The organism is Jatrophihabitans sp., from assembly GCA_036389035.1.
Lineage (GTDB): Bacteria > Actinomycetota > Actinomycetes > Mycobacteriales > Jatrophihabitantaceae > Jatrophihabitans_A.
This window is the reverse complement of the sequence record DASVQQ010000011.1, coordinates 1-57671: the sequence shown is the minus strand read 5'-3', so window position 1 is coordinate 57671 and position 57671 is coordinate 1. Positions and strand designations below refer to the sequence as shown.

The following is a 57671-nucleotide window of genomic DNA, read 5'->3' as shown; positions in this document are numbered from 1 at the left end:
GGCGGGTGCGCAACCGGGTGAAGAATCGCCAGGTTCCGACGCTGGCGATGCTGTCGGCGATGAGCTTCCTGGTGATGATGTTCAACATCCCGGTTCCGGACGGCACCAGCGCTCACGCCGCCGGTGGAGTCCTGGTCGCGATCCTGCTCGGTCCCTGGGCAGGCCTGATAGCGGTGAGCGTCGCGCTGGCGTTCCAGGCCCTGCTGTTCGGCGACGGCGGCGTGCTGGTCTACGGCGCCAACGTCCTCAACCTGGGCATCGTGCTGCCGTTCGTCGGCTACGGCGTGTACCGGCTGGTGGCCGGAGGCTCCACCCTGACGTCCAGGCGCAGGGTGATCGCCGCGGCCGCCGGTGGGTACGTCGGCCTGACAGCCTCGTCACTGGCCTGTGGCGTCCTGCTCGGCATCCAGCCGAGCCTGTTCACCAACTCCGACGGCGTTCCGCTGTACTCGCCGTACGACCTGTCCGAGACGATCCCGGCGATGCTGCTGGCGCACCTGCTGGTGGCCGGGGTCGCCGAGGCGGTGCTGACCGCCGGGGTCATCAGTTACCTGCAGCGGGCCAACATCGCGTTGCTGAGCGTCAACCACCCGAAGACGCCGATCGACGAGGCGGCCCGGGTCCGGCGCACCAGCCGGTTCAAGCCGATCCACGTGGCTCTGACGGCGATCGTGGTGATGGTGCTGCTGACCCCGCTCGGCCTGCTGGCGCCCGGCGGGGCCTTCGGCGAGGAGGCGCCGCAGGACCTGAAACTGACAGAGTTGAACCTGTCGACGGTGCCCACCGGACTGCAGAAGTACAACGGGTTCTGGGAGCACACGCCGATACCCGGCTATGACTTCACCGACGACAAGCACCCGGTGATCGGTTACCTGATCTCGGCGGCTATCGGTGTCGCGGTGATCGCGGTGCTGCTGTTCCTCATCGCTCACCTCATCCAGTGGATCAGCCGGTCCCGGCGCCCCGAGGTCGGTCCCGGTGCGGAGCCACCGTCGCCGCACAAGCCGACGGTCGACGCGCCTTCGTGAGCCGTGCCCGCGCCGAGCGCCTGACGTGACCACCACCGCCCGGACTCCGGACTGGCTGCTTGCCCAGGACGCCGGGATCTGCCCGTGCGCTCGCAGCGGCAGGCGCCGCAAGGTCTCGTTCGTGCGCAAGACGTTGACCGGCGGTTCGGACCTGCTGCGGCAGGTGATGTTCAGCGACGAGACCAGCTCCCGGCCGGGGTTGCTGCAGCGGCTGGAGCCGCGGGTGAAGTTGCTCGGGTTGCTGGCCCTGGTGGTGACCGCCGCGTTCCTGCGGAGCATCCCGGCGCTGCTGGCGCTCTACGCGCTCACCCTGGTGCTGGCCGCGCTGAGCCGGCTGCCACTACGGTTCTTTCTCCTGCGGGTCTGGCTGTTCGTGCCGATCTTCAGCGGCATCGTGCTGATCCCGGCCACCCTGAGCGTGGTGACCGAAGGGGACGTGGTGTGGACGCTGTGGCACTGGCACGGCAAGGCCCACGGCTTCACCTCGCAGGGCTTGACCTCGGCGGCGCTGGTGCTGTCCCGGGTGACGACCTCGGTCAGCCTGGTGGTGCTGCTCACGCTCAGCACGCCGTGGACCCGGCTGCTGGCCTCGCTGCGGGCGCTCGGGGTGCCCAGGATGTTCATCCTGATCATCGGCATGGCCTACCGGTACCTGTTCCTGCTGCTGGCCTCGGTCACCGACATGTACCAGGCGCGGGCCTCGCGCACGATCGGCTCGGAGAAGCACGACAGAAAGGCCCGGGCGTTCGTCGCGGCTTCGGCCGGCGCGCTGTTCGGGCGGACGATGGCGATGTCGGAGGAGGTGCATCAGGCGATGACCGCCCGGGGCTACCGGGGCGACGCCAAGGTGCTGGCGCAACCCAGGCCGGCCGTCACCGACCTGGTGTTCGCGATCGCGGTGGCCCTGGTCGCGGCCGGCCTGCTCATCGCGGAGAGGGCTCTCGGTGGCTGAACACGAGCACGTCCACGTCCAGCAGATCCGCCATGCGCACCCGCGGTCGATGCACGGCCGGCCGCCGCGCAAGCCGCCGGGTGAGCCGATCCTGGTCTGTGAGGACCTGCACTTCAGTTACCTGGATCGTTTCGTCGCGCTCAACGGGGTGGACCTCTCGGTCTACCGGGGCGAGAAGCTCGCGCTGCTCGGCGCCAACGGCTGCGGCAAATCCACCTTGCTCAAGATCCTGGACGGCCTGATCTTTCCGACCTCGGGCACCGTCACCGCCTACGGCGAGCCGGTCACCGAGGACAGCCTCGAGGACGAGCAGTTCAACGCCGGATTCCGGTCCCGGGTCGGCTTCGTGTTCCAGAACAGCGATGCGCAGGTGTTCTCGCCGACGGTGCGTGACGAGCTGAGCTTCGGCCCGTTGCAGCTGGGCATGGGACGCGAGGAGATCGCGCAACGGATCGAGGATGTGCTGAGCCTGCTGGAGATCAGCGAGCTGGCCGACCGGGCGCCGTTCCAGCTCTCGGGTGGCCAGAAGAAGCGGGTGGCCATCGGGACGGTGCTGGCCATGAACCCCGAGGTGCTGCTGTTCGACGAGCCGACCGCCGCGTTGGATCCGCGCACGTCGGAGTGGCTGACCGCTCTGATCGAGGATCTGGCCGAGGCCGGCAAGACGATCGTGCTGGCGACCCATGACCTGGACAGCCTGGAGCGGCTGGCCGACCGGTGCGTGGTGTTCAACGAGGATCACCGGGTCGTCGCCGAGGGCACCCCGGCCGAGGTGCTGGCACAGCGGGACCTGCTGCTCGAGGTGAACCTGATCCACCTGCACACCCTGCTGCCCGTCCCGTCCCACGGCAGCTGAGCCCGCGACCCCAGCCAGCAGACCGGTAGTCTCCGCCAAGGCAGCGCGGTCTTCCGTGCCGCCCGGAGGGGTCAGTACGATTCCGGCTCAGGAACGGATAGAGGTCCTGGTCATGTCTGATGAGCGGTTCAAGCTGGCCTACGACGCGGTCGTGACCCACCTCGGCCAGCAGGACGTCACGCTGGGAAATCTGCGCAACCGTGCGACGGCTGTGCTGTCGGCCGCCGCGCTGGTCACGTCGTTCTCGGCCGGCGTCGGATTGATCAACACGGACCAGGACAAAGGAAGCGTCTTCCCCACCTGGGGCGCGGTGACCCTGCTCGCGGTCGTGGTCGGGATCGGCCTGCTGACCATGGGGATCATCTGGCCGGTCAAGGGATGGGTCTACGGCGGGGCAGCCTCGGTGATCCTCGCTGAGACAGCCCGCGGCCGGGACATCGACACCATCCTTCGCGACGCGGCTACCTCGCTGGCGTCGGGGGTTGTCAGCAACGCCAAGGTGATTGATCGACGATCGCAGTACTTCCGAGTGGCGGTCGTGCTGTTCGTCGCGGAGATAGCCGTGCTTACCGTCGCTGTTATCGACTGAATCAAGAGGTCATCGTGAAGATCCCTGCCGAGGAACCCGGGCACGAAAGCGAAGAAACCGACTACACCGTCCCCGACTACGGGCAGAAAGGCACCAACCGCGATCCGGTGCATCGTGAGGATGCCTTCCAGGAGGAAGTGGTCGACTACCAGCAGCGTGGTACCGGCTATGTCCCACCCGGAGAGGGGCAGCCCGACGGTGTCGGTGGTCGGGCGGACGCCGATGACGCGGGATGACGCCCCGCCGGCAGCCTAGAAGACGAACTTCTCTTCCGGCGCCGGTGGAGCGCTCTGGTAGGAGCTGAACCGCTGGGCGGCCTCATCCCAGTGCAGCCGCTCGTCGCCGTCCTCCTGGCTGTGAAAGACATGCTGGCCCTCATGGCCGGGGGCTTCACCGCAGGTGGTGTCGAACTTGTCGAGCCATTCCAGCTCGCCGCTGGGGTGAGCCTCACGAATCTGACCGATGTCTGCGCCGCAGCGCTCCTCACTCATGGGCGCAGCATAAACCGTCGAGGGCCGTTCGGCGCCTGGTTTGAGGTCAGATCCGACATGCCCGCGCTGGGTGGGACGGGCATGGTGGGATGAGCGGTATGAGAGTGCGAGTGGCCGGCGCCGGCGTGGTGGGGCTGACCAGTGCGCTGCGCCTTGCCGAGGCCGGCCATCAGGTCGAGGTGATCGCGGCCGGGCTGTCGGAGAGCACGACATCCTCGATCGCGGCCGCGCTGTGGTATCCCTACCGGGCCTATCCCGAAACGGCGGTCACCCGCTGGTCGGCGGCCAGCTTCGCCGCCCTGCGAGCGCTGTCGGCCGACCCGCGTTCCGGGGTCAGGCTGTGCCCTGGTCGGGAGCTGTTCCGCAGGCCCGCGCCCGACCCGTGGTGGCGTTCGGCGGTGCCCGAGCTGGGCCGGGTGAGCGCCGACCAGCTGCCCGAGGGCTACCTCGACGGCTACCTCCTCACGGTTCCGGTGGTGGACATGGCGCTGCACCTGGCCTGGCTCGTCGCCCGGCTGCGCGAGCTCGGGGTGGGCGTCGAGGTTCAGCGCCTGGATGACCTGGATGCCGCGTTCACCGGTGTCGACGTTGTGGTGAACTGCACCGGGCTGGGATCGCGCGAGCTGGCGGGGGATCGGACGCTCAGCCCGGTGCGCGGGCAGGTCGTCGTCATGGAGCAGTTCGGTCTCACCGAATGGCTGCTGGACCAGAGCGAACCGGCTGAGCTGACCTACGTGGTGCCGAGGCAAAGCACGGTGATCCTGGGCGGAACCGCGGAGGAGGGCGAGGCGGACCTCGAGGTCCGGCCGGCCGTGACCGAGGCGATCCTGGCCAGGTGCCGGGCGCTGGTGCCCGAGGTGGCGCAGGCCCGGGTCCTCGACCATCGGGTCGGAGTACGGCCGGCGCGTCCCGCCGTGCGGCTGGAGACCGAGGTCCGGGCCCGCGGTCCGGTGGTGCACTGCTACGGCCACGGCGGCGCCGGGGTGACGCTGTCCTACGGCTGCGCCGAGGACGTCGTCGAGCAGGTTCGCCAGCTCGGTCAAGGGTGATATCACGCCGGCACGATTGTCACGCCGGCACGATTGTCACGCCGGCACGAGGGTGAAGCGGCCGTCCTCGTCCTCGAACAACACCACGATGGCCCAGTCCGTCGACTCGACGACGCCGTGGCAGACCGCCACCACGCCCTGGCCCACCTTCGGCGTCGGCGGGCAGTCCATGCGCGAGACGTCGCCGCCGTCCTGGATGATCCGAGCGGTGACCGCCTGGGCCAGGATGTCGCCGGTGACGGGCCCGGTGGCAGGCGCTGACAGCTGGCCGGTGAGCGGCTCGCCACCCTCTCCCATGAGCGCCGATCCGGCGAACACGACGACCAGCGCGAGGACCAAGACGAGGAGTATCGCCACGATCGAGAGCACCAGGGCGGTGATGGCCAGTCCTCGTCCACCGCGGCCCTCAGGGGGCGCCGGCGATGAGCCCATAGCCGGATACCACTGTGAAGCGGCGGGTTGGGTGGGCCCGTAGTTGGGCTGCATGCGGCCGTCCTCACGTTGATGGGCGTGGCAAGTCGCGCGAGACTCTCACATCGGATCGGCTGAGGATGGCCGGTTCTGCACCGATTAGCACCTTCGACACGCGGCCGTCCGGAACACCCTCTTCCAGAGCCCACTACCCCCTCACTGCTTGCGGATCACCCGTTCGGGCTGCCCAGGCTTCCAGACCGTGACGTAGAGGTGGCCGCCGGTGTACTCCACGGATGACGCGCTGGTCAGGTCGGCCTCGTAGAAATGGTCGAACTCGCTGCCTCGAAGGTCGAGTCCGATGTCGGCGAACAGGTCTTCGGCGAATCGCTGATGCAGCGCCGTGTCCGGCACGTCGCGCACCACGCCCCAGAGCTTGGCGTCGCCGTCCGTCACCTGGGTGTCGACGGTGGCGGTGTGCAGGCAGAACCGCGGGTCGCGGGCCAGGTCCAGGAACTTCGTGGTGCCCGGCATGCCGATGAGCCACAGCCGGCCTTCGAAGACCCTGGGCTCCATCGGGCTGATCCGCGGGTAGCCGTCCGAACGCAGCGTCGCCAGCATGCACAGCTTGCCGGTCGCCGCGTGGCGTCGCGTGAAGACGGAAGCGATGGCAGGAGCGGCTTCGGCGAACTCACCCCATCCGACCATGGCCGCGATGGTAGTCGCCGTCGGCGAACGCTCGACTCGCCTGCCGCGAATCGGGTCACCTGGTGCGCGGGGCGCCTGCCGCGAATCGCGGTCGTCACATGCGAAGACCCGCTCGATCCAGGTGCGGATCGAGCGGGCCTCAGCGTTATTCAGATTCTAGGAGAACGCCTCGATCTCAGCGGCCTTGACGGTCGGCGCCTTCGGCCCGAACAGCGGGTTGGTGTTGGTCGAGCCGGTGACGCAGTCGCTGTCGCTGGTCGGGTCGTTGTCCTGGTCGCCCTGGTACTCCGGAGCGCCGGTGCACTGGTTGTTCAGCACGATCAGCTTCAGGTGGGTAGCCGTCGTGTCGGGGACGTCGAACTGCCGCACCAGCAGATCCGGCGCCAGTGGCCGGGGCCGCGTGGCGGGGAAGGCGTTCGACGGGCTGGTGTAGATGGTGGTGAAACCAGCCGGGTTGACGCAACCGGGGTTGGTCGCGCTCTCCTTGCACACCGCGATGGCGAACTGCCGCAGCGCGTCGAAGCGGCCACCGGTCTGCTGGGTGAAGGCACTCACCTTCACCGTGCGGACCATCACCGGACCGGTCGCGGTGCGTGCCAGGTGCACCGTCACCGACGGCTTGCTGACGTTGACCGGCACCGCCGCGGTGGTGTCGCTCCAGTTGGTCGCCTCGTTGTCGTCGATGAGATTGGCGTGGTTGACGCTGGTCGCACCGCCGGTGATGGTCGCGCCGTTGGCAGCTGAGGCCAGGTTGGTCTTCAGCGACAACGTGCGCGCTGCCGTGGTGTTGGCAGCAACCGTGTGGGTGAAGCTCTGGATGCCGAATCCGGCCTTCTGCACCGTGATGGTGTAGGTGCCGGGCTCGGCGCGCAACGTCGCGATCCCGTTGAGGTTCGAGGTGGCCACCGGGGTGACGCCCGCCGAGTACGGGCCGACGTAGACCTTGGCGCCGCTCACCTTCGCGCCACCGTTGTCCACGGCGCTCAGCGTGAAGTTCGCCGTGCCGGCCTGCGAACCGGTCAGCCCGACGAAGCTGGGCTTGGGATCGGGATCATCGGTGCCGAGCGTGGAGGCGTCCTTGCCGAAGCCCCGCTTGGCGAACGCCGTCCACAGCGCCGCCTGGTTGGCTCCGCCGAAGCGCATCATGTCGGCAGCCAGGTAGGCGTCCCGCGCGTCGAGCATGCTGGTCGTCGACGGCTGCAGGAGCCAGGCGTCGAACACCAGCTGGATCCAGCGCCGGTTGCCCGGACACTGGTCGGCCGACAGCTCGCCCTGGGCGCAACGCTGCTGCAGGGCGGCGTTGGTCGCCGGGTGAGTGGCGTTGTACTTGGCGACCAGGGCCTGGCGGATGTCGTAGTTCACCGCGTTCCAGACCTCGCCGTCGGAGTGGACCTCGGGCCCGGTGACGTCGAAGCCGATGTCGCTGTAGTTCAGCGGGTTGTTGTTGAGGCTGTAGTTGCGGATCCCCTTCTCCTTGTTGCCGGTGGCGTAGGGACCGACGGCCCACGGGTTCTCACCGTTCTGCGGGGTGTAACCGAACTCGTGCAGGTACTCCATCGCGTTCAGGTCGGCCCAGCTCTCGCCCATCGATCCGGCCTGCTCACCGGACAGGCCGGCGTCCGGGCCGCCCACCATCCGGTTGCTGATCAGGTGGGTGTACTCGTGGCCGAAGATCGTGGTGTCGTAATCCCCGTCGACACAGGGGGAGTAGAACGCCGCCGAGATCGGCTGGAACAGGTACTGGTTGGTGATCGGCGAGATGCCGTCGTTGAGGGTGACCTGGTTGGCGTTGTCGCGGCCCTGGTAGGACGGCGCGCCGCCGCTGATGGCCCCGGCCTGGACGTTGCCGATCTCGGGATCGCCCTGCTTGCCGCCGTTGCCGAAGTTGCTCACCTGCGCGTTGTAGTTGTCCTCGGTGAACCCGAGGAAGTAGGAGAAGTCGTGGAACCGGTTGTGCCCGACGAACAGGTCGGTCACCGACGCGTCGATGTCATTGCGACTCGGTGAGGCGAAGCTCGCCTGGCTGCACTTGGAGGTGTTCCACTGGTTGGTCCAGGGGAAGCTGTAGTTGCGGTCCGCGGCGATCGGGCGCTGCCCGGCCGGTCCCGGCGTCAGCGGTGACAGCCACGACTCAGCGGTCACCGCGTTGTTGCCGGAGGTGGTGAAGGTCGGCAGGCCCGTGTGGGGGTCGGCGTCCCACGGCGCCCGCGAGGCCAGGTTCTGCTCCTTGCGGTCGCAGCCGGTCTGGTTGGTCACCACCCAGCAGCCGGTCTTGCGGTTGTCGGTGGAGGAGTAGTCCAACGGCGGGGCGTTGAAGAAGTACTTCCACTTCGGCGGGTAGGGCAGGCCGGCCCCGTCCGGGCCGGCAGCGGTGTCGGAGGAGATGAACACGCCCGAGGCGGTGTACGGCTCGACGAACGGGCCGATCGGGTTGGGGGACGGGCAGACCCGAACGAAGTAGTCACCCGCCGGCACGCCGCTGGCCGGCGCGTAGCTGAGCTGTTCCTGTCCGACTCCGTAGTCGTTGCTCGCCGCCACGACGGCGCCGTTGAACAGCAGCTGGATCACGATGTCGTTGCTGATCACCGTGCTGGTGGCTGCCACGGTGATCTGCTTGGTGGCGGCGTCGACGGTGCCGCCGGGGACGGCCGTCCCGCAGCCGGTGGGCGTGAAGGCGCCGGTGAACTGGTTGCTGGTCTGGCTGTGCTGAACCCGGTTGTAGCGCATCAGGATCTCGCCGGAGACCGCGTCGACGAACACCGTGTAGGCCTGGGCGTTGCCGCCCTGGACGTCGAGGACGATGGTTTCGAAGGCGGGTCGGGCCGCTCCGGCCGGAGTCGGCACCGCGACCAGGCGGGCCCGCTGCTGCTGGGCGAAGCCGGGGACGCTGAACACGGTCCAGCCGTCGAGGACGGTCGGGGTGGACAGCGAGGCCAAGGACAGGGAGTGGCCGACGTTCGCGGCGGCCTTGAGCCAGGCGCTGGCGGCCGACAGGGTGGCGGCCGGCGGCGCGGTCTGCGGCCCGGTGGCCGAGGATGAGACGTGGGCGACCTTGTCGCCCGCGACGCCGACGGTGATCAGGCCGTCCTGGCCGGCGGGCAGGGCGCCGTAGCGCTGGCGGAACAGCACGGCGTGACCTTGGCCGCCGGCGGTCCGCTGGTCGTTGAGCAGCTCGAGCCCGTCGATGTCGGCCGACGCCAGCCGGAACAGGCCCGCGTTGCTCTTGAGCCACGCCCGGGCCACGGCGACCGCGTCACCGGTGTAGCCGGTGCCCAGGTAGCCGCCGTACTTGGTCATCGACTGCACGGTGCCGAACCGGTTCCAGCGGGCTGTGGCGCCCAGCGCCGACACCTGGCTCAGCTGCGCGGTGGTCGGCGCGACCGAGCCGACGCGGGCATCGACGTCGGAGAACCCGATCGGGATTCCCAGCAGGGAAAGGGTGTTGCTCGCTTCCGCAGCCCCCGGTGCTGCCGAGGGGGCGGCGTTCGCCCCTCCGACACTCACCATGCTGATGGCTACACCGGCGGCCAGCGCGACCGCGCTGAATTGGACAGCAGCTCGGCGTCGCCGAGCTGGAACGGAACGGGTCATGGAGCCTCCACGGACGGGGCCGGATACGGGGGTGCAGGCGGCCGTAACGCAAGTTGTTGCCACCACCAACGCGCGGGTCATCGAAAGGTTGCGGCGAACCGGAGGGATCTCTCCGGGGTACTCAAGGTCCGCCCCGACGGCAGGGTGGGCCTTCACCATGGGCGGCTACTATCGCAGTGACCGTTTCGGGTCGGGTCGCGCTGTAGGAGCCACCTTGCGGCCTTTATAGCCCTTGACCGATAAAATCCCGGCGAGCTAAACACCTGAACGGTCGGCGTCTGAGGTTGATGGCCTTTATGCCGGCATACCTGCCCGGCCGCGGGAGATGACTCCGCCTGCGCACCACGAGTGCCCCCGGCAGGATTCGAACCTGCGCTTCTACCTCCGGAGGGTAGCGCTCTATCCCCTGAGCTACGGGGGCCTGACGGCCCTGATCACCGCGCCGACGCGCACCCGATGACCGACGAGAATGCTATCAGCCGGGTCCGGCCCGCCCGGGCGCACCCGACCCTGCGCGGGTGATCTAGGACCCGTGGCAGCCGATCGTTGGCCTGGCAGCAGGGAGACACGCCGAGCGCGGCCCTGCTGGGTGGCCAACGATCGGGGTGAAGAGCGGGGAACTCAGGACGGCGGCGGCAGCGGGCTGGCGCCGCGCTCGCGCAGCATCCGCTCCATCAGCACCACCTCGCCACTCTGGGCATCGGCGATCTTCTGGGCCGCGTTGCGCACGTAGGACTCGCCGGCGTGATCGGCGCCGTACTGCGCCATCTCCAGCCCGCCCTGGTGATGGCGCAGCATCAGCTGCAAGAAGTAGACCTCCAACGGCTTGCCGGTCATCGTCTGCAGCTTGCCGATCTCGGCCTGGGTCGCCATCCCGGGCATCGGGTCGTCCGGGCCCGCCGACTCCATCGCCATGCCATGCCCGTGCGACATCCAGCTCATCGGGGTCCCCGGGTTCTGCGGCGGCAACCCCCAGGTGTCCAGCCAGCCCTGGAACTGCCCGACCTGGTTGTACTGGCTGGTCTCGATGTCATAGGCCAGCGTCCGGATCGCGCCGGTGCTGTTGTCACGGGTGTACCCGGCCATCGTCACCGCCTGCCGGTGATGGAAGGCCATGTCCCAGGTGAAGCCGGCGTCGACCGAGCCGGCGTCCGGCGTGGCCGAGCCGGTGCGGTGTCCGGCGATGTATCCGACACCGCTGGCCAGCGCCAGCAGGGCCACCCCCAGCACCGCCAGCAGCAGCGTCCGCAGCGGCCAGCCGGAGCCGGCCGGCGGCGTCTCGTCCTGCTCCGCCGACGGCGGGAGTTCGGTGCTCACGACCATCTTGAGCTGCTTACGACCATCGACGAATCAGGAATCCGCGGGCTTGCCGGGCGTGCTGGGGTTGGTCTTGAAGACCGGGTTGCTGCAGCTGGCGCCGAGCTCGGGAGTGTTGGTCTGGTTCTGTCGCAGCGCGTTGATGAACCGCTCGACCCGCTTGTCGGTGGCCGAGTCCACGGACAGCTGGTAGCCCCAGGACTGCAGCGTCACGTTGGACTTCAGCTCGGGATACGGGCTGAGCATCGTGTACGGCTTGCCTGCGGTCAGCTTGGTGAGCACGTCGAGCTGCTCGGCGGGCAGGCCGGGCTTGTAGGTGATCCAGACGGCGCCGTGCTCCAGGCCGTGCACGGCGTTCTCACTGGCGATCGGGTCCGGGTAGACAGTGCCGTCGCAGTCGGCCCAGACCTGGGAGTGCGGTCCACCCATCGGCGGGGACTCCGGGTAGCTGATCGGACCCGGCTTGTGGTCCCCGCCGGTGAAGGTCTTGTGCACGATGCCCGCGATCTTGTCCGGGTTGCGCTCGTCGGCCTTCTTCCGGTTCTGGCTCACGGCGTAGCCGATCACCCCGACCGCCAGCGCCACGATCAGCACGGTCGCGATGATCAGGCCCCACGGCGTCTGGCGCTTGTTCACGATCTTCTTGGACTGGGCACGGGCTGCCGCGCTCCGGGCCGGACCCGTGCTGGCGGTGCTGCCAGCCGGGCGCTGACCAGCCTTGCGGGGCTGGTTCTTCTTGGGGCCACCAGACGCAGGCTTCGTCGGATTGGTCATCGAGTCGCTTTCGTCGCATTGTGGCGCAGCGCAGGCTGGGCCGTCTTCTCGGCGCTGAGTCTAGGTCCACAAGCTGTGTAATGCCTCGGCGCCGTGCGGCTGGGCGCCAGTCCGCCGCGCCGCGCGGGCCCGGCCCCGCCCTGACGGACCGCGCGGTAGCCCTGAGAAAGGGGTCGTGCCCGGCACTAAGATTGGCCTGGTGACCCCAGACGAGCTCAGCTCCGCCCTCCGGAGCGCCGTCGGGCGCGCCGTCGACTCCGGTGCGTTCAGCGCCGAACCGCCCGCCGAGATCGTGGTCGACCGCCCGAAGAACCGGGCGCACGGCGACTATGCAAGCAACGTCGCGATGCGGCTGGCCAAGGCCGCCGGACGCCCGCCCCGCGAGATCGCCGAGGCGATCGCCAAGGCGCTGCTGGACACCGAGGGCATCGCCGCCGTCGAGGTCGCCGGTCCCGGCTTTCTCAACATCACCCTCGACAGCGCCAGCCTGGGCAGCCTTGCCCGCACCATCGTCGAGCAGGGCAGCGCCTACGGCCGCTCGCAGACCCTGGCGGGGGAGAAGGTCAACCTCGAGTTCGTCTCGGCCAACCCGACCGGGCCGGTGCACATCGGCGGCGTCCGGTGGGCCGCGGTGGGCGATTCGCTGGCCCGGGTGCTGCAGGCCAGCGGCGCCGAGGTGAGCCGGGAGTACTACTTCAACGACCACGGCGCCCAGGTCGACCGGTTCGCCCGCTCGCTGCTGGCGGCCGCGCTCGGCGAGCCGGTTCCCGAGGACGGCTACGCCGGCGCCTACATCGCCGAGATCGCCGGCCGGATCGTGGCCGGCCACCCGGAGGCCCCCGCGCTGCCCCGCGAGCAGGCCCAGGAGCTGTTCCGCGGCGTCGGCGTCGAGCTGATGTTCGCCGAGATCAAGCAGAGCCTGCACGAATTCGGGGTGGACTTCGACGTCTACTTCCACGAGAACTCGCTGCACTCCTCGGGCGCGGTGCAGCGGGCGGTGGCCCGGCTGCGCGAGCAGGGCCGGATCTATGAGACCGACGGCGCGATCTGGCTGCGGACCACCGACTTCGGCGACGACAAGGACCGGGTGATCATCAAGAGCGACGGCCAGGCGGCCTACATCGCCGGTGACCTGGCCTACTACCTCGACAAGCGCGAGCGCGGCTTCAACCGGGTGATCATCATGCTGGGCGCGGACCACCACGGCTATGTCGGCCGGCTGATGGCGATGTGCGCGTGCTTCGGCGACGTCCCGGGGCAGAACCTGCAGATCCTGATCGGGCAGATGGTGAACCTGGTCAAGGACGGCAAGCCGGTCCGGATGGGCAAGCGCGCGGGCAACGTGATCACCCTGGAGGACCTGGTCGACGCGGTCGGGGTGGACGCCGCCCGCTACCAGCTGGCCCGCTCGTCGGCTGACTCGACGCTCGACATCGACCTTGACCTGCTGACCCGGGCCACCAACGAGAACCCGGTGCATTACGTCCAGTACGCCCACGCCCGGACGGTCAACGTGGTCAAGAACGCGGCGGCGGTCGGCATCGGCCTCGACGTCTTCGAGCCGAACCTGCTGACCCACGAGACCGAGACGGCGCTGCTGACCTCACTGGGGGAGTTCCCCCGGGTGGTCGCCCAGGCCGCCGAGCTGCGCGAGCCGCACCGGGTCGCCCGCTACCTCGAGGCGCTGGCGGGGGAGTTCCACCGCTGGTACGACTCGTGCCGGGTGCTGCCCAAGGGCGACGAGCAGATCAGCGACGTCAACCGCACCCGGCTCTGGCTCGACGTCGCCACCCGGACGGTGCTGGCCAACGGCCTGGCGATGCTCGGGGTGTCAGCCCCCGAACGCAAGTGACGCACGCCGGCCCCGCTCTGACGAGGGCGACGATGTGACGAGCCACGATGTGATGAGCCACGATGTGATGAGCCACGATGCGATGAGGCAGCGCCGATGAGCCGATCAGCCCACCCGGCCGGACCCAGCCACGGGCATCCCCTAGCCACCATCGAGCCGGCGACGCCGCCGGACCTGACGGTGCTCAACCCCCGGGTCTGGTCGGCCAACGTCACCCGGCAGGCCGGTGAGCTGGCGGTGGCCGGCGTGCCCGCCACCCGGCTGGCCGCCGAGCACGGCACCCCGCTCTTCGTCCTGGACACCGACGACCTGCGCCTGCGGGCCCGGGCCTATGCCACGGCGTTCGAGGGTGGTGACGTCTACTACGCCGGCAAGGCCTTTCTGTGCACGGCCGTCGCCGGCCTGATCGCCGACGAGGGCCTGGGCATCGACGTGTGCACCGCCGGCGAGCTGGCGATCGCGCTGCGGGCCGGCGTCGATCCGGACCGGCTGGCGCTGCACGGCAACAACAAGTCCGTCGCCGAGCTGCGACTGGCACTGGAGGCCGGGGTCGGCCGGATCGTGCTGGACAGCCATTTAGAGATCGACCGACTCGCCGCGCTCGCCGCCGAGCTGGGGGCCCGTCCCCGGGTGCTGGTCAGGACGACCGTCGGGGTCGAGGCGCACACCCACGCGTTCATCGCCACCGCCCACGAGGACCAGAAGTTCGGCTTCTCGCTGGCCACCGGCCAGGCCGAGGCAGCGGTGACGCGGGTGCTGGGCCATCCCCAGCTGCGCCTGGTCGGGCTGCACTCGCACATCGGCTCGCAGATCTTCGACACCGGCGGCTTCGAGGTCGCCGCCCACCGAGTGGTAAGCCTGCTGGCCAGGATCCGGGACACGCACGGCGTCGAGCTTCCCGAGATCGATCTGGGCGGCGGCCAGGGAATCGCCTACGTCGACGGCGATGACCCGCAGCCCGCCGCCGACGTGGCCGCCCGGCTGCGCCAGATCGTCGAGCGCGAATGCGGCCTGGCCGGGCTGGCGGTTCCCCGGCTCTCGGTCGAGCCCGGCCGGGCGATCATCGGCCCGTCGATGCTGACCCTGTACGAGGTCGGCACCGTCAAGCCGATCGAGCTCGACGGCGGCCTGGTGCGCAATTACGTCTCGGTCGACGGCGGAATGAGCGACAACATCCGCACCGCGCTCTATGACGCCGACTACACCGTGGTTCTTGCCAACCGGCTCAGCAGCGCCGCGCCGCAGCTGTCCAGGGTGGTCGGCAAGCACTGCGAGAGCGGCGACATCGTGGTGCGCGACTGCTGGCTGCCTGCTGACCTGGCGCCCGGCGACCTGCTCGCGGTGGCCGCGACCGGCGCCTACTGCTACGCGATGGCCAGCAATTACAACCGGATTCCCCGCCCGCCCGTGGTGGCGGTGGCCGGCGCGCGGTCCCAGGTGATCGTGCGCCGGGAGACCCTCGAGCAGTTGATGGCCAACGACGTCGGCTGGGACCCGGTCAGCCACCGGGCTGACAGCGCCGTTCCGGTCGGCGGATGAGAGCCGGCCGATGAGCCGACCTCGGCCGATCCGGATCGCCCTGCTGGGCTGCGGGGTGGTCGGCTCCGCGGTGGCCCGGTTGCTCGGCGAGCAGTCGGGTGAGCTCGCCGCCCGGGTCGGGGTGCCACTGGAACTGGCCGGCATCGCGGTCCGCCGGCCGAACCGGCACAGCGACATCGACCCGGCGCTGCTGACCACCGACGCCGCGGCGCTGGTGACCCGCGACGACATCGACATCGTCGTCGAGGTGATCGGCGGGATCGAGCCCGCCCGCTCCCTGCTGCTGAGCGCCCTGAAATCCGGCAAGAGTGTGGTCAGCGCCAACAAGGCGCTGCTGGCCGAGGACGGCGCCAGCCTGCACGCCGCGGCCAGCGCCAACGGCCTGGACCTGTACTACGAGGCGGCGGTCGCCGGGGCCATCCCGCTGCTGCGGCCACTGCGGGAGTCCCTCGCCGGTGACCGGATCACCCGGGTGATCGGCATCGTCAACGGCACCACCAACTACATCCTGTCCCGGATGACGGCCAACGGCTCCGGGTTTCACGAGGCGCTGGCCGAGGCGACCGCGCTCGGCTACGCCGAGGCCGACCCCAGCGCCGACATCGACGGCTTCGACGCGGCGGCCAAGGCCGCGATCCTGGGCGGTCTGGCCTTCCACACCCGGATCACCGCCGCCGACGTGCACCGCGAGGGGATCAGCGAGGTCAGCGCGGCCGACGTGGCCAGCGCCGCGGCGATGGGCTGCACCGTGAAGCTGCTGGCGATCTGCGAACGCAGCGGCTCCGGGGCCACGCCGTCGGTGGCGGTGCGGGTGCACCCGGCGATGATCCCGAGCTCGCATCCGCTGGCCGGCGTCGGCGAGGCCTTCAACGCCGTCTACGTCGAGGCCCAGGCGGCCGGCTCGCTGATGTTCTACGGCCGCGGCGCCGGCGGCGAGCCGACCGCCAGCGCGGTGCTCGGTGACCTGGTGGCGGTGGCCCGCAACCGGCTCAGCGGCAGCCGCGGCGCCGGCGAGAGCGCTTACGCCGACCTGGCCATCCAGCCGATCGGCGAGGTGCTGACCCGCTATCACGTCGCCCTGGACGTCGCCGACCGTCCCGGGGTGCTGGCCTCGGTGGCCGGCGCGTTCGCCGACAACGAGGTCAGCATCCAGACCGTGCGCCAGGAGGGACGTGGCGATGCGGCCACCCTGGTGCTGGTGACCCACGTCGCGCCGGACTCCGCGCTCGCGGCGACGGTCCGGCGGCTGTCCGCATACGATTTCATTCGCCGGGTGCGCAGCGTGATGCGAGTCGAAGGGCTGCCACCGGACTGACTCAGCGAATGAGCACCGGCGGAGCGGTTTCGGGTTTCAGCGGCAGGAGATGGCAGAGATGGCCGGACGGCAGTACACCAGCGGCCCGCTGGCCTCGGCGTGGCCCGGGCTGATCGAGGCCTACCGGCACCGGCTGCCGGTGACCGCGCGCACGCCGGTGGTGACCCTGTACGAGGGCGGCACCCCGCTGCTGCCGGCCACCGAGCTGTCGACGCTGGTGAACGCCGAGGTGTACCTCAAGGTCGAGGGGGCCAACCCGACCGGCTCGTTCAAGGACCGCGGCATGACGGTGGCCATCTCCAAGGCGGCCGAGTCAGGCGCCAAGGCGGTGATCTGCGCCTCGACCGGAAACACCTCCGCCTCGGCGGCGGCCTACGCGGTGCGCGCCGGCATGGTGTGCGCGGTGCTGGTCCCGCAGGGCAAGATCGCGCTGGGCAAGATGGCGCAGGCCCTGGTGCACGGCGCCCGGTTGCTGCAGGTCGACGGCAATTTCGACGACTGCCTGGAACTGGCGCGCAAGCTCGCGGTCGACTACCCGGTCGCGCTGGTGAATTCGGTGAACCCGGATCGGATCGAGGGCCAGAAGACCGCGGCCTTCGAGATCTGCGACCTGCTCGGCAGGGCCCCTGACGTCCACTGCATCCCGGTCGGCAACGCCGGCAACATCACCGCCTACTGGAAGGGCTATCGGGAGTACCTCGCCGACGGCCTGATCGAGAATGCCCCTGCAATGTATGGGTTCCAGGCCGCTGGATCTGCTCCGATCGTGCTCGGTCACCCGGTCGCCAAGCCGATCACCATCGCCACTGCCATCCGGATCGGCAACCCGGCGTCCTGGCTGCAGGCCGAGGCTGCGCGGGATGACTCGGGCGGGCTGATCGACTCGGTGACCGACAAGGAGATCCTGGCGGCCTACCGGTTGCTGGCCCGCAAGGAAGCGGTGTTCGTGGAGCCGGCGTCCGCGGCCAGCGTCGCCGGGCTGATCAAGTCGGCGAGCCTCGGCCGGCTGCGGCCTGGCGCGGTGGTGGTCTGCACCGTCACCGGAAACGGTCTCAAGGACCCCGAGTGGGCGATCTCCGGGGCGCCGGCTCCGGTCACGATCCCGGTGGACGGACACGCCGCGGCGGTCGAGCTCGGGCTGGCGTGATGCCCGCCCCGTTCAGCACCGCCACCGTCGTGGTGCGGGCCCCGGCCACCAGCGCCAACCTCGGGCCGGGCTATGACAGCTTCGGGCTGGCGCTCAGCCGCTACGACGAGGTGCGGGCCCGGGTGAGCGACGCCGGCCTGGACGTCCGGGTCCGCGGCGCCGGCGCCGGTGAGCTGGCACTGGACGAGGCTCACCTGGTCGTCCGGGCGATGCGGGCCGCCTTCGACCTGATCGGCGGCCAGCCGCCGGGGCTGGCGCTGGACTGCCGCAACGACATCCCGCACGGCCGGGGCCTGGGGTCCTCGGCGGCGGCCATCGTCAGCGGCATCGAACTGGCCCGGGGCCTGAGCGCCGACGGCCGGGCCCGGCTGGGCGACGCCGACGCCCTGGCCCTGGCCGCCGACCTCGAAGGGCATCCCGACAACGTCGCCGCCTGCCTGCTGGGCGGGCTGAGCATCGCCTGGCTGGCCGAGGGCAGGGGCTACGGCGCGCAAGCCGCGACCGCCGATCAGCTGGCTGCCACCGGGATCCGGCCGGTGCTGTTCATTCCGGCCGAGCAGTCGGCGACCAAGGCCGCCCGGGCGGTGCTTCCCGAGCTCATCGGGCATGCCGATGCCGCCTTCAACGCCGGCCGGGCCGGCCTGCTGGTGGTGGCGCTGACCGGTCGCCCCGAGCTGCTGCTGGCCGGCACCGAGGACCGGCTGCATCAGGACTACCGGGCGGCAGCCATGCCGGCCAGCGCCGGCCTGATCAGCGCCCTGCGCCGCCGGGGGATCGCCGCCGTGCTGTCCGGCGCGGGCTCCTCGGTGCTGGCGCTGGCCACCGCCGAGCAGGCGGGGGCGGCGGGCGAGCTGGCGCCGTCCGGCTGGGAATGCGCTGAGCCGGAATTCTCGGCCGGCGTACGGACTGCCGTGCTGTGAACGCGCCGCGGCTCTGACCGGCAAGCGGGAGCAGCCACCGGCGGCCGAATCGGAATAAGACACGCCTCACCCTGTGTTGGCGCAGTGAGCGGCTTACGTCTACTCTTAGCTCATTCCTCGCGTGACCACGGTTGTGCCAGCTACGCGACGAAGCAGCCCGAAGAGCCTGCGCGGACGTTCCAGAAGTCGAAATCTCAGTCAGAAACACTGAAATTCGAGCTGGGCGCACTGGACAAGTCCGCTCCGACCTCGACTGCGAGTTCTCCTGATCGGTACTTCGATCAGCCCGGCGATACCCGCCGACCTAACACCGGTGTGCGTCTGACCGAAAAGAGACGTACGACCACTCGGAAGGATCCGAAACCACAGTGACAAACACCCAGGACCAACTCATCGTCCTGCCCGGCACCGAGTCCGCGGACGGCAGTGCCAACAATGCCTCCCAGGAGCGCGCCAAGCGTCGCTCCGGCTCGCTGTCCTCGATGTTGCTCCCTGAGCTGCAGGCGCTGGCCGGCTCGATGGGCATTGCCACCGGCAAGATGCGCAAGAGCGATCTGATCGCCGCCATAGAGACCGCCAAGCGACCGCAGGGCGGCTCCAGCAGCGCTCCCGCGGCCCGCCAGAGCGACGCCGCCGAGACCGCGCCGGCGGCCCAGGCGCCGCCGACCACCCGGACCCGCCGCTCGGCCACCCGGGCTGCCACCAACACCCAGCCGACAGTCTCTGAGCAGGCTGTCGACAGCCCGCCCGCGAGCATCGCGACTCCGCCCGGCGACGCCGCGCAGGACACCCGCGGCCCGGACAGCAACGGCTCGGACAACGGCAGCACCCGCCAGGCCGAGCGTGGCCGCTCCCGCGAGACCGGCCGCACCCGCGGCGACGGCCAGACCCGCGACGCCAATGGCCGCGACGGCCAGCCGCGCGAGGGCCGCGACGTCCAGACGGCCCGCGAGGGCCAGACGACCCGCGAGGGCCGTGACAGTCAGACCCGCGACGGCCAGACCCGCGACGCCAACGGCCGCGACGGCCAGCCGCGCGAGGCCCGCGATGCCCAGACAACCCGCGACGGCCAGACGACCCGCGAGGGCCGTGACAGCCAGACCCGCGACAGCCAGACCCGCGACAGCCAGACCCGCGACGCCAACGGCCGCGACGGCCAGGCAGTCAACGGCAGGGACGGTGGACGGGACGGCAACCGCGAGTTCAACGGCCGCGACGGCAACCGCAACCAGAGCCAGAACCGGGACCGCAACCAGAACGGCCCGACCAACAACGACGACGACGACGAGTTCGGCTCGGGCCGCCGGCCGCGGCGCTACCGGGACCGTCGGGGGCGCACCCGCGACCGTGCCGAGGTGCCGAGCAACGGTGGCCGCAACGACATCGAGCCGACGATCTCCGACGACGACATCCTGGTGCCGGTCGCCGGCATCATCGACAACGTCGATGACAAGGGGTCCTGGTTCATCCGGGTCAGCGGTTACTTCGCCAGCTCCGATGACGTCTACGTCTCCAACTCCCACGTCCGCCGCTACAACCTGCGGCGCGGCGACGCGGTCACCGGCGCGGTCCGCCAGGCCCGCGAGGGCGAGCGCAAGGAGAAGTTCAACCCGCTGGTCCGGTTGGACACCATCAACGGCGTTGATCCCGAGCAGGCCCGCAACCGGGTCGAGTTCACCAAGCTCACCCCGCTGTACCCGCAGGAGCGGTTGCGGCTGGAGACCGAGCCGCACATCCTGACGACCCGGGTGATCGACCTGGTGATGCCGATCGGCAAGGGCCAGCGCGCGCTCATCGTCTCCCCGCCCAAGGCGGGTAAGACCATGATCATGCAGGCGATCGCCAACGCCATCGCGACCAACAACCCCGAGTGCCATCTGATGGTGGTGCTGATCGACGAGCGGCCTGAAGAGGTCACCGACATGCAGCGCTCGGTCAAGGGCGAGGTCATCGCCTCGACTTTCGACCGGCGCCCGCAGGACCACACGATGGTCGCCGAGCTGTCCATCGAGCGGGCCAAGCGGCTGGTGGAGATGGGCCATGACGTGGTCGTCCTGCTCGACTCGATCACCCGGCTGGGTCGCGCGTACAACCTGGGCGCCCCGGCCTCGGGCCGGATCCTGTCCGGCGGTGTCGACTCGACCGCGCTGTACCCGCCGAAGCGATTCCTGGGCGCTGCCCGCAACATCGAGGACGGCGGCTCGCTGACCATCATCGCCTCGGCGCTGGTCGAGACCGGTTCCGCGGGTGACACCGTGATCTTCGAGGAGTTCAAGGGCACCGGCAACGCCGAGCTGAAGCTGGACCGCAAGATCGCCGACAAGCGGGTCTTCCCGGCGGTGGACGTGGACCAGTCCTCCACCCGTAAGGAGGAGATCCTGCTGTCGCCGGACGAGCTGGCCGTGGTGATCAAGCTGCGCCGGGTGCTGCACGCCCTGGACCCGCAGCAGGGCATCGACCTGCTGCTGGACCGGCTTCGCAAGACCCGGACGAACATCGAGTTCCTGATGCAGATCGCCAAGACCACGCCGGGTAACGACGACCGCTGAGCCAAGGCATGCCAGCCGGCGTCGGTCCGGCAGGGTCACCGCGCTGGGTGTTCGCCGGCGCGGGCCAGCGCCGGTGGGCGATCACCGCGCTGGCGCTTGCGCTGCTCGCGGCGGTGATCGCGGTCAATGCCGCGCGCGCTCATCCCGAACGCCGGGTGCGGACGGTCGCCGCGCCGGCTCCGCCCGCCGCCGCGACCGTCGACGCCAGCGGCTGCCCGAGTTTCACCACGTGCCGGGTGCGCAGCCAGGCGACCGATCTGGCTGCCGCCTTCGCCCGGGCGTTTCCCGGCGGCCAGGTGCTCGCCGCCCGGACCACCTTCGACGCGCGCGGCGACCGCAGCTACCGGACCTCGCTGATCGGGCTGATCGAGGGCGACTCGACGGCGAGCGTGAGCGCTCAGTGCGTGCGCGGAGCGCCCGGGTCCACACCACGCCTGGATCGGTCCAACACCGCCAGCGTCGACCTGTCCGGTAACAGCGTGATCGACTTCCGCCAGCTCAGCATGCTGGTTCCCGGCCGGCCCGGCTGCGGGGTGACGCTGCTGCTGCGCACCCGCGGGCCGGACGTGCGGTTCGAGGACGCCGCCATGGCGTTGGCGCGCGACCCGGCCATCCAGCTGTCGCCATGAGCCGGCGCCGGATCACCCGGCCGGAGCCGGACCCGACCTGGCCGGTGCTGATCGAGTGCCATGGCGAGGCGCCGGACGAACCCGGCGATCCCGATGCCGGCGGTGGGCACCCGGCAGCGGCTGCCGGCCCGTCCGGGCGTTCCAGGGTGGTGCCCGCCTGGCTGGTAGCGGTGGCGCTGCTGCTGGCCTGCGCGGCGAGCGCCGCCGCCGCGCTCTGGTGGCAGCACCGGTCCCGGGTCATCGAGGTGACCAACCTGGTGCGGCCCGACTACCCGGCCGGGCCGGATCCGAGCGGCTGCCCGAACCTGTCCGGCTGCCAGGTGCAGGTCAGCGTCAGCCAGCCGCTGAACACGCTGGCGCGGCGGCTGTTCCCCGATTCCACCGTGCTGAGTTCGGTGGCCGTCTCAGAGACCACCACCGGCCGGGTGGTCCGGACGGCCATCGTGCTGCGCACCGGTTCGGGCATCGTGGTGTCGGCCGAGGCCCTGTGCGTTCCTGGCGCCGGCCTGGTTCCCGGCCGGGCCGGGCCCCTGCCATCGGTGGGACCCGCTCAGACTGACTTCGTGGTCACCGGCGACCCGGGCTGCAGCGTGGCAGTGGCCGCCCAGATCCCGCGAGCCGTTCCGGTCCCGCTGGCCGAGCTTCAGCAGCTGGCCGGCGATCCCACCGGCCAGCTTCGCCGCTGAGCCCGCTGAGCCCGGCCAGCTTCGCCGCTGAGCCCGCTGAGCCCGCTGAGCCCGCTGAGCCCGGTCAGCCCGGGACGGCGGTGCGCCGGTAGACCCGGCACTCCCAGGGCCGCAACGTCAGGTCAGGTGCGGCGTCGGCCGGGTAGTTGCCGATCAGCAGCTCGGCGGCGGCCCAGACGGGCGCGTCGGGCAGCCGCACCTCGACCTCGGCAGCGGTGAAGTTGCCCAGCACCAGCCAGAGTTCGGAGTCCAGACGCCGGTGGAAGGCGTAGACCTGCTCATCATCGGCCAGCAGCATCTGGAAGCTGCCCAGGGCCACGATCGGGTGGGTGTGCCGGAGCTCGATCAGCTTTCGGTAATGGTGAAAGACCGAATCCGGATCGGCCAGTTCCAGCTCGGCGTTGATCTGGCGGTGGTTCGGGTTGACCCCGATCCACGGTTCGGCCGTGCTGAATCCGGCGTGCGGGCCGGAGGTCCACTGCATCGGGGTCCGGGCGTTGTCCCGGCTCATCCGGCGAAGTGCCGCCAGCACCTCGGTGTCGTCCGGCCCGCCCTGCTCGCCTGGCGAGGCGCTGGTGGGCGACCCGCCCGAGGCGCTGCCCGCCGATCCGCCCGAGCCACCGGCGATGGCCGCGGCGTAGTAGTTCAGCGATTCGATATCACGGAAATCGGAGATGCCGCCGAACGTCGAGTTGGTCATGGCCAGCTCTTCACCCTGGTAGATGTAGGGAGTTCCACGATGCAGGTGCAGCACGGTGGCCAGCGTCTTGGCAGACAGCGTCCGGTACTGCTCGCTGTCGTCGCCGAAGCGTGACACCACCCGGGGCTGGTCGTGGTTGTTCCAGTACAGGCTGTTCCACCCGACCTCGGCCAATCCGGCCTGCCAGCGTCCGAGGCTGGCCTTGAGGTCCAGCAGCTTGAACCCGGTCGGGTGGAACTTGTCGATGCCCTGGTCCAGCTGCACGTGCTCGAACTGGAACACCATGTCGACCTCGTGGCGGGCCGGGTCGGTGAACAGCCGGGCCTGCTCCACGCTCACCCCGGGCATCTCGCCCACGGTGAGCAACTGCCGGTCGCGGCCGGCGAAGACCTGCTGGTTCATCTCCTGCAGGAACTCGTGGATGCGCGGCCCGCAGATGTAATGCGGCGAGCCGTCGCCGTAGTCGCCGGACCGGACCGGGCCGTCCGGCAGGCGCGGATCCTTGGAGATCATGTTGATGACATCCATCCGGAAGCCGTCGACCCCTCGGTCCAGCCACCAGCGCATCATCGCGTGCACGGCTGAGCGCACCTGCGGGTTCTCCCAGTTCAGATCGGGCTGTTTGCGGGAGAACAGGTGCAGGTAGTACTCGCCGCTGGCCTCGTCGAACTGCCAGGCGGAGCCGGAGAAGGCCGAGCCCCAGTTGGTGGGCTCGGCCCCGGCGGCGCCGGGCGCCATCCCCGGTCGCGGGCCGCGCCACCAGTACCAGTCCCGCTTGGCCGCGTTCCTGCCGCTTCGCGACTGCCGGAACCACGGGTGCTCGTCGGAGGTGTGGTTGACCACCAGGTCGAGCACCAGCTTCATGCCCCGCCGGTGCACCTCGGCCAGCAGGTCGTCGAAGTCGGCCAGCGAGCCGAACACCGGGTCGACGTCCTGGTAATCGCTGATGTCATAACCGGCGTCATCCTGCGGCGAGGGAAAGATCGGCGACAGCCACAGGACGTCCACCCCCAGCTGCTGCAGGTAGTCCAGCCGCGTGCTGATGCCGCCCAGGTCACCGATGCCGTCGCCGCTGGCATCGCAGAAGCTGCGCGGATAGATCTGGTAGACCACGGCCGATTGCCACCACGTGGCCTGGCTGCTGGCCATGACCGCCTCCCCAAACTCGACCCAACCACGCACTCCGGTTCGAACCGGGCCGGCCACTGAGAACCTACCGGGCGCGCAAGCGTGAGTCGCCCTGCCGCGGACCGGCGTCGCGGTCCTAGACTTCCTCTGTGGTCGATCACGAGGCGGGGGGACCGGCGCTGCACACCGGCCGGTCGCTGTCGTGGCGGGTGCCGCCGTACCAGCCGGCGCTGCTGATGTTGCTGGTCTGCGGCGCTGCCGCACTGAACATCTACGGCCACCCCTCCGAGACGGTGCGGGTGCTGACCCTGGCGCTCGGCGCGCTCGCCCTGGGGCTGGCGGTGCTCGGCCTGCGGATGTATCTGGGCGTGGACTCCGAGGGCGCGGTGGTCCGGTACCTGAGGCGGCCGGTCTGGCTGCCGTGGTCTGAGATCGCGCGCGTCGAGGTCGTCTCGGATGTGCGCGGTTCGGACACGGTGCGGTTCGTGCGGCAGGACGGCAGCTACGTCGACGTGCCTCCGTCGCTGCTGCAGCCCTCGACGCCGATGTCCAAGCCACGTGCGGCGGCCCGGCTCAACAGCATCGGTAACCAAATCGAAGCCTGCCGCGGTGCGCGACCCGGACACGATCAGGACTAATGTGATGAGACTCTGGCGGGGAGGTAACAGTTACGTATCTTTGGCCGGTCGGCCCTCTGCAAGCAGTGTGTTCGATGTCATTCTCAAAAAACCTGTAAGCGCTTAAGTAACATCGTCTGAAGGGACAGCTTTAATGAGTCCAAAGGTCGCCCTTGGTGCGGTCTCGTTGCTCGGTGCGGCCGTTGTACTGGCTGGCTGCGGCGGCAGTGATGGAAACGGCAACAACAGTGGTGGAGATGACAAGGCGGCCAGCGCCCGGGGCCCGATCACCTTCGTCACCGGCAAGGACAACAGCGGCCTGATGCCCAACCTGGCCAAGGAATGGAACGCCAAGTTCCCCAACGAGAAGGTCACGATCAAGCAGCAGTCCGACCAGGCTGACCAGCAGCTGTCCGACCTGCAGCAGCACTTCCAGGCCAAGGACCCCAACTACGACGTGGTGACGGTGGACGTCGTCTGGACGGCGGAGTTCGCGGCCAAGGGTTGGATCATCCCGCTCGAGGGCCAGTACCAGATGGACACCAGCAAGCTGCTTGGCCCGACGGTGGACCAGGCGACCTACAACGACAAGCTCTACGCCGCGCCGTACGCCTCTGACGCCGGCCTGCTGTACTACCGCAAGGACCTGGTCTCCAAGGCGCCTGCCACCTGGGACGAGATGCTCGCGGCATGCAAGGGCAAGACCGGCCCTTCCATCACCGGCGCCCAGCCTGCCTGCTACGCGGGGCAGTTCGCCAAGTACGAGGGCCTGACGGTGAACGGGGCCGAGGCGATCAACTCCGCCGGCGGCCAGATCGTCAAGGAGGACGGCAAGACCCCCAACGTGGTGACCGACGAAGCCAAGAAGGGCTTGGAGTTCCTGGTCAACGGCTTCAAGCAGGGCTACATCCCCAAGGAGGCGCTCGGCTTCCAGGAGACCCAGAGCCTGAACGCCTTCCAGGCCGGTCAGCTGATGTTCCTGCGCAACTGGCCCTACGCCAACGCCATCCTCTCCGGCCCCAGCTCCAAGGTCGCCGGCAAGTTCGGCATCGCGCCGCTGCCCGGCCCGGACGGCCCCGGCGCGTCCAGCCTCGGCGGTCACAGCGTCGCCATCAGCACGTACTCCAAGTACAAGGCGACCGCCCTGGACTTCCTCAAGTTCGTCCAGTCCGACGCGATTCAGAAGTACAACCTGAACCAGGGTTCGCAGGCGCCGGTCATCGAGTCGCTGTACTCGGACCCTGAGCTGGTGAAGAAGTTCCCGTACCTGCCGGTGCTGGCCGAGGGCATCGAGAACGCGATCCCGCGTCCGGTCACCCCGTTCTACCCCGCCGTGACCGAGGCCATCCAGACCAACATCTACGCGGCACTGCAAGGTGAGACCTCGGTAGATGAGGCCCTGAAGAACCTTCAAGCGGCAATCGAGTCCGGTACCGCAGGCTGATTTCTCGCGCGACTGGCGGAGCCGGTGGTTACCACTGGACGCCGGCTCCGCCAGTGCGCGAAGCTCGTACTTCTCCCTAGCCCTGGGATGTCATCAGCCTGAGGAGGCTTCATGACCCTCGCGAAACCGGCAGCGGGACAATCTGGAACCGCCCCGCTGCCCTCGGCGCCCGGACCCAAACGAAACAAGATCAAGACCGGCGAGGGTCGCCTGGCGTTCATGCTGGTGGCGCCCACGGTCGCCTTGCTCGGCCTGATCGTCGGTTACCCGATCATCAAGGCGGTGTACCAGTCCTTCCTCTCCGACACCCGCACGATCGATCCGGAGACCGGGCAATTTGGTGAGGCCGGGGCCTGGGCCGGGCTGACCAACTACAAGCAGTGGTTGCTGCAGCAGTGCCCCACTCCCACCGGCCGCACCGTCAGGTGTCCGACCGGCACCCTCGGCTCGCAGTTCTGGGACTCGGTCACCGTCACGGTCGGGTTCACCGTGGTGACCGTGTTGCTCGAGACCGTGATCGGCATGATCTTCGCGCTGATGATGAACCGGGCGTTCCGGGGCCGGGCGCTGGTGCGGGCCGCGATCCTCATCCCCTGGGCGATCCCGACCGCCGTCACCGCCAAGTTGTGGCAGGTGGTCTTCGACCCGCAGGGCATCCTGAACAAGATGCTCGGCACCAACTTCGCCTGGACCAGTGAGGTGTGGCCCGCCCGCACGGCGATCGTGATCGCCGATGTCTGGAAGACAACGCCGTTCATCGCCCTGCTGATCCTGGCCGGTCTGCAGGGCATCAGCGCTGACATCTACGAGTCGGCCAAGGTCGACGGGGCCAACGCCTGGCAGCGCTTCGTCAAGATCACCTTGCCGCTGGTCAAGCCGGCGCTGGCGGTCGCGGTCATCTTCCGCACCCTGGACGTGCTGCGGATGTATGACCTGCCCCAGATCCTCACCGGCGGCGCCAACGGCACCACCACCATGTCGATCCTGGTGGTCGATCAGTTGAACAGCGGCCTGAACTCCGCCTCGGCGCTGTCGACCATCACCTTCCTGTTCATCTTCGCCATCGCCCTCGGCATGGTGAGGCTGTTCAACGCCAATATCGTCGGAACTCCAGGAAAGGGCGGTAAGTGAGATGACTGCTGTCGCCCACGGCTCCACCGCGGTGGATACCCCCACCCAGCACCCTCCTGCCCCGAAGAAGCGTTTCAACCGCGGCAACATCGGCACCATGGCCGTCATCGCGCTGATCATCTTCTGGTGCCTGGCACCGTTCTACTGGATGCTGGTGCTGGCCTTCCGCGAGAATGCCTTCACCTTCGAGACGACGCCCTGGTTCACCCACGTCACCCTGGAGAACTTCAGGTACGCCTTCGACACCACCGACAACGCCTTCGGCCGGTCACTGCTGAACAGCCTGCTGATCGGCTCCGTGGTCACCTTCATGGCGATGGTGGTCGGGGTGTTCGCCGGCTACGCGATGGCGCGGCTGTCCTTCCGCGGCAAGGGCGCGGTGCTCGCCGCGATCCTGGGAGCCTCGATGTTCCCCGGCGTGGCGATCCTGACGCCGCTGTTCCAGCTGTTCGCGGACTGGGGGTGGCTGGGCACTTACCAGGCGCTGATCCTGCCCCAGATCTCGTTCTCGCTGCCGCTGGCGGTGTACACCCTGACCAGCTTCTTCTCCGACATGCCGTGGGAGCTGGAGCAGGCGGCCCGGGTGGACGGAGCCACCCCGGGGCAGGCGTTCCGGCTGGTGATCTTCCCGCTGGCCGCGCCGGCGCTGTTCACCACCGCCATCCTGGTGTTCCTGGCCTCCTGGAACGAGTACCTGCTCTCCAGCGTGCTGTCCAACGGCGTCGCGTCGGTGGAGCCGTCCACGGTCGCCCTCGCCCTGTTCACCGCCGGCCCGCACGTCGTTCCCTATACCCAGACGATGGCGGCCGGCGTCGTGGTGACCGTCCCGCTGGTGATCGTCGTGCTGCTGTTCCAGCGGCGCATCGTCAGCGGCCTGACCGCCGGTGGCGTCAAGGGCTGAGTTCGCCGCGGTAGCACTCGTCCCCGTCATCGGTCTTCCCGGTGGCGGGGACGAGCTGTGTGGCAGGTGGCCGAAGGCCTGTGTGGCAGTGGCCGAAGGCCTGTGTGGCAGTGGCCGGAGGCGGTGTCGGGGTGGCCGCGAGGCTCGGGAGTCGAGCGCGGAATGGCAGGCTGGGCCCTCGCGTTTGGATGAGCGTGGCCACGACTGGCACACTGTCTGGTTGACGACCCGGCTCCGGTTCACGTCCTGTCCCGCACACCACCGCACTGCCGGTGCCCGCGCGGGAGTTCTTCAGGGCGACCCGGCGGCCATTACCGGCGCCGACGAGGCGCCATAGAAGGGAACCATCGTGAAGGACGCCATCCACCCCGAGTACGTGGTCACCGAAGTGACCTGCTCGTGCGGTAACTCGTTCACCACCCGTAGCACCGCCAAGGGCGGCTCCATGCACGCCGAGGTGTGCTCTGCCTGCCACCCGTTCTACACCGGCAAGCAGAAGATCATGGACGTCGGCGGCCGGGTCGACAAGTTCGAGAAGCGCTACGGAAAGCGCGAGCGCACCACCGCCTAGCTACCTCGACGGCGCCCTGGGGCGTGCCTGACGGCACACCCGGGGCGCCGTTCTCTTTGCCGGGAAAGCTGTTCAGGCCGCCGCGACCAGGCGCGATCACAGGAAATGGGCCATGGTTCAAGAAGCTGACGGATCCTCCACGCTGGCACAGGTGCTGGCCGAGTACGCCGAGACCGAGGCAGCGCTGTCGGATCCCGCGGTGCACGCCGACCAGGCCACCGCCCGGCGGCTCGGCCGGCGCTTTGCGCAACTCGCGCCGGTGGTCAGCGCCTCCCACGAGCTGGACCGGGTGCGAGCTGACGCCCAGGCCGCCCGCGAGCTGGCCGGTGAGGACGACTCGTTCGCCGCCGAGGCCGAGGAGCTGGCTGCCCAGGTCCCGGCGCTGGAGGACAAGCTGCGCGAGCTGCTGGTGCCCAAGGACCCCAACGACATCAAGGACGTCATCCTCGAGATCAAGGCCGGTGAGGGCGGTGACGAGTCCGCGCTGTTCGCCGGTGACCTGCTGCGGATGTACCTGCGCTACGCCGAGCTGCAGGGCTGGCAGACCGAGGTGCTCGACGACGAGGAGACCGACCTCGGCGGCCACAAGTCGGTCACCGTGGCGGTGCGCTCGCGCAGCCTGGACAAGCCGGTCTGGAGCCGGCTGAAGTACGAGGGCGGCGTGCACCGGGTGCAGCGGGTGCCGGTGACCGAGTCCCAGGGCCGCATCCACACCTCGGCGGCCGGCGTGCTGGTGCTGCCCGAGGCCGAGGAGGTCGAGGTCGAGATCGACCCCAACGACCTGCGGATCGACGTCTACCGCTCGTCCGGCCCGGGTGGCCAGAGCGTCAACACCACCGACTCGGCGGTCCGGATCACCCACATCCCGACCGGCACCGTCGTCTCGATGCAGAACGAGAAGAGCCAGCTGCAGAACCGCGAGGCGGGGTTGCGGGTGTTGCGGGCCCGGCTGCTGGCGCACGCCCAGGAGCAGGCCCAGCAGGACGCCTCGGACGCCCGCCGCTCGCAGGTGCGCACCGTCGACCGGTCCGAGCGGGTGCGGACCTACAACTTCGCCGAGAACCGGATCGCTGACCACCGGGTCAACTTCAAGGCCTACAACCTCGACCAGGTGCTCGACGGCGCGCTCGACGACGTGATCGACGCGCTGACCAGGGCCGATGTCGAGGCGGCGCTGTCCGGAGACGCCGGCAGCTGATGCGGCTCACCGTCCGGGCCGAGCTGGCGGCTGCCACTGCCGAGCTGGCGGCGGCCGGCGTCGACTCGGCCCGGGTCGAGGCGGAGTTGCTGCTCAGCCACGTGCTGGGCGCCAGCCGTAGCCGGTTGCTGATCACCGAGACGCTGAGCCCGCAGGCGTCAGCGCGGTTGCGGCAGCTGGTCAGCCGGCGGGTGACCGGCGTGCCGGTGCAGCACCTGACCGGCGCCGCGCCGTTCCGGCGCCTGGAACTCGCGGTCGGGCCGGGGGTGTTCATCCCGCGCCCGGAGACCGAGCTGCTGATCGAGCTGGCGGAGCCGTGGCTGACGCCGGATGCCACCGTGGTGGATCTGGGAGCGGGCTCAGGCGCGATCGCGCTGTCGGTGGCACGGGAATTCCCGGTCGCCAGGGTGATCGCGGTGGAGCGTTCGGAGCGGGCGCTGCACTGGCTGCGGCGCAACGCCGCCGACCGGCAGGCCGCCGGGGACCGGCCGATCGAGGTGCTGCCGGGCGACATCGCCGACGCCGGGTTGCTGGCCGAGCTGGCCGGCGAGGTAAGCGTGGTGCTGGCAAACCCGCCCTACGTTCCGGAGTCCTACCGGGACCAGCTGCCGGCCGAGGTGGCGCACGACCCCGCCGAGGCGGTGTTCGCCGGCGAGGACGGGCTGGCCCTGATGCCTGCCGTGATCGGGCTGGCGGCCCGGCTGCTGCGGCCCGGCGGCTTTCTGGGCATCGAGCACGACCAGACCCATGCCGAGGCGTTGACCCGGCTGCTGAATGCCTCAGGATGCTGGGCGACCGTGGCCGGCCGGCCGGATCTGACCGGCCGGCCACGGTTCAGCACCGCGGTGCGTGGCTAGCTCAGCCCCACCACCGGCTCGCCCAAGGCGTTGAGGCCGGCGCCGGTCCGGGTGCAGGTGCCGCCCCGGATCGCGCCGCCGTTGTAGGCCTGCCGCATGCAGTTGCGCAGCGCCAGCTGACCCCAGTAGTTGGGGTGCAGTGACTCCTGCACGTAGTACGGGCCGAACACGGTCGAGACCGTCCTGATGTTGGCGATCCACTCGCTGATGTCGACCGCTCCGGCGCTGCGCCAGCTGGTGAGCGAGGTCTCCTGCAGCTTGCGCACGGTGCTCTCGCACAGCCGGCGGGCGTTGAGCAGCCCGGAGATCTCCATGATCTTGACGTTCGGCAGGCCGGACTGGGCCGCGCCGTTGCGCACCGCGTTGTTGATGGTGGGCAGCGCGGTGGCGTTGGACCAGTCGGCGTCGCCGTTCCAGAAGCCGCAACCACCGGTGTCCTGCCGGCTGTAGCCGGACTCGCTGTAACGGATCCCGGCGCCGTTGGGCAGCGGCGAAGGGTAGGTCTGCAGCACGATGCTGTAGTCACTGGTCAGGTAGCCGTTGCGGGCAAGGGCGGTGTTGACGTTCTTCAGGGCGGTGGAGATACGGGTCGACATCGCCGCGACGTTGGCGCTGGTGAAGTTGGCCGTGACGGAGGCGTCGTCCCTGCAGTAGTTCTTCCACCAGGTCGGCGAGGTCAGGAAGTTCGTGACGCAGGTCTGCACGATCGAGCCGAAGTTGAAGTCGTTGCCGCCGATGGAGATGGCGACCATCGTGACGCGGTTGGTGGCGGCGAAGTTCTGCAGCGCCAGTGCCTGGCCGATGTGGCCGGCGCCGTCGTTGTAGAAGTCCAGCCCGGGCTTGAAGTCGTTGTCGGGGTTGTAGGGCGAGGTGGTGGTCTTGGCGCCGGAACAGGCCAGGTTCTTCGACGCGATCGTGCCGAACGCGATCTGGGCGGACTTGGACCGGTGGCAGCCGGGGATCGACTCACCGGTGCCGGCGTCGTGGTAGGCGGTCGAGCCGAGGGCGTCCACCTGGCTGGAACTGTTGGAGTTCCCGGCCCACCGGCCGGCCTCGCCGGAGATGTAGGAGTCACCCAGGCTGACCGCCCAGGCGGGGCCGGCCGGCACGGCGGCCGTGGCCGGGCCGGCGATGGCGACCAGTGCCCCGGTCATTGTTGCGGCGCTCGCGACCAGAGCGGCCACGCGTTGCCATCCCCTTCGCCTGGAGCCTCGGGACACGGCGGGGGATACAGAAGGCGGCATTGCGGTTCCTCTCGAGGGGTGGCACGGGGGGAGCGAGCGGTGAAAATGAAGGGGATGAACGAGGACGAGCGAGCGATGGCTTACTCGGGCCATACAACTCGCATCTTGACACTTCGGGCGTCCGCTGGCTACACCTGCGCGTTGACAGCTTTTTCGGTGCGGCAGGATTGCGATTCATGAGCGACCTGCTGGACTGCACCGATCCGAACACCAGGCCGATGGCCATCAGCGCGGCCGCACGTGCGGTGAGCGCCGGCTCGGTCGTGGTGCTGCCCACCGACACGCTTTACGGCATCGGCGCCGACGCCTTCAACCCGGCGGCGGTGACCAGCCTGCTGGCGGCCAAGGGGCGCGGTCGGGACATGCCGGTTCCGGTGCTGGTCGGCTCCTGGCACACCATCGACGGCCTGGTCAGCACGGTCTCCGGTCAGGCGCGCGATCTGGTCGAGGCGTTCTGGCCGGGCGCGCTGACCCTGGTGGTCGAGCACGCGCCGTCGCTGTCGTGGGACCTCGGCGATGCCCGCGGAACGGTCGCGATCAGGATGCCGCTGCACCCGGTGGCGCTGGAGTTGCTGGCCCAGACCGGCCCGCTGGCGGTGTCCAGCGCCAACATCACCTCGATGCCGCCGGCGGTGACCGCTCAGCAGGCCTACGAGCAGCTCGGGGAGTCGGTGTCGGTGTACCTCGACGGCGGCGAGGCGCCGGCCGGCCGGCCGTCGACGATCGTGGACCTGACCGGTCCGGCTCCGGTGCTGCTGCGCCAGGGCGCGGTCAGTGTGGAGCAGTTGCGCGAGGTGCTGGACACCCTCGAGGTGCCCGGGCAGCCGTAGTGGCGTGCTGGTCAGGCTCCCGGGCGGAACGCCTATCTGGCGCTGGTCGCCCGGGCCGGCTCAGCGGAGTTAGAACTAGAACGCGCCCCTGCTTCAGTCCCCGCCGCCCTTGGCCCCGCCGCCGTCATCCCAGGACTGGGTGGTGGCGGTCCGGGCCGGAGTCACGGCCGACTCGACGCAAGTCCGATTGCCTGAACCGGCCCACCCGCCACCGCAGTCCTGGATGGTTGCGCTGATTGCCCGGGACGCTGTCAGGGCCAGCGCTACATCCGGCTCCGGCACAGGGCAATAGGTGCTGAGCGGGCCGCAGGCCTGGAGGATATCCCCGAGTCCGGGTCCCTGAGCCGAAATCACGGCCGGCTCCTCGCATGTAATGACGCCGCCTGAACCGCTGAAGGGGCCTCGGCAATCCCCGGCGCTGGTCGCCCGGGCCGGGGCCGTGTCCGGCTCCTCGCATAAAGTGACGCCACCCGAGCCGCTAAGCGGGCCTCTGCAGTCCCCGACGGTGGCGCTGGTCGTCCGGGCCGGGGCCGTAGCCGGCTCCTCGCATGGAGTGACGCCGCCCGAGCCGCTAAGCGGGCCTCTACAGTCCCCGACGGTGGCGCTGGTCGTCCGGGCCGGGGCCGTATCCGGCTCCTCGCATGGAGTGACGCCGCCCGAACCGAGGAAGGGGCCTCTGCAGTCCCCGACGGTGGCGCTGGTCGTCCGGGTCGTGCCCGCAGCCGACTCAACGCAAGTCCGATTGCCTGAACCAATCCAACCACCACCGCAGTCCTGGATGGCTTGGTCGGAGTTGTTGGCGTTCCCGGCCAACTGGCTGGCCCCGCCGGAGGTGTAGGAGCCACCGAGGCCGACCGGCGAATCGCTGCCGGCGGTGGCCGGAGCGGCGATGGCGACCAGCGCGCCGACGGCCGTGACGGCTCCGGCAGCGAGAACGGCCAGCCGCTGCCATCCGCGTCGGTGAGACGCTGGAGGTGTTGCAGAGAAAGCAGAAGGGGGCATTGCGGTTCCTCTCAGAAGATCACACATACGACAGTAGTAACAAAATAGACTTTCTAATTGAACAGTGTGATATTGACAGCTAGTTTCGAGGAGGGCTAGCCCTAGGAGCTGCCAATTTGCTGGGCAGGTTGCCGCACGGATGCCATCGCTCCGGAATGGACCGCCGTCGGCCTCCACCGCTTTGTGCGCCCAGGGCCTGGGCGGCTGGGGGAGCCGCGTCAGCGGTGGTCACTGCCGACCTGCCGGCAAGTCACCGCAGCACGGGTGCGGCTGGATACTCCGCCCTTTTATGCGGGTGACCGGGGGCTATGCCGCGCTGATTGTCTCGGTCGACTCAGCGCAGTTGGTGATACCGCCCGAGGTAGACGTCCCGCCGCCGCAGGCCTGGATGCTCGCGCTGGTGGTCCGGGCCGGAGTCACGGCCGACTCATCGCAAGTCTTACCGCCGCCCGACGACATCCCGCCGCCGCAAGTTTGCTGGGTCTGGTTGGAGTTGCTGAAGCTCTCCGGCTCATCGCATGCGATATCGCCCCCGCCTTTCGTGCCGACGCCGCAGCTCCACATGATCGTGACGGTTGTCCAGACCGATGCTGCGTCTGGCTCATCACAAGAGATGACACCGCCGGAGCCCTGCATCCCGCCGCCGCAGGCCTGCGTGATAGTGCTGGCTGCCTGGGCCGAGGTCACGTCCGGCGCAGCGCAAGAAGTGACACCGCCGCCACCCATTCCGAAGCCGCTGCAGGTCTGGATGGTCGCGCCGGCTACCCGGGCCGGTGCCAGGTCCGACTCAGCGCACGTGAAACCGCCCGACCCGTGCGCTCCGCCGCCGCAGGCTTGAACGGTCGCTCGGGCCGGTGCCCGGGCCGGTGTGGCGGCAGAGTCGACGCAGGTCCGATTGCCCGAACCGAACGACCCGTTGCCGCAATCCAAGATGGTCGTGCCGAGTGTCCCGAGGCCGACCATCGAAGCACTGCCGTGGGATCCGGCGGTGGCCGGAGCGGCGATGGCGACCAGCGCGCCTGCGGCCGTGAGGGTTCCGACAGCGAGGACGGCCAGGCGCTGCCATCCCCTTCGTCGGGAGGCTGGAGATGCGGCAGAAGGGGGCATTGCGGGTCCTCCCAAGGGATACCACATGAGGATGGGTCGCAGAACCGACTTTCTCATCAAACAGTGTGATATTGACAGCTGAAGTCGGCTGGAGCTACCCCTGAGAGCGATCGTCTATGCCACGTGAATTGCCAGGTCCGGCTCATCACAAGGAACGACACCGCCCGAACCCTTCGTGCCCACGCCGCAATCTTGCACAGCCGCGATGGTGGCCTCGGTCGGTGTGTCGGCTGACTCGTCGCACGTTCTGTTGCCGGAACCGAACTGTCCCGCGCCGCCGCAGTCCTGCGTGGTCGCACCGGTTGTCCAGGCCGCTGTCACATCCGGCTCATCGCAAGAGACGACACCGCCTGAACCCTTAAGCCCGACGCCGCAGGCCTGGATGATGGCAGTCGCCCGGGCCGGTGTGGCGGCCGAATCCACGCACGTCCGATTGCCGGAACCGAACTGTCCCGAGCCACCGCAGTCCTGCATGCTCGCGCTGGTTGCCATGGCTGGCGCGGCGCAGGCGCGATTGCCTGAACCGAACGACCCGTTGCCGCAGTCCTGCACGCTCGCGCCGGTGACCTGGGCCGGCGCAGCGCAGGTGCGGTGGCCCGAACCAAAATAGCCGCCGCAGGCTTGCGCGGTCACGCCAGTAGCTCGGGCCGGCGCCATGGCCGGCGCGGCGCAGGCCCGATTGCCGGAACCGAACTGTCCGTTGCCGCAGTCCTGCGTGCTCGTGCTGGTTGCCATGGCCGGCGCCATGGCCGGCGCAGCGCAGGCCCGATTGCCGGAACCTATTCCGAAGCCGCCGCAGTCCTGGACGGTCACGCCGGTGGCCCGGGCCGATGACACGGCCAGCTCAACGCACGTCCGAGTGCCCGAACCCATCGTCCCGCCGCCGCAGTCCTGCGCGGTCACGGCAGTCCCTCGGACGGTCGCCGCGGCCGGAGCGGCGACAGCGATCAGCACACCGGCAACCGTGGCTGTTCCAGCGACGAGGGCGGCCACCCGTTGCCGCCCCTTTCGCCGGGAAACCTGGGATGGCGCAGACAAAGCAGAAGGTGGCATAGCGATACCTCTCAAGGGGTGACGAACGGACAGCGGCGGGTATGAAGGGCTCACTGCAACGGCCTTAATATGACACTCCGGACACCGGTTGGACCATCCCCGAGCGACATATGCGCGGCGGCGCGAGGTCATCGCACAGCACGCCGTGAACTGCGCCGATGCGAACGGCAGGGCCGGCGGAGCAGCTGCGCAAGGTGCTGAGGACACCCGGCCTGCCGCCGCCGCCCGGTGCCGTCCAGGTCGGCTAACCTCTTGGTTGCGAGGCGTTGCGGCCGGGCGCCGACGGCCTCTTCCAGCCCACCTCAGCAAGGGAGCGTCGAGCACATGCCTGAGCAGTACTGGGGACCGGACTTCGAGTCGCTGCAGAAGATCGATCCGGAGATCGCCGGCGTGGTCCTGGACGAGCTGGACCGGCTGCGCGGCGGGCTTCAGCTGATCGCGAGCGAGAACTTCACCTCACCGGCGGTGCTGGCCGCGCTGGGCAGCACGCTGAGCAACAAGTACGCCGAGGGCTATCCCGGCAAGCGGTACTACGGCGGCTGCGAGGTGGTCGACCGGGCCGAGCAGATCGGCATCGACCGCGCCAAGGCGCTGTTCGGCGCCGAGCACGCCAACCTGCAGCCGCACTCGGGCGCCAGCGCCAACCTGGCCGTCTACGGCGCGTTCCTGAAGCCGGGTGACACCATTCTGGCGATGTCGTTGCCGCACGGCGGCCACCTCACCCACGGCACCAAGGTGAGCTTCTCGGGCAAGTGGTTCAACGCGGTCAGCTACGGCGTGGACCCCAAGACCGAAGACATCGACTACGACCAGGCCCGGGCGCTGGCCGCCGAGCACCGTCCCAAGATGATCATCTGCGGTGGCTCGGCCATCCCGCGGCTGATCGACTTCGCCGCGTTCCGCGAGATCGCCGACTCGGTGGGCGCGATCCTGATGGTCGACGCCGCGCACTTCATCGGCCTGGTCGCCGGCAAGGCGATCCCGTCACCGGTGCCCTATGCCGACGTGGTCACCTTCACCACCCACAAGGTGCTGCGCGGCCCCCGCGGCGGCGCGCTGGTGTGCAAGGCCGAACACGCCGCCAAGCTGGACAAGGCGGTGTTCCCGATGATGCAGGGCGGCCCGCTGATGCACGCGATCGCGGCCAAGGCGGTCAACCTCGCCGAGTGCGCCACGGCTGAGTACCAGGCCTATGCCAGGCAGGTGATCAGCAATGCCCAGGCGCTGACCGCGGGCCTGGCCGAGGCGGGCATGCGACCGGTCACCGGCGGCACCGACACCCACCTGGCGTTGCTGGACCTCACACGCATCGGGGTCAGCGGCCGGGACGCCGAGAACCGCTGCGACGCCGCCGGCATCGTCCTGAACAAGAACGCCATCCCCAACGACCCGGCGCCGCCCTCGATCGCCTCCGGCGTCCGGGTGGGCACCCCGTCGGTGACCACCCAGGGCATGACCGAGCCGCAGATGGCGCACATCGCGCGACTGATCGGCCGGGCGGTCACCAGCGACGACGCGGCAATGCACGCCGACATCCGCGCCGAGGTGAGCACGCTGGTCGCCGCTCATCCGGCCTACCCGCAGGGATGAGCGCGAAGCTGGCCTAGCTCATGCACCCGTCCCTGGAATACGCACTGGTCGGCCTGATCGCCGCCCTCGGGACGTTTCTGTGCACCCCGCTGGCCCGCCAGGTCGCCACCCGCTGGGGGGCGGTGGCCAAGCCACGCGACCGGGACGTGCACGCCGTGGACACCCCGCGCCTGGGTGGCGTCGCGCTGCTGGCCGGCTTCGCGGTGGCGATGCTGGTCGCGCACGCCCTGCCCACCCTGCGCAGCACGTTCGGCAACGGCAGTGAGATCACCGGCGTGCTGTGGGGCGGCCTGATCATCTGCGCGGTCGGCGTCCTGGACGATCGCTACGAGCTCGACTCGCTGACCAAGTTCGCCGGCCAGGTCACCGCGGCAGCCGTGATGTCGATCGTCGGCGGCATCCAATTGCTCTACATCTACGTGCCGTTCGGCGACATCGGCACGATTCCGCTGGACCGGGACGCCAGCGTGGAACTGACCATCCTGCTCACCGTGCTGACCGTGAACGCGATCAACTTCATCGACGGCCTGGACGGCCTGGCCGCCGGGGTCACCGCGATCCAGGGGATGGCGTTCTTCGGTTACAGCTATCACCTGGCCCAGGTCGGCAACACCGACATCGCGGCGGCGCCGACGCTGATCTGCGCCGGCCTGGTCGGCGCCTGCATCGGGTTCCTGCCGCACAACTTCGCCTCCGCCCGGATCTTCATGGGCGACTCGGGCTCGATGCTGGTCGGGTTGATGCTCGCGGCCGGGGCGACCACGGCCTCCTCGCAGGCCGATCCGCAGTCCCTCGGCATCAAGGGAACCCTGCCGCTGTACCTGCCGCTGATATTGCCGCTGGCCGTGCTGGCGCTGCCGCTGTTCGACCTGGTGCTGGCGGTGCTGCGGCGGTTGCGGCGCGGCCAGTCGCCGTTCGCGCCCGACAAGGAGCACCTGCACCACCGGCTGATGGACCTGGGCCACACCCATCGCCGGGCGGTCCTGCTGCTGTACTTCTGGTCGGCGGTGCTGGCCTTCGGGGCAGTGGCCATGTCCTTCAGCACCGGGCCCTGGCTGGTGCTGGCGGTGGTGGCCGGCCTGCTGGCGGCCGGCCTGCTGGCGACCGCCATCCCGCGGCTGCGTTCGGCCAGGCCGTGAGCGGGCCGCTGCCGGTGACCGGGCCGGCGTCCCGGTCGGTGCCCAGGTCCAGGGCGGTGACGCTGCGCTGGCTGACGCTGGCGGCTGCCGCGGCGCTCGGGCTGCTGGCGTTCAGCGTGCTGTCGGGAGCCGGCGCCCGGGCCGGGCTCAGCTTCGTCGGCGGACTGGCCCTGGCGGTGGCGTCCTTCGAGTTCGGGGCGTTCAACATCCGGTTCGTCGGCCGTCACCTGCCGGCCATGACCCTGCCGGTGGCGATGTTGAGCTACCTGACCACCGCGATCGCGCTGGGGCTGGTGCTGGCCGCCTCGAGCCCGCGGGTGGTGGACGGGCCGGCGATCGCGGTGGGCCTGTTCACCGGGCTGGTGATCTGGCTCGGCACCGAGCTGGCGGCCTCGCGGGCCGTGCGAGAGCGCCTGTGAATGCCTGTTAGCATTCCCTTACAAATGCACAGTTCGCCGCGTCCCAGCGCCCCGGACCAGGGTGGCGGAGATCCGTGGGCTGCCTTCGGCTATCTTGTAGCCGGAGTGCTGTTCTACGGGTTCGTGGGCTGGCTGCTGAGCATCTGGTTGCATGCCGACTACTGGATTCCAATCGGGATTCTGGTCGGAGCCGGTTTCGGAATGTACATGGTGTTCGCCCGGTACAGCCTCAAAGCGCCCGATACCGAGCATCGCACGGCAAGTAGTACTCCGTCCAAGGAGTGGACGACGTCTGACGACGAGGCAGCCCGAACACAGCGGCCAGATAGTGATGACCGAGGAGAGACTGCGTGAGCCACACCGGCGAAGTCCTGACAGCAGCTGAAGGATTCCACGCCCCTGGGCCGGCTGAGTTCTTCCTGCCTGATTTCACAGGCCGTCACTGGGACGAGTCCGGTTACCAGGTGCTGCTGACCAAGGCCTCGCTGCTGCTGGTGCTGGGCGCGGTGCTCGCCTACCTGTTCCTGGCGATGACCTCGCGGCGCAGCGCCGTGGTGCCGAGCAAGGGCCAGTACCTCGGCGAGCAGGCCTACAACTTCGTCCGCAACGGCGTCGCCCAGGACATCATCGGAGCCAAGCACTTCCGCCGCTACGTCCCGCTGCTGGTGTCGCTGTTCTTCTTCATCGTGATCAACAACCTGTTCGGCATCGTGCCGATTCTCGCCTTCTCGCCGTTCTCGCGGGCCAGCTTCGCCTACGGCCTGGCGCTGCTGGTCTGGCTGATCTACAACGGCGTCGGCGTCATGGAAAAGGGCCTTGTCGGCTACCTCAAGCACACCACGGTCCCCTCGGGGGTGCCCGGCTGGATCCTGCCGCTGCTGATCCCGCTGGAGTTCCTGTCCAACATCCTGATCCGGCCGGTGACGCTGTCGCTGCGTCTGTTCGCCAACATGTTCGCCGGGCACCTGCTGCTGGTGCTGTTCTCCACCGGCGGCGCCTACCTGCTGATCACCGCGACCGGCTCGCCGGTGCTCAAGCCGGCCGGCGTGCTGGCCTTCGCGCTCGGGGTGGCGATCGGCTTCCTCGAGATCGTGGTGGCCCTGCTGCAGGCCTACGTCTTCACCTTGTTGACCGCGCAGTACATCTCCGGGGCGCTGGCCTCCGAGCACTGAGTTTTCCGGCACCACCTGTAACGCCCGCGCACCGTGCGCATCAGCGATAACGATCACGATCGGCCACGCCGGCCGAGAAACGGAAGGAAACCCCCCATGGAAGGCTCGCTCAACATGGTCGGCTACGGCCTGGCGGCTATCGGCCCCGGCATCGGCATCGGTCTGATCTTCGCCGCCTACATCAACGGCACGGCGCGTCAGCCCGAGATGCAGAGCCGGCTGCAGCCGATCGCCATTCTCGGCTTCGCTCTCGCCGAGGCGCTGGCCATCATCGGTATCGCGCTCGCCTTCGTCATTTAGCCCGGCAGCTTGAAGAGCAGTCCACCGATCTCCTAGGGGTGCGTTATGTATCTGACTCTGCTCGCCGCTGAAGAAGAGGGGCACGAGCCGAACCCGCTGGGCTTCGTGCTGTCCGAGTTCATCCTGGTGCTGATCATCTTCGGCATCCTGCTCTTCCTGATCAGCAAGTTCGTGGTGCCGCGGTTCGAGAAGGCCTTCGACGCCCGCCGGGACGCGATCGAGGGCGGCATCGCGCGCGCCGAGCAGGCCCAGGCCGAAGCCGCCCGGCTGTTGGAGCAGTACAACGCCCAGCTGGCCGAGGCCCGCACCGAAGCCGCTCAGATTCGGGAGGGCGCCCGCGCCGAGGCGCAGCACATCGTCGAGGAGCTGCGCACCCAGGCACAGCAGGAATCGGCTCGGATCATCGCTCGCGGCGAGGAGCAGTTAGCAGCCCAGCGCGGCCAGGTGGTGCGTGAGCTGCGCGGCGAGATCGGCGTCCTGGCGATCGAGCTGTCGGAGAAGATCGTCGGTCAGCGCCTGTCTGACGACGCCGCGATCCGCGGCACCGTGGACGCGTTCCTGGCCGACATCGAGCGCCAGCAGGCAGGCGAGCAGCGATGATCCACGCCGCCGCCTCGCGTTCTGCCCTTGCCGACCTGCGCAAGCGGCTGAACGCGGTGCTGCCCGATTTGTCCAATACTCTCCTCAACTGGATTCCGCTGCTGCGTCGCTATGAGGACGGCAGCCGGCACCGGGAACTGGCCGATGAGCTGTACGAGGTCGCGGGGCTGCTGAGCAAGCAGGCCCGACTGCGACGCGCGCTGGGCGACCCCTCGACCGATGCCGCGGCGCGCGCGGACCTGGCCCGCTCGCTGTTGCGGGGCCAAGTCGGCGACGTGGCGCTGGGACTGGTCGCCGACGCGGTGTCCATGCGCTGGTCATCGCCGTGGGACCTGGCCGACGCCCTGGAGATCCTGGGCAATGACGTGCTGCTGGCTGCGGCCGAGCAGGACGGCCAGCTCGACACCGTCGAGGACGAGCTGTTCCGGTTCGAGCGGGTCCTGGCCGATTCCGGGGAGCTCTCAGCCGCGCTGGACGAGACCGGCGTGCCGGCCGAGCGCCGCCGTGGCCTGCTGCGCTCGCTGCTGGGTGCGAAAGTGCACCCGATCACGGCCCAACTGCTCGAGCACGCGGTGACCAGTGGCCGGCGACCTACCCTGACGTTGGCGATCGATGACCTGCTGCAGGCCAGCGAGGCCCGCCGGGCACACTCGGTCGCCCGGGTGCTGACGGCCACCGAGCTGACCCCGGAGCAGACCGAGCGGCTGGCGGCGGTGCTGACCCGGATCTACGGTCGAGAGATAAACGTACGAACCGCTATCGATGAAAACGTCAAGGGCGGCCTGGTGGTCCGAGTAGGCAACGAGGTCATCGACGGCAGCGTCGCCAGCCGGCTGGCCGCCGCCCGCACCGTATTCGCCGGCTGAGAAGTGAACACTGAGAAGTGAACAACGTGACCACGCATCATCGGATGATCAAGATTGAGGGACCACATGGCTGAGCTGACGATCTCTGCCGAAGAGATCCGGACCGCACTCGAGGGCTACGTGTCCTCGTACTCGCCGGAAACCTCCCGCGAAGAGGTCGGGACCGTCGCTGACATCGGTGACGGCATCGCCCACGTCGAGGGCCTGCCCAGCGTGATGACCAACGAGCTGCTCCGGTTCGAGGGCGGCACCCTCGGGCTCGCGCTGAACCTCGACGTCCGTGACATCGGTGTCGTCATCCTGGGTGACGACTCCGAGATCATCGAGGGCCAGCAGGTCAAGCGGACCGGCGAGGTCCTGTCGGTCCCGGTCGGCGACGCCTTCCTGGGCCGGGTGGTCAACCCGCTGGGCATCCCGATCGACGGCCTCGGCGACATCAACTCCGACGCCCGTCGCGCTCTGGAGCTGCAGGCGCCCTCGGTGGTGATGCGTCAGGAGGTCCGCGAGCCGCTGTTGACCGGCATCAAGGCCATCGACGCGATGACCGCGATCGGCCGGGGCCAGCGCCAGCTGATCATCGGCGACCGGCAGACCGGTAAGAGCACCGTCGCCCTGGACGCGATCATCAACCAGCGCGAGAACTGGGCGACCGGTGACCCGAAGCAGCAGGTGCGCTGCATCTACGTCGCCATCGGCCAGAAGGGCTCCACCATCGCCGGCGCCCGCAAGGCCCTGGAGGAGGCCGGCGCGCTGGAGTACACCACCATCGTCGCCGCCCCCGCCTCGGACTCGGCCGGCTTCAAGTACCTGGCCCCCTACACCGGCTCGGCCATCGGCCAGCACTGGATGTATGACAGCAAGCACGTCCTGATCGTGTTCGACGACCTCTCCAAGCAGGCCGAGGCCTACCGCGCCGTGTCGCTGCTGCTGCGCCGCCCGCCGGGCCGCGAGGCCTACCCGGGCGACGTGTTCTACCTGCACTCGCGCCTGCTCGAGCGCTGCGCCAAGCTGTCCGACGAGCTCGGCGGCGGCTCGATGACCGGCCTGCCGATCATCGAGACCAAGGGCAACGACGTCTCGGCCTACATCCCCACCAACGTCATCTCGATCACCGACGGCCAGTGCTTCCTGGAGACCGACCTGTTCAACGCCGGCGTCCGCCCGGCCATCAACGTCGGCATCTCGGTGTCGCGCGTCGGCGGCGCCGCGCAGACCAAAGCGATGAAGTCCGTCGCCGGCCGGCTCCGGGTCGACCTTGCCCAGTACCGCGAGCTCGAGGCCTTCGCCGCCTTCGGCTCGGACCTGGACAAGGCCAGCCAGCAGCAACTGCGCCGCGGTTCCCGGCTGGTCGAGCTGCTCAAGCAGCCGGCCGCGTCGCCGTTCCCGGCCGAGCGTGAGGTCGTCTCGATCTGGGCCGGCACCACCGGCCAGCTCGATGACCTCGAGGTCGCCGACGTCCGCCCGTTCGAAGCGGCCCTGCACGATTACATCGCAAACGACAAGCAGGAGATCTTCGACAGCATCATCAACACCGGCAGGCTCGAGGACGACACCATCGCGCAGCTGGAGAGGGCGGTCGTCGAGGTCAAGGCGCAGTTCACCTCCACGGTGACCAAGAAGGCCGACGGCCAGCCCCGGCCCCGGCGGGACGACAACCAGCCCGAGTCCCGGCGGGCCGACGGCCAGTCCGAGTCCGGGCGGGCCGACAACCAGCTTGAGTCCCAGCGGGCCGACAACGCCGATTCGGCCGTTCCGGCAGGCGCCACCGCCGCGGGCGCGACCGCCCAAGAAGACGTGAAGTAGCCGATGGGCGCCCAGCTCCGGATCTACCGGCGGCAGATCAAGTCGGTCCAGTCGACCCAGAAGATCACCAAGGCGATGGAGCTCATCGCCGCGTCACGCATCGTCAAGGCCCAGAACCGGGTCAACGCGGCCCGGCCCTACGCCGACGAGCTGACCCGGGCGCTGGCCGCCCTGGGCAAGGACTCCTCGCTCAAGCACCCGCTGCTGACCAGAGCCGAGAACGCCAAGCGCACCGGCATCCTGCTGGTGACCTCCGACCGCGGTCTGGCCGGCGGTTACAGCGCCAACGCGATCAAGAAGGCCAACGAGCTCGCGGCCTCCGTCCGGGCCGAGGGCAAGGAGCCGGTGATCTACGTCATCGGACGTAAGGGCGTCGCCTTCTACCGGTTCCGCCAGATCCAGCTCGCCGACAGCTGGACCGGGTTCTCCGAGCAGCCGACCTTCCTCGACGCCCGCGGCGCAACCGAGGCGGTGGTCTCGGCGCTGCTGGCCACCAGCCAGGGCCAGTCCAACGACCAGGCCGGCATCGACGAGCTGTTCATGGTTTATACCCGGTTCGAGTCGATGGTCAACCAGACCCCGACGGCGGCGCTGGTGGCCCCGGTCCAGCTCTCCGAGGCCGAGCAGGCCGTCCAGGACGAGCGGGATGCCGAGGCCAAGTCCTCAGGGTCCTCGAGCAACCCGGGGCCGGCGTATGAGTTCGAGCCCGAACCCGAGGAGCTGCTGACCGCCCTGCTGCCGCGCTACGTCCGCGCCCGGATCTTCTCCGCGCTGCTGGAGTCGGCGGCGTCGGAGTCGGCAGCGCGGCGACGGGCCATGAAGTCGGCCTCGGACAACGCCTCGGACCTCATCAAGGTCTACACCCGGCTGGCCAACCAAGCCCGCCAGGCTGAAATCACCCAGGAAATCAGTGAGATCGTCGGTGGCGCCGACGCCCTCGCGGCAGCAGGAAGTGACTACTGATGAGCACTGTGATGGAAAATCCCGCCAGCACCGACGGCACGGCGGCGCCGGTTCGCGGCCGTGTCGTCCGAGTGATCGGACCGGTCGTCGACATCGAGTTCGGCCGAAACAGCCTGCCGGCGCTCTACAACGCGCTGAAGGTCGACATCGAGCTCGGCGAGCTGTCCAAGACCCTGACGCTGGAGACCGCGCAGCACATCGGTGACGACATGGTGCGTGCGATCGCGCTGCAGCCGACCGATGGCCTGGTGCGGGGCGCGGAGGTGACCGACACCGGCGCCGCGATCAGCGTCCCGGTGGGCGACATCACCAAAGGCCACGTGTTCAACGCCCTGGGCGAGCCCCTGGACGAGGCCGGCAAGAAGCTGGAGTTCACCGAGCGCTGGTCGATCCACCGCTCACCGCCGGCCTTCGACCAGCTGGAGTCCAAGACCGAGCCGATGTGGACCGGCGTCAAGGTCATCGACCTGCTGACCCCGTACGTGGTCGGCGGCAAGATCGGCCTGTTCGGCGGAGCCGGCGTCGGCAAGACGGTGCTGATCCAGGAGATGATCTACCGGGTCGCTGAGAACTTCGGTGGCGTGTCGGTGTTCGCCGGAGTCGGCGAGCGCACCCGTGAGGGCAACGACCTGATCGCTGAGATGACCGAGTCCGGCGTGCTGGAGAAGACCGCGCTGGTGTTCGGGCAGATGGACGAGCCGCCGGGCACCCGGCTGCGGGTCGCGCTCTCGGCGCTGACGATGGCCGAGTACTTCCGCGACGTGCAGGGCCAGGACGTGCTGCTGTTCATCGACAACATCTTCCGCTTCACCCAGGCGGGTTCAGAGGTGTCGACGCTGCTCGGCCGGATGCCCTCGGCGGTGGGGTACCAGCCGACCCTGGCCGATGAGATGGGCCAGCTGCAGGAGCGGATCACCTCGACCCGCGGTCACTCGATCACCTCGATGCAGGCGATCTACGTGCCCGCCGACGACATCACCGACCCGGCGCCACACACCGCCTTCGCCCACCTTGACGCCACCACCGTGCTCTCGCGGCCGATCTCGGAGAAGGGCATCTACCCGGCGGTGGACCCCCTGGACTCCACCTCCCGGATCCTGGACGCCCAGTACATTGGCGAGGAGCACTACTCGGTGGCCTCGGAGATCAAGCGGATCCTGCAGCGCTACAACGAGCTGCAGTCCATCATCGCGATCCTAGGCATCGATGAGCTCTCCGAAGAGGACAAGATCCTGGTCGGCCGGGCTCGCCGGATCGAGCGGTTCCTGTCGCAGAACACCTACGTGGCCAAGCAGTTCACCGGCATCGAGGGTTCCTTCGTGCCGATCGAGGAGACCATCGACGCGTTCAAGCGGTTGGCCGCCGGTGACTTCGACAACTACCCGGAGCAGGCGTTCTTCATGTGCGGTGGCGTCGAGGACCTGGAGAAGAAGGCCCACGAGCTCAAGAACTCCTGACCTGTAGCGGTCAGGAGTCGAGGCAGGGTCAGCGAGCGAGGAGCGCAACGAATGGCTAGCAACGCCACCATGCAGGTCGAACTGGTCTCGGTCGACCGTCAGATCTGGTCGGGAGAGGCCACCGCGGTCTATGCCCGCACGCCTGAAGGCGAGATCGGCGTCCTGCCCGGCCACACGCCGCTGCTTGGCGCGCTTGTTCCAGGCTGGCTGGTGCGCATCCTGCGTGCCGATGGCGTCGAGCAGCGGGTGGCGGTGCACGGCGGGTTCCTGTCGGTGCGTGCCGATGGGGTGTCGGTGCTGGCCGAGATGGCCGAGACCGCTGACGAGGTCGACGTTCCCCGGGCTCGGCAGGCGCTGGAACGGGCCGGCGACGGCAACGACGAGGAATCCGTCGAGGCCCGCAACCGGGCGCTGGCAAGGTTGCGCGCCGCGGGCGAGCAGATTTAGCGGTTTCAGCGTCCGTCCGGCAAGCTGGACAGGCAGCGTGAAGGAGGCACCCGATTGGCGGAGATCGAGCTCTCCGTTCTGATCGTGGTGTGCGTGCTGCTCGTCTGCGGGCTGGTGCTGTGGGTTTCGGTGGTGCTGCACCAACGGCGGGTGGTCGGCTCGGCCGGTGGCTTGCCGATGGCGCTCAAGCGTGACGACCAGCGCTGGTCCAACGGGGTCGGGCGCTACGCCGGCGACGAGCTGATCTGGTACCGCACCCTGTCGCTGTCACCGAAGCCGGCGCTGCGGATGCCGCGCTCTGACCTCGAGGTCATTCTGAGCCGGCCTTGGGATCCGCAGCGGGACATGGCGCTGCGACCGAACCTGATGATCGCCGAATGCCGGTTTCGGGGCTCCAAGGTCAGCTTGGGCTTTCCGGACAACGGGCTGACCGGCTTCCTGTCGTGGCTCGAGGCGTCGGCGCCCCGGTTCTGACCGCGGTGTGTGCGTGATCCGGCGTGTGGCCGGGCTGGATCAGATGGCGGCCGAGGTTCTCAGACGGCGGCCGGACCGCCCGGCTGCCACAGCACGTCGGTGCCCGCGTTCGCGCACCGGGCCAGGATGAACAGCAGGTCCGAGAGCCGGTTGAGGTAGGTGGCGGCCAGCTGGTTGGTGTGCTCGGGATCGGCCTCGATCAGCGCCCAGGTGCTGCGCTCGGCGCGCCGGGTGACCGTCCGGGCCACGTGCAGCAGCGCCGCCCCGGGGGTGCCGCCGGGCAGGATGAAGCTCGCCAGCGCAGGCAGCTCGGCGTTGAACTCATCGCACCAGGCTTCCAGCCGGCTGAGGTAGCTCTCGGTGATCCGCAGCGGCGGGTGCTTCGGGTCGGCCACGATCGGGGTGCACAGGTCGGCCCCGACGTCGAACAGGTCGTTCTGCACGTGCCTGAGCACCGCCGCGATGGGTTCGGCCAGCTCGCCGAGGGCCAGGGCGGCCCCCACAGCGGCGTTGGTCTCATCCGAGTCGGCATAGGCAGCGACCCGGACGTCGGTCTTGGGCACCCGGCTCAGATCACCCAGCCCGGTCGTGCCGTTGTCGCCGGTCTTGGTGTAGATGCGGGTCAGGTGTACGGCCATGGGCCCCAATCTAGGCGGGCTGCCGGCAAGGCGGCACACCGCGGGCAGCTCGGCGCGCTGATCGGCACGCAGGCGGCGGGCCGGCCGGCACCGCTCAGTGCGCCGCTACTCGTCCAGCAGCTCGCGTGCCCGGTCGGCGTCGACGGCGAACACCAGCAGGTCGTAGCTGTCCCGGTCCAGCCGCGACACCGAGCAGCGGATGCCGCGTTCGGACAGCAGGTTCTTGGCCGCCAGCACCTGCGAGCGGGGAGCGTGGGACAGCACCGGGGTCAGCAGCCCGAGATCGGCGTTCGGGCCGCCGGCCGGTCGCCCGGTGCGCGGCCGGGACGGCTGGAACACCCACCGGCTGGCCAGCATCAGCATGGTCACGATGCCGATCGCCCACGCCAGGATGCTCAGATCGAAGCCCATGCCAATCCCTCCCGCATCGACCGTCCGGTCCACCTCGCTCAAGCATTACAGGCGTTCGCCAGCCGGCGCGAGCTGCTCAGGGATCGGCGGCTATCGTGCGAGCATCGGCCCGGCCGCCCGGATCGCACGCCCAGAGGAGACAGACGCCATGACACAGCAGGTAGCGGTTATCGGAGCCGGCCTGATGGGATCCGGCATCGCCCAGGTGGCGGCCGTGGCAGGACTGCGGGTCGCCCTGCAGGACGTCACCGAGGTGGCCCTGCAGCGCGGCCTGGACGGCATCGAGAAGTCGATGACCCGGTTCGTCCAGAAGGGCAAGCTGGCCGAAGCCGACATGCGGGCGGCGCTGGACCGGATCACCACCAGCACCGAGCTGGACTCGGCGGCCGACGCCGACATCGTGGTAGAGGCGGTGTACGAGAGCCTGGACGTCAAGCACGGGCTGTTCCGGACCCTGGACGGGCTGTGCAAGGACGGCGCGGTGCTGGCCTCCAACACCTCCGCGATCCCGATCAGCCAGCTCGCCGCGGCCACCAAGCGGCCGGAGTCGGTGGTGGGCACCCACTTCTTCTCACCGGTTCCGATGATGGCGCTGTGCGAGCTGGTGCGTGGCTACAAGACCTCCGATGACACCCTGGCCAGGGCCCGCGCCTTCGCCGAGCAGATCGGCAAGACCTGCATCGTGGTCAACCGCGACGTCGCCGGTTTCGTCACCACCCGGCTGATCGCGGCGCTGAGCAACGAGGCGGTCCGGTTGCTGGAGACCGGGGTGGCCACCGCCGAGGACATCGACACCGCCTGCAAGCTCGGCTTCGGCCACGCGATGGGGCCGCTGGCGACCCTGGACCTGACCGGCATCGACATCATGCGCAACGCCTCGAACAACATCTACAACGACACCAAGGACGCCAAGTTCGCCCCGCCCGAGCTGCTGTCGCGGATGGTGGTGGCCGGTGACCTCGGCCGCAAGACCGGCCGGGGCTTCTACAGCTACTAGCCGGCCGGCCCGCGCGGGTGCGAACTGAGCCACATCGCCCTGCCTGCCGGTAGCGCGCGTGCCAGACTCTGGCCAGCCGAGTCCCGCACCGAGTCAGGAGCCGCGCCGATGGCCGAGCGGACCAAGCCCTGGGTGATGCGCACCTATGCCGGGCACTCCAGCCCGCTGGAGTCCAACGCGCTGTACCGGCGCAACCTGGACAAGGGCCAGACCGGGCTGTCGGTCGCCTTCGACCTGCCGACCCAGACCGGCTATGACCCCGACGCCGAGCTGGCCCGCGGCGAGGTCGGCAAGGTCGGCGTTCCGATCTCCCACCTGGGGGACCTGCGGACGCTGTTCGACGGCATCCCGCTGGAGCAGATGAACACCTCGATGACCATCAACGCCCCGGCGATGTGGCTGCTGGCGCTCTACCTGGTGGTGGCGGAGGAGCATGCCGCCAAGGCCGGCCTAGATCCTGCGCAGGCACGTTCCCAACTGGCCGGCACCACCCAGAACGACATCGTGAAGGAGTACCTCTCGCGCGGGACGTTCATCTTCGGCCCGGAGCCGTCGCTGCGGCTGATCACCGACCTGATCGCCTACACGGTGGCCGAGGTGCCGAGATGGAACCCGATCAACATCTGCAGCTACCACCTGCAGGAGGCCGGGGCGACGCCGGTGCAGGAGGTCTCGTTCGCGCTGTGCACGGCGATCGCGGTCCTGGACTCGGTGCGCGAGTCCGGCCAGCTGCCGCCGGAGAAGTTCGGCGAGGTGGTGCAGCGGATCTCGTTCTTCGTCAACGCCGGGGTGCGCTTCGTCGAGGAGCTGTGCAAGATGCGGGCCTTCACCCGGCTCTGGGACGAGATCACCGCCGAGCGGTACGGCGTCACCGACCCGAAGCAGCGGCGGCTGCGCTACGGCGTGCAGGTCAACTCGCTCGGCCTGACCGAGGCCCAGCCGGAGAACAACGTCACCAGGATCCTGCTGGAGATGCTCGGGGTGACGCTGTCGAAGAGTGCACGAGCGCGCGCGGTCCAGTTGCCGGCCTGGAACGAGGCGCTCGGGCTGCCCCGGCCGTGGGACCAGCAGTGGTCGCTGCGCATGCAGCAGGTGCTCGCCTTCGAGACCGACCTGCTGGAGTACGACGACATCTTCGACGGCTCGGCCGTGATCGAGGCCAAGGTGGCCGAGATCGCCGCCGGCGCCCGCGCCGAGATCGAGAAGGTGCTGCAGCAGGGCGGGGTGGTGGCCGCGGTCGAGTCCGGTTACCTCAAGAGCGCGCTGGTCTCCTCGCTGGCCGAGCGCCGGCGGCGGATGGAGACCGGTGAGGACGTCGTGGTGGGAGTGAACCGGTTCACCGAGACCGAGCCGAACCCGCTCACCGCCGACGTCGAGGGCTCGATCCTCACGATCGACCCAGGCGTCGAGGCGGCCGCGGTGGCCTCGGTGCGGACCTGGCGGGCCGAGCGCGACCACGCCGAGGTGGCGGCCGGCCTGGCCGAGCTCAAGGCGGTGGCGGCCACCAGCGCCAACCTGATGGCCGCCACCCTGCGCTGCGCCCGGGCCGGCGTCACGACCGGTGAGTGGGCCGGCGCGCTGCGCGAGGTGTTCGGCGAGTACCGGGCGCCGACCGGGGTCTCAGGCGCCGCGAGCGCCGGTGCGGCCGGCGGCGCCGACGAGGCGTTCACCGAGCTGCGCCGCCGGGTCGCCGAGACCGGCGCCGAACTCGGCGGCCGGCTGCGGTTCCTGGTCGGCAAGCCGGGGCTGGACGGGCACTCCAACGGCGCCGAGCAGATCGCCGTCCGGGCCCGCGACGCCGGCTTCGAGGTGGTGTACTCCGGGATCCGGCTGACTCCGGCCCAGATCGTGGCCTCGGCGGTGGAGGAGGACGTCTCGGTGGTGGGGCTGTCGGTGCTGTCCGGCTCGCACCTGTCGGTTGTTCCCGAGGTGCTGGACGGCATGCGGGCCGCCGGCCTGGACGACGTCCCGCTGGTGGTGGGCGGCATCATCCCCGACGTCGACGCCGCCCGGCTGATCAAGCTGGGGGTGGCCCGGGTCTTCACCTCCAAGGACTTCGAGCTGAGCAAGGTTCTCGGCGGGGTGCTGCAGGCGGTCCGGGACGCCAACGGGCTCGACTGAGCCGCTCGCGCCCGGCTGGGTAGGCTGCCCCGGTGCGCCTGGTGATTGCTCATTGCATGGTCGACTACATCGGTCGGCTGACCGCCCACCTGCCGATGGCGCCGCGGCTGCTGATGGTCAAGGCCGACGGCTCGGTGCTGGTGCATTCCGACGGCGGGTCCTACAAGCCGCTGAACTGGATGTCGCCGCCGTGCACCCTCGTCGAGACCGAACTGTCCGACGGCGAGTTCGAGGGCAACGCGCTCTGGACGGTCACCAACAAGACCGGTGATCAGCTGCGGATCACCATCGCCGAGGTGCTGCACGACTCCAGCCACCAGCTCGGGATCGATCCGGGGCTGGTCAAGGACGGCGTCGAGGCGCACCTGCAGGTGCTGCTGGCCGAGCACATCGAAACCCTGGGCGCGGGCTACCGGCTGGTCCGGCGGGAGTTTCCGACCGCGATCGGGCCGGTCGACATCATGGCCCGTGACCCGCACGGGGTGTCGGTGGCGGTGGAGATCAAGCGGCGCGGTGACATCGACGGCGTCGAGCAGCTGACCCGCTACCTCGAACTGCTCAACCGCGATCCGTTGCTGGCCCCGGTCAAGGGCGTCTTCGCCGCCCAGGAGATCAAGCCGCAGGCCCGCACGCTGGCCACCGACCGCGGCATCGACTGCCTGGTGCTGGACTATGACCTGCTGCGCGGCGTGGACGACCCGTCCCAGCGGTTGTTCTAGGGCTCAGCGTTGTTCCCGGGGCGGGGCGTCACACGGACAGCCGCCGCGTTGGCGCGCCGGCCTACCGGCCAGTAACCTCGGCCGCATGACCGCTGTCTCGAAGGGATCCGGCAGCACGGCCCAGCCTTTCAACAGTCCGGCTCAGTCCTCCGGCAGCACGGCCCAGTCCTCCGGAAGCATCGAAGCCGGCGACCGGCAGCGGTTCGAGTCGCTGAACCCGGCGACCGGCGAGCCGCTGGCCAGCTTCGACGTGCACACCGCCGAGGACGTGGCCGCCGCCGTGGAGCGGGCCAGGACAGCGGCCGCATGGTGGGCCGAACTCGGCACGTCCGGCCGCCGCGCCCGGCTGACCGCCTGGCGGGCGCAGCTGGTTCAGCGCACCGACGAGCTGGCCGAGCTGATCTCGCGGGAGAACGGCAAGCCGCACGACGACGCCGTCGTGGAGGTCGTTCTGGCGATCGCGCACCTGGCCTGGGCCGCTCGCAATGCCGGCAAGGTGCTGCGCCGGCGCCGGGTCAACCCGGGGCTGCTGGCGATCAACCACTCCGCCACCCTGGAGTACCTGCCCTTCGGCGTGGTGGGCGTGATCGGGCCCTGGAACTACCCGCTGCACACCCCGATGGGCTCGATCAGCTACGCCCTGGCCGCCGGCAACGCGGTGGTCTTCAAGCCCAGCGAGTACACCCCGGCCGTCGGGCGGTGGCTGGTGGACTCCTTCGCTCAGGTGGTCGGTGAACAGCCCGTCCTGCAGCTGGTCACCGGCTTCGGCGCGACCGGCGCCGGGCTGTGCGAGGCGGGCGTCGACAAGCTGGCCTTCACCGGGTCGGCTGCGACCGGCCGGCTGGTGATGGCCAGCTGCGCCCGCAGCCTCACCCCGTGCGTGATCGAGTGCGGCGGCAAGGACGCCCTGATCGTGGCCGCCGACGCCGACCTGGAACGGGCCGCCGAGCAGGCCGTCTGGGGTGCGATGTTCAACGGCGGCCAGACCTGCGCCGGGGTGGAACGGGTCTACGTCGAGGCGCCGGTCTATGACGAGTTCATCGCCAGGGTCACCGAGCAGGCCGCCGGCATCCGCACCGGCGGGCCGGACGGCCAAGGCAGTCAGGGCCCTCATGGCAGCCAGGGCGTGCCGCACTACGGCGCGATCACCATGCCCGGCCAGCTCGAGATCATCTCCCGGCACATCCGCGAGGCCATCGCGCACGGCGGCCGGGCGCTGGTGGGTGGGCTCGACTCGGTGCGCGGGCCCTACGTCGAGCCGGTGGTGCTGGTCGACGTCCCACCGGACCAGCCCGCCGTCACCGAGGAGACCTTCGGTCCGACCATGGTGATCAGCAAGGTCGCCAACCTCGATGAAGCGGTCGAGGCAGCGAATTCCGGGGATTACGGCCTGGGCGCCTCGGTGTTCAGCCGCGGGCAGGGCCGGCAGCTGGCCGACCGGCTCACTGCCGGCATGGTCAGCGTGAACTCGGTGCTGACCTACGCCTCGGTGCCCGGGCTGCCCTGGGGTGGCAGCGGCCACTCCGGCTTCGGCCGGATCCACGGCCCGGACGGCCTGCGCGAGTTCGCCCGCTCCCGGGCGGTCACCTCGCAGCTGTTCGACATCCCGCTCAAGCTCGCCACCTTCGCCCGCCCGGACGCCTCCATCGGTCAGCTCCGCCAGCTGGCCAGGCTGCGCTGGGGCCGGCGCTGAACGGGTCGGGGCGTGAGACTTCACCCACGCCCGCGGTGCCGCCCGCCGACCGGCCGGATACCGTGATGCCACAACGGCGGTGACCGAGCACTGACCCGGAATGGTCGCTCCCGGCGCCGGCCGCGAGAACGACTGGTGGCGAACAGCGACCTGAAGAGGAGGCACCAGCAGTGGCGCGGAAATTCACTCGAGTCGGCGTGGTCGGCCTGGGCACCATGGGCGCGGGCATCGCCGAGGTGTTCGCCCGCAACGGCCTCAGCGTGGTGGCGGTCGACCGCGACCAGGCCTCGATCACCCGCGGCCGGGGCCACATCGAGCAGTCCACCGGACGGGCGGTGGCCCGCGGCAAGCTGGCCGAGTCCGAGCAGGCCGAGCTGCTGTCGCGGATCACCTTCGACACCGAGATGAAGTCACTGGCCGACGCCGACCTGGTGATCGAGGCGGTGCCCGAGCAGCTGAACCTCAAGCGCGCCATCTTCGCCGCCCTGGACGAGATCTGCGGGCCGGAGACGATCCTGGCCACCAACACCTCGTCGCTGTCGGTCACCGAGATCGCGGTCTCGACCTCGCGGCCCGACAAGGTCATCGGCGTGCACTTCTTCAACCCCGCCCCGGTGATGAAGCTGGTCGAGGTGGTGCGCAGCGTCGTCACCGATCCGGACGTGGTCGCCGACATCGAGGCGTTCGTGGCCTCGCTCGGCAAGACCGACGTCACGATCGGCGACCGGGCCGGCTTCATCGCCAACGCGCTGCTGTTCGGCTACCTCAACCACGCCGCCGCGATGTACTCCGAGCGCTACGCCAGCCGCGAGGACATCGACGCCGCGATGAAGCTGGGCTGCGGCCTGCCGATGGGGCCGCTGGCGCTGCTGGACCTGATCGGGCTGGACACCGCCTACGAGATCCTGGACACGATGTACAAGCAGTCGCGCGACCGGCTGCACGCTCCGACCCCGATCTTCAAGCAGATGATGACGGCCGGCCTGCTGGGTCGCAAGGTCGGCCGGGGCTTCTACACCTATGACGGCCCGGACTCCCCGAACGTGGTGGCCGACGCGCACACCCCGGCGCAGCAGGCCGACACCGAAGGGGCCCGGCCGATCCGGCGGGTCGGCGTCATCGGCTCCGGTGTCATGGCGACCGGCATCATCGAGGTGTTCGCCAGGGCCGGTTACGACGTGCACTTCATCACCCGCTCGACCGAGAAGGTCGCCCGGGTGCACAGCTCGCTGCAGCGCTCGCTGGAGAAGGGCGTGCAGCGCGGCAAGCTGACCGGCGACGAGCGTGACCAGGCGCAGGCCCGCATCACCGGCTCGGCCCGCCTGGACGACCTGGCGCCGATGGACCTGGTCATCGAGGCGGTGGTGGAGGAGCTCTCGGTCAAGCAGGCGCTGTTCGCCAACCTGGACGAGATCTGCCGGCCGGGCGCGATCCTGGCCACCACCACCTCGTCCCTGCCGGTGATCGAGTGCGCGGCGGCCACCTCGCGGCAGGCCGACGTGATCGGCCTGCACTTCTTCAACCCGGCGACGGTGATGGCGCTGGTCGAGGTGGTCAGCACGGTCGCCACCGCCGCCGACGTCGAGGCCACCGCGCTGGCGGTCTGCACCGAGCTGGGCAAGCACCCGGTGCGCTGCGGTGACCGGGCCGGCTTCATCGTCAACGCGCTGCTCTTTCCCTACCTGAACGACGCGGTGAAGATGCTGGAGGCGCACTACGCCACCAGCGAGGACATCGACTCGGCCATGAAGGTCGGCTGCGGCTATCCGATGGGCCCGTTCGAGCTGCTCGACGTGGTGGGCCTGGACGTCGCGCTGGCGATCCAGCGGGAGCTCTACCTCGAGTTCCGGGAGCCGGGCTTCGCGCCCGCCCCGCTGCTGGAGCACCTGGTCACCGCCGGCCGGCTGGGCCGCAAGACCGGCAAGGGCTTCCGCGAGTACACCTGAGCCCAGGCTCAGCAGGCCGCCGGCGCCAGGCGGCCAGAGGTCAGGAGGAGGATCGCCGCATGGTCGCCACCGGATTGCCCGACGTCGTCGAGCTGGAGACGCTGCCCGCCCGGGTGGTCATCTGCGAGGTGGGGCCGCGGGACGGACTGCAGAACGAGTCGGCGATCGTGCCGCTGGAGGTCAAGCTCGAGTTCATCGAGCGGCTGGTCGACGCCGGCCACCAGCTGGTCGAGGTGACCAGCTTCGTGCACCCGTCCTGGGTGCCGCAGCTGGCCGACGCCGAGCAGCTGCTGGACCGGCTGGAGCGCCGGCCCGGCGTCCGCTACCCGGTGCTGGTGCCCAATGCCCGCGGCCTGGACCGGGCGCTGGACGCCGGTGTCACCGAGATCGCGATCTTCGGCAGCGCCACCGAGACCTTCGCCCGGCGCAACCTCAACCGGACGATGGCCGAGTCGGTGGAGATGTTCGCGCCGGTGGTGGCCGGGGCCCGCGAACGCGGCCTGCGAGTGCGCGGCTACCTGTCGATGTGCTTCGGTGACCCGTGGGAGGGCCGGGTGCCGCTGTCCCAGGTGGTGCGGGCGGCCACCGAGTTGATGCGGCTGGGCTGCACCGAGCTGAGCCTGGGCGACACCATCGGGGTGGCCACGCCGGGCCAGGTGCGCGAGCTGCTGCGCCAGCTGACCGAGGCCGGCCTGGACCTGGCCGCCGTCGCGGTGCACTTTCACGACACCTACGGCCAGGCGCTGGCCAACACCCTCGCCGCGCTGCAGTGCGGCGTCACGATCGTCGACGCCTCCGCCGGTGGCCTGGGCGGCTGCCCGTACGCCGAGAGCGCGACCGGCAACCTGGCCACCGAGGACCTGCTGTGGCAGCTGGCCGGCCTGGGCATCGAGACCGGGGTGGACCTGGCCAAGCTGGTTGAGACCAGTGCCTGGATGGCCGGCCAGCTCGGCCGGCCCAGCCCGTCCCGGGTGGTGCAGGCGCTCGCGCCGCACTGAGCCCGGCAGGCCGGCGTCCGTCGTTAGACTTGGCTGATGCCCCGCCGAAACCTGCCCGCTCGGCACGGGACGGCCCGCAAACCCGCCGCCGGGGGCCGGAAATCGGGCGATGAGGGCGGCGAGCTTCGCGCCGGCGAGCAGTCGCAGTCGTGGCGCGGCGTGGAGTACCGGGTGCGAGCAGTGTCCGGCTCGGGACAGTCCGGGTCGGGACAGTCCGCAGCGGCGCCCTACCGGTGCCCGGGCTGCGATCAGCTGCTGCCGGCCGGCCTGGCCCACCTGGTGGCGTGGCCTGCCGATGACCTGGACGCCTCGGACCGGCGGCACTGGCACACCGCCTGCTGGAGTGCCCGGGACCGGCGCGCGCCCACCGTCCAGCGCAGCCGCAACGCCCCGCGCTACGGCTGAGTCCTGCTGCCTAGCTGTAGCGCCCTAGGCCGTGTTGATCAAGTCTGATGTGATCCAGATCAAGGTGGCGGCGAGGCTGAGGGCGGCGCCCCGGTGCGGTACTTCCACGCCATGCCTTCTACAGCGAGCCGGTGATCCGTCCACGGCCGGGACTTGACGGCACACTTGCATTTTGCAAGTATGGCCGCATGAGCCTCTTCATCACCTGCCCGGTCGAGAGCGTCGAGCGCGCGACCGCCTTCTACACCGCCCTCGGCTGGACCCTCAACGCCGAGATGTCCGATCACAACGTGTCGTGCTTCGCGATCGCGCCCGAGCAGTACGTCA

Annotated in this window: 53 protein-coding genes and 1 tRNA gene (1 of these 54 running past the window's edge); 42 read left to right on the top strand and 12 right to left on the bottom strand. The window is 69.6% G+C overall.

Annotated elements, in window-relative coordinates; translation table 11 throughout:
* The 5 genes from cbiM to VF557_08040 all read left to right on the top strand — a co-directional run.
* Window positions 1-1028, top strand: the 3' portion of a protein-coding gene (gene cbiM / locus VF557_08060) for a cobalt transporter CbiM (GenBank protein HEX8080147.1). Its footprint begins 85 nt before the window's first position; only the last 1028 of its 1113 coding nucleotides appear in the window; the start codon falls outside the window, past its left edge; its stop codon occupies window positions 1026-1028.
* A 25-nt stretch (window positions 1029-1053) separates the two neighbouring features.
* Window positions 1054-1980, top strand: a complete 927-nt coding sequence (cbiQ, locus tag VF557_08055; GenBank protein ID HEX8080146.1) for a cobalt ECF transporter T component CbiQ — start codon at window positions 1054-1056, stop codon at window positions 1978-1980.
* Complete coding sequence (locus VF557_08050) at window positions 1973-2836, top strand: ABC transporter ATP-binding protein (GenBank protein ID HEX8080145.1); 864 nt, start codon at window positions 1973-1975, stop codon at window positions 2834-2836. Before cbiQ ends, VF557_08050 begins: the two co-directional genes overlap by 8 nt.
* Window positions 2837-2948: 112 nt before the next feature.
* Window positions 2949-3425 carry a hypothetical protein gene (locus VF557_08045; GenBank protein ID HEX8080144.1) on the top strand — a complete coding sequence of 159 codons (477 nt, stop codon included), beginning with the start codon at window positions 2949-2951 and terminating at the stop codon, window positions 3423-3425.
* A 14-nt stretch (window positions 3426-3439) separates the two neighbouring features.
* Window positions 3440-3661 (top strand): hypothetical protein, encoded by a 222-nt coding sequence (locus tag VF557_08040; protein HEX8080143.1) that lies wholly within the window; start codon window positions 3440-3442, stop codon window positions 3659-3661.
* A 15-nt stretch (window positions 3662-3676) separates the two neighbouring features.
* Here VF557_08040 and VF557_08035 read toward each other — a convergent pair whose 3' ends face one another.
* On the bottom strand, window positions 3677-3916 hold the full coding sequence (locus tag VF557_08035) for a hypothetical protein (protein HEX8080142.1): 240 nt from the start codon (window positions 3914-3916) through the stop codon (window positions 3677-3679).
* A gap of 89 nt (window positions 3917-4005) precedes the next feature.
* Here VF557_08035 and VF557_08030 point away from each other — a divergent pair, with 89 nt between their 5' ends.
* A complete protein-coding gene (locus VF557_08030) occupies window positions 4006-4965 on the top strand; it encodes an FAD-dependent oxidoreductase (GenBank protein HEX8080141.1) in 960 nt (319 codons plus the stop codon).
* A gap of 36 nt (window positions 4966-5001) precedes the next feature.
* Here the strand turns inward: VF557_08030 and VF557_08025 are convergent, their stop codons facing one another.
* The 6 genes from VF557_08025 to VF557_08000 form a co-directional block, all read right to left on the bottom strand.
* Window positions 5002-5451, bottom strand: coding sequence for a hypothetical protein (locus tag VF557_08025; GenBank protein HEX8080140.1), 450 nt, complete (start codon window positions 5449-5451; stop codon window positions 5002-5004).
* A 141-nt stretch (window positions 5452-5592) separates the two neighbouring features.
* A complete protein-coding gene (locus VF557_08020; protein HEX8080139.1) occupies window positions 5593-6084 on the bottom strand; it encodes a pyridoxamine 5'-phosphate oxidase family protein in 492 nt (163 codons plus the stop codon).
* 156 nt (window positions 6085-6240) lie between these two features.
* A complete protein-coding gene (locus VF557_08015) occupies window positions 6241-9588 on the bottom strand; it encodes a M36 family metallopeptidase (protein ID HEX8080138.1) in 3348 nt (1115 codons plus the stop codon).
* Window positions 9589-10024: 436 nt separating this feature from the next.
* Window positions 10025-10096: transfer RNA gene (locus VF557_08010), tRNA-Arg, on the bottom strand.
* Between the two features lie 200 nt (window positions 10097-10296).
* Window positions 10297-10992 carry a DUF305 domain-containing protein gene (locus VF557_08005; protein HEX8080137.1) on the bottom strand — a complete coding sequence of 232 codons (696 nt, stop codon included), beginning with the start codon at window positions 10990-10992 and terminating at the stop codon, window positions 10297-10299.
* 33 nt (window positions 10993-11025) lie between these two features.
* Window positions 11026-11766 carry a DUF3105 domain-containing protein gene (locus tag VF557_08000; GenBank protein HEX8080136.1) on the bottom strand — a complete coding sequence of 247 codons (741 nt, stop codon included), beginning with the start codon at window positions 11764-11766 and terminating at the stop codon, window positions 11026-11028.
* 199 nt (window positions 11767-11965) lie between these two features.
* On the opposite strand from VF557_08000, the gene argS reads away from it, so the two are divergent.
* The 8 genes from argS to VF557_07960 all read left to right on the top strand — a co-directional run bounded on the left by argS (window position 11966) and on the right by VF557_07960 (window position 22403).
* Window positions 11966-13618, top strand: coding sequence for an arginine--tRNA ligase (gene argS, locus VF557_07995; protein HEX8080135.1), 1653 nt, complete (start codon window positions 11966-11968; stop codon window positions 13616-13618).
* A gap of 96 nt (window positions 13619-13714) precedes the next feature.
* Entirely contained in the window at window positions 13715-15157 is a 1443-nt protein-coding gene (gene lysA / locus VF557_07990; protein HEX8080134.1) for a diaminopimelate decarboxylase, read from the top strand.
* Window positions 15158-15167: 10 nt separating this feature from the next.
* Window positions 15168-16472, top strand: coding sequence for a homoserine dehydrogenase (locus VF557_07985; protein ID HEX8080133.1), 1305 nt, complete (start codon window positions 15168-15170; stop codon window positions 16470-16472).
* A gap of 58 nt (window positions 16473-16530) precedes the next feature.
* Entirely contained in the window at window positions 16531-17619 is a 1089-nt protein-coding gene (thrC, locus tag VF557_07980) for a threonine synthase (protein HEX8080132.1), read from the top strand.
* On the top strand, window positions 17619-18539 hold the full coding sequence (thrB, locus tag VF557_07975; GenBank protein ID HEX8080131.1) for a homoserine kinase: 921 nt from the start codon (window positions 17619-17621) through the stop codon (window positions 18537-18539). Before thrC ends, thrB begins: the two co-directional genes overlap by 1 nt.
* A 368-nt stretch (window positions 18540-18907) precedes the next feature.
* A complete protein-coding gene (gene rho, locus VF557_07970; protein ID HEX8080130.1) occupies window positions 18908-21088 on the top strand; it encodes a transcription termination factor Rho in 2181 nt (726 codons plus the stop codon).
* Between the two features lie 8 nt (window positions 21089-21096).
* The gene (locus VF557_07965) at window positions 21097-21717 is read left to right on the top strand and encodes a hypothetical protein (GenBank protein ID HEX8080129.1); all 621 of its coding nucleotides are present in this window, start codon (window positions 21097-21099) and stop codon (window positions 21715-21717) included.
* A complete protein-coding gene (locus tag VF557_07960) occupies window positions 21714-22403 on the top strand; it encodes a hypothetical protein (GenBank protein ID HEX8080128.1) in 690 nt (229 codons plus the stop codon). The genes VF557_07965 and VF557_07960 overlap by 4 nt, the downstream gene beginning before the upstream one ends.
* A gap of 64 nt (window positions 22404-22467) precedes the next feature.
* On the opposite strand, the gene VF557_07955 is transcribed toward VF557_07960, so the two are convergent.
* Window positions 22468-24252, bottom strand: a complete 1785-nt coding sequence (locus VF557_07955; protein ID HEX8080127.1) for an alpha-glucosidase — start codon at window positions 24250-24252, stop codon at window positions 22468-22470.
* A gap of 128 nt (window positions 24253-24380) precedes the next feature.
* On the opposite strand from VF557_07955, the gene VF557_07950 reads away from it, so the two are divergent.
* The 7 genes from VF557_07950 (at window position 24381) to prmC (ending at window position 30950) form a co-directional block, all read left to right on the top strand.
* Entirely contained in the window at window positions 24381-24869 is a 489-nt protein-coding gene (locus VF557_07950; GenBank protein ID HEX8080126.1) for a hypothetical protein, read from the top strand.
* A gap of 133 nt (window positions 24870-25002) precedes the next feature.
* Window positions 25003-26292: an ABC transporter substrate-binding protein gene (locus VF557_07945; GenBank protein HEX8080125.1), complete on the top strand. Its 1290-nt coding sequence runs from the start codon at window positions 25003-25005 to the stop codon at window positions 26290-26292.
* Window positions 26293-26403: 111 nt separating this feature from the next.
* Entirely contained in the window at window positions 26404-27423 is a 1020-nt protein-coding gene (locus VF557_07940) for a sugar ABC transporter permease (GenBank protein ID HEX8080124.1), read from the top strand.
* A 1-nt stretch (window position 27424) separates the two neighbouring features.
* Entirely contained in the window at window positions 27425-28324 is a 900-nt protein-coding gene (locus tag VF557_07935; GenBank protein ID HEX8080123.1) for a carbohydrate ABC transporter permease, read from the top strand.
* 349 nt (window positions 28325-28673) lie between these two features.
* A complete protein-coding gene (rpmE, locus tag VF557_07930) occupies window positions 28674-28895 on the top strand; it encodes a 50S ribosomal protein L31 (GenBank protein HEX8080122.1) in 222 nt (73 codons plus the stop codon).
* Window positions 28896-29007: 112 nt separating this feature from the next.
* Window positions 29008-30093 (top strand): peptide chain release factor 1, encoded by a 1086-nt coding sequence (prfA, locus tag VF557_07925; protein HEX8080121.1) that lies wholly within the window; start codon window positions 29008-29010, stop codon window positions 30091-30093.
* The gene (prmC, locus tag VF557_07920; GenBank protein HEX8080120.1) at window positions 30093-30950 is read left to right on the top strand and encodes a peptide chain release factor N(5)-glutamine methyltransferase; all 858 of its coding nucleotides are present in this window, start codon (window positions 30093-30095) and stop codon (window positions 30948-30950) included. Before prfA ends, prmC begins: the two co-directional genes overlap by 1 nt.
* Here prmC and VF557_07915 read toward each other — a convergent pair.
* Window positions 30947-32104 (bottom strand): hypothetical protein, encoded by a 1158-nt coding sequence (locus VF557_07915; GenBank protein HEX8080119.1) that lies wholly within the window; start codon window positions 32102-32104, stop codon window positions 30947-30949. The genes prmC and VF557_07915 overlap by 4 nt on opposite strands.
* Before the next feature lie 266 nt (window positions 32105-32370).
* Between VF557_07915 and VF557_07910 the strand changes: the two genes are divergently transcribed.
* Window positions 32371-33024 (top strand): L-threonylcarbamoyladenylate synthase, encoded by a 654-nt coding sequence (locus tag VF557_07910; protein HEX8080118.1) that lies wholly within the window; start codon window positions 32371-32373, stop codon window positions 33022-33024.
* Between the two features lie 1291 nt (window positions 33025-34315).
* Window positions 34316-34864, top strand: a complete 549-nt coding sequence (locus VF557_07905; protein ID HEX8080117.1) for a hypothetical protein — start codon at window positions 34316-34318, stop codon at window positions 34862-34864.
* Between the two features lie 383 nt (window positions 34865-35247).
* Here the strand turns inward: VF557_07905 and VF557_07900 are convergent, their stop codons facing one another.
* Window positions 35248-36036, bottom strand: a complete 789-nt coding sequence (locus VF557_07900; GenBank protein HEX8080116.1) for a hypothetical protein — start codon at window positions 36034-36036, stop codon at window positions 35248-35250.
* Between the two features lie 474 nt (window positions 36037-36510).
* On the opposite strand from VF557_07900, the gene glyA reads away from it, so the two are divergent.
* The 12 genes from glyA to VF557_07840 all read left to right on the top strand — a co-directional run bounded on the left by glyA (window position 36511) and on the right by VF557_07840 (window position 47416).
* On the top strand, window positions 36511-37776 hold the full coding sequence (glyA, locus tag VF557_07895; protein HEX8080115.1) for a serine hydroxymethyltransferase: 1266 nt from the start codon (window positions 36511-36513) through the stop codon (window positions 37774-37776).
* Window positions 37777-37796: 20 nt separating this feature from the next.
* On the top strand, window positions 37797-38915 hold the full coding sequence (locus VF557_07890) for an MraY family glycosyltransferase (GenBank protein ID HEX8080114.1): 1119 nt from the start codon (window positions 37797-37799) through the stop codon (window positions 38913-38915).
* Entirely contained in the window at window positions 38912-39334 is a 423-nt protein-coding gene (locus tag VF557_07885) for a hypothetical protein (protein ID HEX8080113.1), read from the top strand. The genes VF557_07890 and VF557_07885 overlap by 4 nt, the downstream gene beginning before the upstream one ends.
* A 350-nt stretch (window positions 39335-39684) precedes the next feature.
* Window positions 39685-40506 carry a F0F1 ATP synthase subunit A gene (gene atpB, locus VF557_07880; GenBank protein ID HEX8080112.1) on the top strand — a complete coding sequence of 274 codons (822 nt, stop codon included), beginning with the start codon at window positions 39685-39687 and terminating at the stop codon, window positions 40504-40506.
* Window positions 40507-40602: 96 nt separating this feature from the next.
* Window positions 40603-40806 (top strand): ATP synthase F0 subunit C, encoded by a 204-nt coding sequence (atpE, locus tag VF557_07875; protein HEX8080111.1) that lies wholly within the window; start codon window positions 40603-40605, stop codon window positions 40804-40806.
* A gap of 45 nt (window positions 40807-40851) precedes the next feature.
* Window positions 40852-41406: a F0F1 ATP synthase subunit B gene (locus VF557_07870; protein HEX8080110.1), complete on the top strand. Its 555-nt coding sequence runs from the start codon at window positions 40852-40854 to the stop codon at window positions 41404-41406.
* Window positions 41403-42272, top strand: coding sequence for a F0F1 ATP synthase subunit delta (locus VF557_07865; protein ID HEX8080109.1), 870 nt, complete (start codon window positions 41403-41405; stop codon window positions 42270-42272). Before VF557_07870 ends, VF557_07865 begins: the two co-directional genes overlap by 4 nt.
* A 66-nt stretch (window positions 42273-42338) precedes the next feature.
* Entirely contained in the window at window positions 42339-44075 is a 1737-nt protein-coding gene (gene atpA, locus VF557_07860) for a F0F1 ATP synthase subunit alpha (protein HEX8080108.1), read from the top strand.
* A gap of 3 nt (window positions 44076-44078) precedes the next feature.
* Window positions 44079-45038: a F0F1 ATP synthase subunit gamma gene (locus VF557_07855; GenBank protein HEX8080107.1), complete on the top strand. Its 960-nt coding sequence runs from the start codon at window positions 44079-44081 to the stop codon at window positions 45036-45038.
* Complete coding sequence (gene atpD, locus VF557_07850) at window positions 45038-46495, top strand: F0F1 ATP synthase subunit beta (protein ID HEX8080106.1); 1458 nt, start codon at window positions 45038-45040, stop codon at window positions 46493-46495. The genes VF557_07855 and atpD overlap by 1 nt, the downstream gene beginning before the upstream one ends.
* A gap of 51 nt (window positions 46496-46546) precedes the next feature.
* A complete protein-coding gene (locus tag VF557_07845) occupies window positions 46547-46942 on the top strand; it encodes a F0F1 ATP synthase subunit epsilon (protein ID HEX8080105.1) in 396 nt (131 codons plus the stop codon).
* Between the two features lie 54 nt (window positions 46943-46996).
* Entirely contained in the window at window positions 46997-47416 is a 420-nt protein-coding gene (locus VF557_07840) for a DUF2550 family protein (GenBank protein HEX8080104.1), read from the top strand.
* Window positions 47417-47475: 59 nt separating this feature from the next.
* Here VF557_07840 and VF557_07835 read toward each other — a convergent pair whose 3' ends face one another.
* Entirely contained in the window at window positions 47476-48054 is a 579-nt protein-coding gene (locus VF557_07835; protein ID HEX8080103.1) for a cob(I)yrinic acid a,c-diamide adenosyltransferase, read from the bottom strand.
* A 105-nt stretch (window positions 48055-48159) separates the two neighbouring features.
* Window positions 48160-48465, bottom strand: a complete 306-nt coding sequence (locus tag VF557_07830; GenBank protein ID HEX8080102.1) for a hypothetical protein — start codon at window positions 48463-48465, stop codon at window positions 48160-48162.
* A gap of 148 nt (window positions 48466-48613) precedes the next feature.
* Between VF557_07830 and VF557_07825 the strand changes: the two genes are divergently transcribed.
* The 7 genes from VF557_07825 to VF557_07795 all read left to right on the top strand — a co-directional run bounded on the left by VF557_07825 (window position 48614) and on the right by VF557_07795 (window position 57344).
* The gene (locus VF557_07825; protein ID HEX8080101.1) at window positions 48614-49462 is read left to right on the top strand and encodes a 3-hydroxyacyl-CoA dehydrogenase family protein; all 849 of its coding nucleotides are present in this window, start codon (window positions 48614-48616) and stop codon (window positions 49460-49462) included.
* Window positions 49463-49486: 24 nt separating this feature from the next.
* Complete coding sequence (locus VF557_07820; GenBank protein ID HEX8080100.1) at window positions 49487-51583, top strand: protein meaA; 2097 nt, start codon at window positions 49487-49489, stop codon at window positions 51581-51583.
* Window positions 51584-51615: 32 nt separating this feature from the next.
* On the top strand, window positions 51616-52302 hold the full coding sequence (gene nucS, locus VF557_07815; protein HEX8080099.1) for an endonuclease NucS: 687 nt from the start codon (window positions 51616-51618) through the stop codon (window positions 52300-52302).
* A gap of 85 nt (window positions 52303-52387) precedes the next feature.
* Window positions 52388-53995, top strand: a complete 1608-nt coding sequence (locus VF557_07810; GenBank protein HEX8080098.1) for an aldehyde dehydrogenase family protein — start codon at window positions 52388-52390, stop codon at window positions 53993-53995.
* Window positions 53996-54165: 170 nt separating this feature from the next.
* Entirely contained in the window at window positions 54166-55941 is a 1776-nt protein-coding gene (locus VF557_07805) for a 3-hydroxybutyryl-CoA dehydrogenase (protein HEX8080097.1), read from the top strand.
* 59 nt (window positions 55942-56000) lie between these two features.
* The gene (locus tag VF557_07800) at window positions 56001-56939 is read left to right on the top strand and encodes a hydroxymethylglutaryl-CoA lyase (GenBank protein HEX8080096.1); all 939 of its coding nucleotides are present in this window, start codon (window positions 56001-56003) and stop codon (window positions 56937-56939) included.
* A 36-nt stretch (window positions 56940-56975) separates the two neighbouring features.
* On the top strand, window positions 56976-57344 hold the full coding sequence (locus VF557_07795) for a hypothetical protein (protein HEX8080095.1): 369 nt from the start codon (window positions 56976-56978) through the stop codon (window positions 57342-57344).
* Window positions 57345-57671 lie beyond the last annotated feature (327 nt).

Coding starts and splice junctions, on each gene's coding strand:
- VF557_07910 (HEX8080118.1), top strand. CDS start 32,371: ATGAGCGACCTGCTGGACTGCACCGATCCGAACACCAGGCCGATGGCC.
- atpD (HEX8080106.1), top strand. CDS start 45,038: ATGAGCACTGTGATGGAAAATCCCGCCAGCACCGACGGCACGGCGGCG.
- VF557_07855 (HEX8080107.1), top strand. CDS start 44,079: ATGGGCGCCCAGCTCCGGATCTACCGGCGGCAGATCAAGTCGGTCCAG.
- VF557_07825 (HEX8080101.1), top strand. CDS start 48,614: ATGACACAGCAGGTAGCGGTTATCGGAGCCGGCCTGATGGGATCCGGC.
- glyA (HEX8080115.1), top strand. CDS start 36,511: ATGCCTGAGCAGTACTGGGGACCGGACTTCGAGTCGCTGCAGAAGATC.
- thrC (HEX8080132.1), top strand. CDS start 16,531: ATGGCCGGACGGCAGTACACCAGCGGCCCGCTGGCCTCGGCGTGGCCC.
- VF557_07810 (HEX8080098.1), top strand. CDS start 52,388: ATGACCGCTGTCTCGAAGGGATCCGGCAGCACGGCCCAGCCTTTCAAC.
- thrB (HEX8080131.1), top strand. CDS start 17,619: ATGCCCGCCCCGTTCAGCACCGCCACCGTCGTGGTGCGGGCCCCGGCC.
- VF557_07945 (HEX8080125.1), top strand. CDS start 25,003: ATGAGTCCAAAGGTCGCCCTTGGTGCGGTCTCGTTGCTCGGTGCGGCC.
- VF557_07940 (HEX8080124.1), top strand. CDS start 26,404: ATGACCCTCGCGAAACCGGCAGCGGGACAATCTGGAACCGCCCCGCTG.
- VF557_07835 (HEX8080103.1), bottom strand. CDS start 48,054: ATGGCCGTACACCTGACCCGCATCTACACCAAGACCGGCGACAACGGC.
- lysA (HEX8080134.1), top strand. CDS start 13,715: ATGAGCCGATCAGCCCACCCGGCCGGACCCAGCCACGGGCATCCCCTA.
- VF557_08035 (HEX8080142.1), bottom strand. CDS start 3,916: ATGAGTGAGGAGCGCTGCGGCGCAGACATCGGTCAGATTCGTGAGGCT.
- VF557_08020 (HEX8080139.1), bottom strand. CDS start 6,084: ATGGTCGGATGGGGTGAGTTCGCCGAAGCCGCTCCTGCCATCGCTTCC.
- VF557_08045 (HEX8080144.1), top strand. CDS start 2,949: ATGTCTGATGAGCGGTTCAAGCTGGCCTACGACGCGGTCGTGACCCAC.
- VF557_07955 (HEX8080127.1), bottom strand. CDS start 24,252: ATGGCCAGCAGCCAGGCCACGTGGTGGCAATCGGCCGTGGTCTACCAG.
- VF557_07795 (HEX8080095.1), top strand. CDS start 56,976: ATGCCCCGCCGAAACCTGCCCGCTCGGCACGGGACGGCCCGCAAACCC.
- VF557_07800 (HEX8080096.1), top strand. CDS start 56,001: ATGGTCGCCACCGGATTGCCCGACGTCGTCGAGCTGGAGACGCTGCCC.
- VF557_08000 (HEX8080136.1), bottom strand. CDS start 11,766: ATGACCAATCCGACGAAGCCTGCGTCTGGTGGCCCCAAGAAGAACCAG.
- VF557_07905 (HEX8080117.1), top strand. CDS start 34,316: ATGCGGGTGACCGGGGGCTATGCCGCGCTGATTGTCTCGGTCGACTCA.
- VF557_07830 (HEX8080102.1), bottom strand. CDS start 48,465: ATGGGCTTCGATCTGAGCATCCTGGCGTGGGCGATCGGCATCGTGACC.
- VF557_07915 (HEX8080119.1), bottom strand. CDS start 32,104: ATGACCGGGGCACTGGTCGCCATCGCCGGCCCGGCCACGGCCGCCGTG.
- VF557_07965 (HEX8080129.1), top strand. CDS start 21,097: ATGCCAGCCGGCGTCGGTCCGGCAGGGTCACCGCGCTGGGTGTTCGCC.
- atpE (HEX8080111.1), top strand. CDS start 40,603: ATGGAAGGCTCGCTCAACATGGTCGGCTACGGCCTGGCGGCTATCGGC.
- VF557_08025 (HEX8080140.1), bottom strand. CDS start 5,451: ATGCAGCCCAACTACGGGCCCACCCAACCCGCCGCTTCACAGTGGTAT.
- VF557_07960 (HEX8080128.1), top strand. CDS start 21,714: ATGAGCCGGCGCCGGATCACCCGGCCGGAGCCGGACCCGACCTGGCCG.
- VF557_07890 (HEX8080114.1), top strand. CDS start 37,797: ATGCACCCGTCCCTGGAATACGCACTGGTCGGCCTGATCGCCGCCCTC.
- VF557_08030 (HEX8080141.1), top strand. CDS start 4,006: ATGAGCGGTATGAGAGTGCGAGTGGCCGGCGCCGGCGTGGTGGGGCTG.
- VF557_07935 (HEX8080123.1), top strand. CDS start 27,425: ATGACTGCTGTCGCCCACGGCTCCACCGCGGTGGATACCCCCACCCAG.
- prfA (HEX8080121.1), top strand. CDS start 29,008: ATGGTTCAAGAAGCTGACGGATCCTCCACGCTGGCACAGGTGCTGGCC.
- VF557_07865 (HEX8080109.1), top strand. CDS start 41,403: ATGATCCACGCCGCCGCCTCGCGTTCTGCCCTTGCCGACCTGCGCAAG.
- VF557_07845 (HEX8080105.1), top strand. CDS start 46,547: ATGGCTAGCAACGCCACCATGCAGGTCGAACTGGTCTCGGTCGACCGT.
- prmC (HEX8080120.1), top strand. CDS start 30,093: ATGCGGCTCACCGTCCGGGCCGAGCTGGCGGCTGCCACTGCCGAGCTG.
- VF557_07870 (HEX8080110.1), top strand. CDS start 40,852: ATGTATCTGACTCTGCTCGCCGCTGAAGAAGAGGGGCACGAGCCGAAC.
- atpA (HEX8080108.1), top strand. CDS start 42,339: ATGGCTGAGCTGACGATCTCTGCCGAAGAGATCCGGACCGCACTCGAG.
- VF557_07985 (HEX8080133.1), top strand. CDS start 15,168: ATGAGCCGACCTCGGCCGATCCGGATCGCCCTGCTGGGCTGCGGGGTG.